Source organism: Methylomonas rosea, assembly GCF_024505055.1.
Classification (GTDB): Bacteria; Pseudomonadota; Gammaproteobacteria; order Methylococcales; family Methylomonadaceae; genus Methylomonas; species Methylomonas rosea.
Genome location: NZ_JANIBL010000046.1, coordinates 1 through 41,013 on the forward strand (window position 1 = coordinate 1; position 41,013 = coordinate 41,013).

Consider the following 41,013-nt stretch of genomic DNA (forward strand, 5'->3'; position numbering starts at 1 on the left):
CATCGATAGACGACGTTTTTACCGGCAAATGACAGGCATCACCAAAGACATCCGGTACCGAGCCATACCAGTTGGTCGCGGTTTCGAAATAATCCAGACCTACGTAAGTGCAATTTTCTGGCAAAAATTCACGAGGCCATTTGTTAAAGCAGCCGACATCAAGCACGGTCTTATCGCTACCAATAGATTTTATGTATTCAACAGTTTTATTATTGCCTTGTGTTAGCAACCATTGTGGATGAAACGGAGTGCTCAATAGAGGCTTGAGAAGGTTCTTCAATGCTCTGATATTCATTAACGCTCGCCTGTACTGTTTTGCTTTATGAACATTACCCAAGAGAAGTACCCAAACTACCTCTTGGCTATTGCTTATCCTTAATTTCACAGTCGTCCAGTGCCGGCATGGCTTGGCGCTGGCAATTGATGCCGGCATCGTTCAATACCCGTTGCATATCTGCTATTTGCTTATCGAGCTGATGGATATGATCAAGCATCAGGTTGATGGCATTAGCGATGGGATCCGGCATATCGCTAGTGGCACCATACGCGTCGAAACCGATTTTCTGCGCCATTGCATCGCGCCGCGCTTTTTCTTGCTTGGCTTTCGCATCGACGATATGCGCGGGAATGCCGACTACCGTGACACCCATCGGCACTGATTTCACCACCACCGAATTGGAACCGACTCGCGCGCCATCGCCGATTTCAATCGGCCCCAGTACCTTGGCTCCGGCCCCTACCACCACGCCGTTGCCTAATGTGGGATGGCGCTTGCCTTTATTCCAACTGGTACCGCCCAAGGTCACGCCGTGATACAGCGTGCAATCGTCTCCAATCACCGCTGTTTCGCCAATCACCACGCCCATGCCGTGATCGATAAAGAACCGCCGGCCGATTTGAGCTCCGGGATGTATTTCAATGCCGGTCAGCCAGCGACCCAAGAACGATAAATAGCGGCCTGCCCATCTGAAGCCGCGTAACCATAGCCAATGACTGCAATGGTGAATTAGTAAGGCGTGAAACCCAGGATAGGTCGTTATCACTTCAAAAGCCGACTGCGCGGCCGGGTCTCGGGCAAATACGCAGTTAATATCTTCTTTGAGTCTGGCCAGCATGGCGTTATTCGGCATTATGGTTTTGCGAGAAGCGCAGGATGCCTCTCAGGATATCCAGCTCTTTGGTATCGAGCTGGGTCCGATTAAAGATGCGCCGCAAGCGACGCATGATGGACTTGGAGCGCTCCGGGTGCAGGAAACCAATGTCCGCCATAGTCTGCTGGAGATGTGTATAAAAGGCTTCCATTTGTTCGGCCGTCGCCAAAGGCTCTTCGCCCATATCGCCCACCTTGCTGACCATCTCTTGGCCGGACGCGACGAACAATTCGTAGCATACGACTTGCACTGCCGCTGCCAAGTTCAGCGAGCTATATTCTGCATTGCAGGGAATCCTCAACAAATAATGGCATAAGTCCAATTCATGGTTTTTTAAACCGGAATTTTCACGGCCGAATACCAAGGCTATATTTTGCTTTGGTAATGCACCCACCCATTTTTCGGCTGTTTGCCTGGCAGTCAAACTTGGCCAACTGATGGTTCTATCGCGCGCACTGGACCCCAATACAATCCGGCAATCGGCAATAGCATCTGGCAAGGAATCGAAGACAGTTGCCGCTCTGAGTACGTCGTCGGCCCCGGAGGCTCTGGCCGTGGCATCAGCATGCGGAAAGCTTTTTGGAGATACCAAGCGCAGTTGATCCATCTGCATATTTTTCATGGCTCTAGCCACCGCGCCGATGTTGCCGGGATGGGACGTTTCCACCAAAACCACTTTAAAATGTGATAACAATGCCCGGCCTCTGCGGCTAAAAAAGCAGCGATTCTAGCAAAATTTGCTATCCTATCCGAGTTTTCTAACTGCTCATTTTCAATTCGATCTATGCACCCGATGCTTAATATTGCCGTCCGCGCAGCGCGGAACGCCGGCGACCTAATCCAACGCTCTTCACAAAATATCGAGAAACTCACCATCGATCAAAAAAGCCGTAACGACTACGCATCCGAAGTTGATCGGGCCGCTGAGCAGGAAATTATCAAAGTCATTCGTGCCGCGTTTCCCGACCATGGGATTCTGGCCGAGGAAAGCGGTGAACACAAAGGTAATGACTACACCTGGATAATCGATCCTTTGGATGGCACCACTAATTTTTTACATGGTTTCCCGCAGTATGCCGTATCTATTGCGCTAAAAAACAAGAATAAACTGGAATTGGGCGTGATTTACGACCCCAGCCGCGACGAACTATTCACTGCGGAACGCGGTGGCGGGGCAATGCTAAACAATCGCAAAATCCGGGTTACCAAACAAAGCAGTATGCGCGGAGCCCTGATTGGTACCGGCTTTCCGTTTAAGACCATGGAAAACATCGAACCCTATCTAGGTATGTTTAAAGCGGTTTGCGCAGACTCGGCCGGCATCCGCCGCGCCGGAGCCGCCGCTCTGGATATGGCGTATGTGGCCTGCGGCCGTTTGGATGCGTATTGGGAAATCGGCGTTAAGGAATGGGATATTGCCGCCGGGGTATTGTTGGTGCAGGAAGCCGGCGGCGTTGCCACGGATTTTTCTTTTAACGACAAATATTTACAGTCTGGCAATATTATCGTTGGCAACCCCAAGATGCATCAATTGATGTATCACGCCATCGAGCCGCATGTGCCGGCGCGCTTAAAATAAAGCGCAATTCGGCATTTAGCCTAGAATTGTTATCGTCTTGCCTTTTCTTTTATACTTACCGGCTAATCAAATTATAAGAGGCCATCATGGAAAAACCCTTTATCCTGCACATGCTGACTACAGCTAAGAATTTAAGCCCGTTCGACGTCAATATGGCGATGGACGCAGGCTGGATTTCAGCAATCCCCTACATCAACGTTGAACCCAGCGAAGTCAGGGGCTTGGTCCAAGATGCTATTTTCTCCCGTAGTCCTAAAGGCCTGTTGCGCACCGCCATTTTCATCGGTGGCAGAGAGACCAAGCAAGCAATGGATATGTTGAAAATGGCAAAAAACTCCATGGTGCCGCCTTTCGAAGTATCAGTATTCGCTGACCCTAGCGGCGCATTTACCACTGCTGCGGGTATGGTTGCTGCGGTTGAGAAGGAATTGGCTGAAAAATTCGATACCACGCTGGAAGGTAAAAATGTTATCGCCCTAGGCGGTACCGGTCCTGTCGGCCAAGCCGCAGCGGTGATTGCCGCTCAAGCAGGGGCTAAAGTCAGAATCATCGGCAGACAATTGGATAAAGCGGAACGCACCGCAGAGCTATGCAGCGAAGAATTTGGCGATGGCAAAATCACGGTGCTGGCAGGCGCCGACGCCGACAAAGCAGAATACATGAAAACCGCCGATGTGGTTTTTGCAACGGGTGCGGCCGGTATTGAGTTGCTTAGCACCGAATTAATTGCCAAAGCAGGGCAATTGAAAGTAGCCGCCGATGTCAATGCGGTACCGCCAGCCGGTATTGCCGGTGTTGATGCGTTCGATAACGGCAAGCCTTTAGCCGGATCTACCAGTGGTGCGGTAGGCATAGGCGCATTGGCGATAGGCAATATCAAATACCAAGCGCAAAGCCGTCTGCTGAAAAGAATGCTGGAAAGCGATCAACCGCTGTTTTTGCATTTCGAACACGCTTTTGAAGTCGCTCGCGAATTCATCAAATCGTCTAAGTAATTAGCTAAGCTCCCCAAAGTCTGCCTATCACAGAGGGTAAGGTAAAAATGGCAAAACGCAGCATACTTCACATGTTCGACCCCATGCCAAACAACAGTCCGTTTGACATTAACATGGCACTCGACGCAGGCTTTGATGTGCTGATGCCGTATTCCAACGTCAAACTGGAGAGCATTCACAATTTGACCCAAGATGCGATTTTTTCGCGTAGTCCGTCGGCCAGTAAAAAAACCGCGATATTTATCGGCGGCAGAGATATGGGCATGGCTATCGACATGTTGCAGGCCACAAAACCGGCTATGGTGCCGCCGTTTGAGGTTTCAGTATTTGCCGATCCTAGCGGAGCTTGTACCACAGCGGCAGCCTTGGTAGCCTGCGTAGAAAAAGCGCTGAAAGAACATCATGGCAAGGAATTGAGGGGCTGCAAGGCAGTTGTTTTCGGCGGCACCGGTCCGGTCGGTATCGCCACCGGCGTGATAGCGTCCTTGCAAGGCGCAGAAACAATCTTGGTGGATCATCTATCAATAGATTCCGCTAAGGACGCGGCCAAACAATACAACCGGCGCTTTGGCGCCAGCATGACTGGCGGCGTTGCCCATAATGACGAAGAAAAAGCAGCATTAATAGCCGATGCAGACGTGGTATTTTGCACCGCAAAAGCCGGTATCCGCGTCATCAATGCCGTAGTTCTCGCGCAAGCCAAGCAATTGAAAGTGGCTGGCGACGTCAATGCGGTACCGCCATCCGGCATAGAAGGCGTAGCGCTAAACGATTTATCGGCGCCGTTAACCTTGGCGAATCAGTCCACTAATGCCGTTGGGGTTGGCGCGCTGGCGATAGGTAATGTTAAATACCAGTTACAACACGAATTGTTAAAAATGATGCTGGAAGCTGAGAAACCGGTATTTCTGGATTTTCGGGAAGCGTTTACCAAGGCTCGCACCTTGGTTTAAGTATTTCAGGGATGTTTGTTAGCCGACACGCGTCCCTGCTATTTAAAGAGCATCCAAATAATTAAATTTGACCGCCAGCCTGGTTAATTCCACATCGTTTTTTATATTCAACTTGCGATACAAGCGATAGCGATAAGTATTGATGGTCTTATCGCTCAGTTGCAAGGCTTCCGACATTTCCTGAATACTCTTGCCACACAAGATCAAACGCACCACTTCAGTCTCGCGCTGGGAAAGCTGTAAAAAAGGCGAAACATCCGCACCAGGCAAAAACTGAAAAGCCAAATTACTGGCCACATCCTGGCATAAATACCGCTTACCGGAAATTACCGATTTAATCGCCGCCACCATTTCGCTGACCGGTGAAGCCTTGGACACGAAGCCGACCACACCCAGTTTCAGCAACTGTTGCGGAATAGGCCCGTCGTTGTGCACCGACAAGGCAATGATTTTAATCGATGGCCGAGATTGCAGTATGCGCCGGCACGCTTCAAATCCGCCTATGCCAGGCATATTAATGTCCATCAAAATGACATCGGGCGGCTCTTGCTCGACAATGCGCAGCGCTTCCTCGCCGCAATTACATACGGCGACCACAACAATATCCTTTTCAGTTGCCAGCAAAGCTTCTATGCCGCTTCTGACAAGCTCATGATCATCAACCAGCAGTACTTTAATCATAACTTCCTTTTTCGGGGTCTTCTATCCACCCAAGTTTCCCAAATTTCACCAACAACAGCAACGCTAAAAGTTAGTAGGATAGACCCAAATGGCGTCGTTGATTCGTGGTTTTGGCGTTTAGCCGTTAAAATAGCGGTTTTGATAAACCAACCTCAGGGCCAATATGCGCACTTCCCAATTTCCTCTTAGTACCGTCAAAGAAATACCGGCCGACGCCGAAATAGCCAGTCACAAACTAATGATACGCGCCGGCTTGATCCGCAAACTTGCCGCCGGGGTATACACCTGGCTGCCGCTGGGTTTGCGGGTATTACGTAAAGTAGAGCATATTGTGCGTGCGGAAATGAACAAAGCCGGTGGTTTGGAAGTGCTGATGCCGGCCTTACAACCCGCTGAGTTATGGCAGGAAACCGGGCGTTGGGAAAAATACGGGCCGGAATTGGCGCGACTGAAAGACCGTCACGACCGCGAATTTTGTCTGGGCCCGACGCACGAGGAAATCATCACCGATTTAGCCCGTCATGAATTGAAAAGTTACAAACAGTTGCCTATCACTTATTATCAAATTCAGAGTAAATTCCGTGACGAAATCCGTCCGCGTTTCGGTGTGATGCGTTCGCGCGAGTTCATCATGAAAGACGCGTACTCGTTCCATCTCGATCAGGAGTCGCTACAAGCGACCTACGACGTAATGTATCAAGCCTACACCAATATTTTTAACCGTTTTGGTTTGAAATTCCGGGCAGTGATAGCCGACTCCGGCTCAATTGGCGGCGCGGTTTCCCATGAATTCCACGTACTTGCCGAATCCGGCGAAGACGCAATAGCTTTTTCCACCACCAGCGATTATGCCGCGAATGTCGAAAAAGCCGAAGCTCTAACGCCGGAAGGGACACGCGCCGAGCCGACCCAAAGCAAAACGTTGGTTGATACGCCAAATCAGCACAGCATCGAAGATGTCAGCGGGTTTTTTAAGGTCGATGCTACGCAGTGTCTGAAAACTTTGATCGTCAGAGGCGAGAACGACAGCTTGGTTGCGCTGTTGTTGCGTGGCGATCACGAATTAAACCCGATTAAAGCCGAAAAAATCGACGGTGTACTGTCGCCACTGCAATTTGCCAGCGATGAAGAAATTCTCGGCGCCTGCAACTGCAAACCCGGCTCGATAGGTCCTATCGGCCTGAGCATAAAAATAGTCGCTGATCGTGGCGTGACTTTGATGTCCGACTTTATTTGCGGCGCAAACCAAGACGGCAAGCATTATCAAGGTGTCAATTGGCAACGCGACTTAGAGTTGCCGGATCACATTGCCGACTTGCGCATGGTGGTCGAAGGCGATCCGAGCCCGGACGGCAAAGGGCAAATTACCATTGCCAGAGGCATCGAAGTGGGCCATATTTTTCAGCTGGGCACTAAATACAGCGAAGCGATGAACGCCGCCATTGTTAACGAAGCCGGCAAAAACCAAATCATGATCATGGGCTGCTATGGTATTGGTATTTCGCGGGTGGTCGCGGCCGCTATAGAACAAGGCCACGATGAGCGCGGCATTATCTGGCCCAACGAACTGGCGCCTTTTCAAGTGGCTATTTGCCCGATGAATATGCATAAGTCCGATCGCTTGATCGATACGGTCGATAATATCTATAAGGATTTAACAGATGCCGGCATCGAAGTATTACTGGACGACAGAAAGGTGCGCGCGGGATTCATGTTCTCGGATATGGAGCTGATCGGTATTCCGCACCGAATTGTAATCGGCGACCGCGGCCTGGATAGCGGCACCGTCGAATATCAAGGCCGAATGGATAAAGAAAGCCAAAATGTTGAGTTCGGCAATCTAGTCAGCTTTATCAAGGACAAGCTGGCTTAGTGTTGATTTGATGAGTCAGACGAAAAAGGGCGCAAATTGCGCCCTTTTTTATTTACTGCACTAGACGCTTGTTAGCGTACCAGAGTAAACATGGATTTTACCGCGCCGCATTTAGGGCAACCCCAATCTTCCGGTACGTCTTCCCAGCGAGTACCGGGCGCGACACCGTTGCGTGGATCGCCCAATTGCTCGTCGTAAATGTGGCCGCAGGTTTTACATTTGTATTTTCTATACTCTGCCATGGATTGATTCCTCGAATTGTAATCACGGTTTAAAGAAAGCTCGGCGATTGTAGCCGATGCTCTGTGCACAAAAAACCACGAAGATTTGGAGGGGATTGTTCGGGATACCTGAAATTGGTCCAGCGGGGCTTAATTTGTCTATCTTTAAAGCGATCTAATTGCATGATTTTGATAAATAAAGATCAATTTTTTACCATGTTCAGTATTTGGCCGATTCAGGCCATGCCCCATGATAGGATGGTATTCATTCTGTCGTATTTGCAATGATCTTATGAATTCGTTTGGTGCTAATGCCGATGATGACCAAAATAAACGGAATCGATATGCCTTCCACCAACTCGGCATCAACATGCCATCCTAAACTGTGAAACGCTTCGGCGATTTTGCCGATGAGGCTCGCAGCATAATAGGTGATAGCTACCATCGAAATGCCTTCAACCATTTGTTGCATGCGCAACTGCATTTTTGCGCGCAGGGCCATGGACGATAACAGGCCCTGATTCTGCCGCTCGATAATAATGTCGACTTTGGTACGCAACAACTGGCTGGCATTGCTCACGCGTTCGGAAACCAGTGTGAAGCGGTGGGACACAGAGTTGCAGGTATGCATCGCCGGCTCCATCCGCCGTTTCATGAATTCGCCCAAGGTTTGAATGCCCTGAATCCGCACTTCGCGCAAGTCTTCCAGACGCTGGCCGACCAATTGGTAGTATGCGCTCGCTGCGGCAAAGCGAAATTGATGCGTGGAAATATGGTTCTCCACTTCAGCCGCCAACGCTGTTAACTCATCCAGTAGTCTGGCGTCATCGTTATCCGGCTGGGTCATCGAATTGGTGATGGTGTACAGCTGCCGATCAGCCTTTTTTAATTCCGGATACAGTTTGCGCGCGATAGGAAACGCCAACAGCGCCATCACCCGATAAACTTCAATATCGAACAAGCGATGCAATAAGCGTCCGGCCTGTGCGGTTCTTAAGTTTTGATTCACCACCAAAAAGCGGCTAAAGCCATCGACATGAATCCGAAAATCGGTAAACACGGCCGCCGCACCGCCGGTCACTTTTGAGCCGACGATTGGGTTGCCGGCAAAGTAGGTGGTTAGTGGCGATAAATCCATTTCGTCTTGGTAATTAACGTCTGCTGCTGATACGACGCTGGCGTGAGCGGCAACGATCACTCTACCGCTGATCTGCGATAACCAATCGACCGGGACTTTTTTTAAAGCCGGGTCTGCAAACGGCTCCGCGGCGGTGTCGTAGGCATAAAAGCTGTAGGTGCTGAATTCGCCGTGTTGCTCCCAGCTCATTTGAAATGCATCAAAGCTGGCGCTAAAGTGATCGGCATCTTGGTCGGGCGGCGTCGTTCCAAACCGCTCGCAGAGCGCTTTCAAATGCCGACGTTCCTGCATTTTTTCGTCGCTTGATAGCGATAACGCCAGGTAACTGGCCCTGACCGGCAAGCTAAGAATAGACGAGGCCCTGGCATGGACCTCGTTGTGCAACACAAACCGTTGCGGATGATTTTCCGGGATCTGAAATAAGGTGGTCACGAGTAAATTGGGTAGCATTAGAGGTTAGCGTCTATAGCGTTTACCGGTGAATATATCGTAGAGAAGGGGTAGCTTGCTACTGCCTATGTGAAAGCGCGCTATGGAGATGAAAAATCCTAGCGTTTTGCCTTGCTGGCGTTCCTACTCAAGTTTGTTGATGAAGCGGGTTGTGCCGAGCAAGGTTTTGATTTGATATAGGCATATGGATTTTGCCAAGTCTAGTGCTTCCGGCGCAGACCGTTTTTTGTTTTTTCCACCGATTCATGGGTTTAACTAATCGGTTGCGGCGTTTATGTCCGCCGCTGTGCATTACTCCAATTTGGTAAATTTACTCACAAAGCTGATTTGGCAGTTTTGACCTGTTATCCCAGACGCAAAGCTCCTTTGGTGGCGTAAGTAAGAGTCGTACATTGCACAGCCATCATGCGAATGAAAGTTTATGAAAGGGTCGTAGCCTTTTTGGGCAAAAAAGGAATGACAGAGCTGTTGAGACAATGTCAATTGATTTTGGGGTTTAATTGGTTTTTCCATGTTGTTCTCCAATGATTTGCAGTCGAGATACCATACGCTTTCTAGGAAAAAGCTTCTGTGAAACGCGGTTCGTAGTTAAAAATATTTTGTGTTTTTATCAAAAAAATGGCGACAAATCAGCCCGAGTCACTAATGCTGAATTTTTTGTTTTACAGGGCAGCCCGATCCACACACCAAAACCGTTAAATTGTTTACGTTTCCCTCAGTTGTCAGGCGATTCCTGGTGTTTTTATGGCTGTCGGGAAAACCCTAAAAGTGCCGAAAATAAGCAGCGCACGCGAGATTTCAACCTAGATTTGAGTGGCAAGTCGATGCGGTTTGATTGTCTGCAAGCTTCTCCTTTGTAAGCAATCCTTGTGGCAAAATGTCGGCAAAAGCAAATTAGAAATGTGACAGAGTGCTATAATCACAGAAACCCGTTGGTCATTAGCCTTCGGAATCATCACTATCCGAATGATGTTGAATCAGGAGATTATGGATGCTGAGACATAATTTAGAAAATCAAGACAATAAGCAAGACGACGTAGAGCTGTCTCGACGCAGCTTCTTTGGACGTCTGGCTGTTGGTGCTGTTTTATCTATTGCAATGCCCGGCGTGGTTCATGCTGCGAAAAGCGTAGCGGTAAAAGCAGATAAAAATCATCGATTGGCGAAGTCGGCAAGGAGCGCAGTGCGCTTACCTAAACATGGAGCCATTCAGGCGACCAAGGCTGTTCGTCAACCTGCCAAATTAAATAAAAGCGCTGGCGGCAATAACCTTAAACCCGTTGCCGGCGAGCATGGGCGCTTGCATACCGCGCATGCGGAGCGCCACATCCAGCATGACTCTCGCGTGAGAGATATTTACACCGGCAAAAAGCAACATGTAACTGCGTCCTACCATGCCAATCGTCATAGTAATCAGGGAGGTAGAGCGCAGTCGATTATTCAACCAGCGCCAAGAGAAGCATTCATGGAGCCAAGCCAAGACTCGCTGTTCTTGGCTGATCACGGTCGTTTTGCGACTCATCGGGCCTTGGCGTTTCAAAATCCGCACACTGGGGACAAATTGAGCCTGACGTATTTTGAACGAGGCCGTTACCTTAGCGATGCGTTGAATGAAATCAGCTTTTTGTTGCGCGATTATCGCACCGACGATGTGCATCCTATCGATCCGGAGTTGCTGGATCAACTACACGATTTGAAACAGATTTTGGGTTTGAATCAACCATTTGATGTCATCTGCGGTTATCGTTCGCCATTAACCAACGCTAAACTGCATGCCGAGAACTCGGGTGTTGCCAATAACAGCTTCCACATGCACGGTCGGGCAGTGGATATTCGCATTGAGCGCTTCGATCTTCGGCGTATTCATAGTGCGGCGCTGGCCATGCACCGTGGCGGAGTCGGATATTACCCCGAGTCAAACTTCATCCACCTGGATACCGGAACCTTCAGAACTTGGAAGTTATAGAGTCCCTCGCTCATAAAAAAAGCGCCATTTGTGGCGCTTTTTTTATGCCTGCTCGATTTTGCGGCTTATGGATTAGTGCTGACGTCCGTACTTTTACTCATTACCAATTGATTATTCGGAGTCGAACTGGCCGCAGTTGGCGAATGAATTTTGTTCAAGGCCTTCTTAAGTTGCTCGTCCTGTCCGTATACGTCCGGATAGAAACGTAACTGGTTTTGGTGATCGACAAATGTAGTGCCGTAATAAAACAGTACCGGTACCGCGCGTTTTAGCGTGACATGGCGGGTTTTGGGGGCCGACATCGCTTGCTTGATGGATTCTTTATCCCAGCCTGCCTGGTCGCCCAGCACAAATTGGGCTAGCTCTTCAGGTGCCGATACCCGCACGCAGCCATGGCTTAAGTCGCGGCGAGGGCGTTTAAAGGCGGCATGACCGGGAGTATCGTGTAAATACACGTCCGCCGTATTTGGGAATACGAATTTGACCCGTCCCAATGGGTTTTTCTTGCCCGGGCGCTGCCGTGCGCGCAAATAGCTGCCGCCGCCTTTTTCTTCGCTGTTTTGGTGTCTTACCAGTTCGATGTCCTGGCTGGCTAAATAGCCTTCGTTGTTTGCCGCTTTGGGTAGAATTTCCTTCTCATAAATGGTTTTTGGAATATTCCAGTAAGGCATAAATTCCAGATATTTCATTTCTTCCCAAAGTACCGGTGTTTGGTTGCTCTGGGATTTGCCTACTACCACTTTCATATTTAGCGGATTGGGATCGTCGATTGAATTGAACGCCCATAATTCAAAGGCCGGGATATTAACCACAATCATTGGCCCGTCGGTAGTGTCCGGAATCCAGCGCGCGCGCTCCATGGCCAACGCGATCTGGGCGATTTTTTCGCTCGAAGATTGATTGAATAATGCAGCAGTTGCCGAGCCAATCACGCCATCGGCCGTTAAACCTTGCTGTTGCTGGACTTTTTTCACAGCGGCAACCAAATCGTTGTCGTAAGTTTTACTATCCGCGGCATTATTGTCCAGTAGGCCCATGTCCCGCAGCCGTTGACGCAGATAAACGATATGCGGATGCTTATCGCCGGGACGTAGCATTTTGCCTGGCTTGAATTCCTGCGACCCCGTTTGATTCCCCAACTGCTGCAAGCGGGTCAAAATTTGTTTGAGTTGCTGGTATTGCTTGGTTTTAGGCTCAAACTGCCCGACCACCTCGGTCAACGTTTGCGATGCCAAGTGTTGTTTCAACAAACCGGCCAAATCCAAAGCAGGTTTGGGGGCAATATGTACCGGATACTCAACATCGCGCGGATCTACTTGGCCTTGCCGCAAATCGTGCAGATAACGTACCAAGGACACGGTCAAAGCCACATCGTAACCCGAAACGGCAGTGTTATCCGGATTTGGGCCGCTGATCAGCTGTTTCAGGCGGTCAACGTCATAATTGGCAGGATTCAACGCATCGTTGGATGCATTGTTTAATATGCTCAACAAGTCGTTAAGGTTTTTTTCCGAGCGATTGGCGGTAAACCAGATCGGTTGAAATTGGGTGTTGAGGTAGATTTGGCTAACAAGCTCACTAACGCGGCTAAAATCGGCGCGCAACAACAGCGGATGGTGTTTGCTAAGCAGAATCGCGCCAATCGGATTGTCGGCAGGAATAGGATTAACGATCTCGGGAACGCTATTTATAGAAGGTAGGCTGGTTTCGGGCGCTACAGCAGGCATATCTGCGCTCAATGCCTGCTCTGTTCCGGCATAATAAATACAGGCCGCCAACGCTAACCGAGCATACCTATGGCGCGAATCTTTTAGGGCGTGCGATTTAGTTATCATGGTTACACGAATAGGGTTCGAATTTGAAGTTTATCGTCTGCTTTGCGGTTAAGACAGACCGCCAAGCTAATCAATATAATATTAGTCTAATTGTACCCTGTTATGACAACAATTGACGCGGAAAGCTTGGCAAGGCTTTATCTGTTGAGGTCCTGGGAGGACGGCGAAATTGCTTACAGAGTTTGTTACGTCTCCGGCGACTGTAACTGCTCAACCCTAAACAATGGCCAATCGGATGAGTTGGGCGGCCAATCAAATTCAATAGCGCCGGTTTATTCACTTCCAAATCTATAGCTCCTCACCATCCCGCTTTAAGTTTCAAAAGACAATTTATCGGCAAATGCTGCCTGCCAGTCATGGCTGAATTTCTCAACGGCTGCGTCGGTAGCTGGGGTGGTCAAGATTTGCTGGGCAATATCCAGCGGCAAGGTTACGGCGCCAACGCCTAGTTTTAGTACTTGCAATACCTGATTAACGTTTTTGAAGCTGGCAACCAAAAGTTTGCCGGGCAATTGGTAGCGGTCGATTAAGGCTTGCAAATCGGCGACTACAGCAATGCCGTCAAAGCCTTGATTGTCAATGCGGTTGAGATAAGGTGCCAGGTAGTCCGCACCATGTAGCGCTGCAAGCATGCCTTGCTGGACATTGTAAATCGCAGTAGCTAATAGCGGGATATTATCCTTCTTCAGCTGTTTGATAGCAGTTAAGCCGGCGGTATGCGCGGGTATTTTGACGATAATGTCGAACGGCAATTCTTGGAGTTTGTGGGCTTCCGCGATGATACCGTCTACCGAGTTATTAACTACTTGCACATGAAACCGCGCTTGTGGGCTGATGATGTCTGTCAGTACCGTCAACAGTTCCTGTAGACCCATACCGCTGGCCGCCATAATCGACGGATTGGTGGTAACGCCCGCCAAGGGGAAGGCTGGGCAAAGGTTTTTGATGCCGTTTACATCGGCACTGTCTAAATATATTTCTAACATGGAACCAGGATTGTGATTTTGCGGATAACGGCGACCAGTATAACCAGTGCTGTTAGATGGTTTTAGAAAATTACCTCGGTAAAGCGCGCGTTTGGCGTCAGTACTTGCAGTTTTGCCAGTTGATCCAGCGTGATTTTCTCGGCAGGGTTATGGTCCAGTAACAGAACTTCGCGCTTTTCTTCGGTCACGATATTCAGTGCCCGGCCCTCGACGATTCTTTTGTCGTTTAAGGTCAATCTAACCTGATAGCCGTAAAGACAGGCAATTTCGATATAGTCGTGCAAATCGCAAGCGATACGGCATTCGCTCATGGCAGTCTCCCCTTGAGTTTTTTGCTGATCGATCTTACTCTCGGCGTTTCTGCTTGCCAATCATGTGGGGCAAATTACTTTGGATAGCGATTCATCTTCAAGACGCTTGGCGTCTATCGACATCTTGCGCGGCCTAGTCATGGTATTGATGACACTGGATCATACCCGTGATTTTTTCAGCGACAGTCATTTCAGCCCGACCGATCTGGATAAGACTTCAATGGCCTTGTTTCTAACCCGCTGGATCACACATTTCTGCGCTCCGGTATTTGTGTTTTTGGCCGGCACCAGCGCCTATCTGTGGCAGAGTCGCCGGGGAGCGGATGCGCCATTGAGCCGGTTTTTGCTGGAGCGTGGTTTGTTGCTGCTGGTTTTGACGTGCACATTGGAAGCCTACGCATGGAATTTTCGCGCCGATCTACGGCACATCGACGGCGGCGTGTTGTGGGCTATTGCCTGGTCGATGATCGCGTTGGCCGGCCTGGTCAAGTTGCCGCTGGGTTGGTATGTGGCGTTTGGCGCTACGATGATAGTGGGGCATAACGCCTTCGATGCGCTCAAGCCTGCCGATTTGGGTGGTTTTGGTTCTTGGTGGGCAATACTGCATACTGGAGATGATGTGGCATTCGGCGACGGCTGGCTACTCAATCCCTATTACCCGCTGATTCCTTGGATAGGCGTGATGGCGGTTGGCTTCGGTTTTGGAAAAGTATTGACTAACAAGGTCTGGCGCACGCCGCGCCGGCTTTTTACCTTAGGTCTAACGCTGCTAGGGGTGTTTTTGGCTTTGCGTTTCAGTAACGTTTACGGCGATCCCAAGCCATGGCAAAGCTATCCGGACCCGGTGTTTACCCTATTATCTTTTATCAACTGTCATAAATATCCGCCGTCCTTGTTATATCTGTTTATGACCTTGGGACCGGCGCTGCTGGTCTTGGCGCTGGCCGAGGGCAAGGCGGCGGAACGCGTCGGTTTTTTGCAAGTATTCGGCAGGACCCCGCTGTTCTATTATCTGCTGCACTTGTACCTGATTCATGGTCTGGCAGTATTGGTGGCCGCCATTGCAGACGGACCGGTGGCTGCAATAATCGGCGGTGGTATTTGGTCGCCGGAATTGCCGCAAGACTACGGCTATGGTTTACCGGTGGTTTATGGCATTTGGCTATTTGTGGTGCTAACGCTGTTTCCCATCTGCCAGGGCTTTGAAACCTTAAAAGCTCGCAAGCCGCATTGGCGCTGGCTCAAATACCTGTAACTCGCATGGAGTGTTTTCCTTGGAATCCTGCGCGCAACCAGCGGCGGCAGCTTTACTTTTCGATGTGAATGCAATAGTTTGCAAGCGACTTTACTGTCGCAATGAATCCCATTTGGAGGTCAGTATGAAATGCACTATCGGCTGGATTATTCCTACTTTGCTGGCAACAGCAGCTATGCAAGTGCAGGCTGACGAGCGGGAGGGGGGCGGGCTTAATGTTGCTTTTACCGATTGCACCGAGTTTGTGGGGGTTGCATCGGTCCCTGAGAGTAAAGCTCGGGTTCTGGTGCCTAGCCAATACCAATTGGTCGTGGATGACGGCGGGGCAAAATTGGTGGTGCGAATTGCCCATTGCCAAGGTGTGGCGGTGAATAATCGCCCAGCCCAAGCCGGCACGGTGGCCCACCTCGGCATCATGCTGTATTCGCCGGACGGTACCGGAACCGATCCCAATACTGCCATCAACAATTACACCGTCACCTATGCTAGCAATGTGCCCGCTTTGGTCAACGGTTTACGCAAACAAGGCGTACCTGCTCAATGGGACGGCAATTTGACCTATGAAGTGACTCCGACAAGCGCAACAAACGAGTTTTACGCAGCGGTTTCTCCAGACGGCCCCGGCACTATTACATGGTTTTTACATGGAGCCGTTACCGAGCCGGCCATTGCCAGCGAGTTTCTGGCAAATTGGTGGTTTTATTCCAAAAAAGGCGAAGTCAAAATGGCGACCAGCATAGGGCAGATATATTTTGATTTTGGTTCAACAGTCTCTTTCTTTACAGCCAGGGATGGCGTCATCGGCGACTTGCTTGGCGGCAATAGCGTTGCAAATTTTGCCTTAAGTTTTCGCGGCAAGTTTTCGAACGGCCAAATGGCTGTGACCCGTGCGCGGTAAAATTTTAAACAACCATTAAGCAGGTGTAGTTTCCTTGGTCTGCTTTTGTTTATTCAACTGAGTTAAAAAATAGCTTTGATAGTTCCAGCCGGGACGTGGCGGTGGTGGTTGGTGAGCGAATGGCATAATAAACCTCTGTGGTGCATTGATTAGGGATAAAAGATGCTCCCGCCGGCTCAGCAACGATGCGCTCTATTGCTTTAATCGAGTCTGCGGGAGCATTAACTAGGAAATATTGAAACTAATACACTGCGAGGGAGAATCTACCAGCGAAAAGCCGACAAGCAAGAGCGGGTAAAATTTTACTGCGATGAAATACAGTCCAACTGTGTCTCGCCGTTCTGTCGATAAAGTGACTGACGGAACGGCGAGGTGTCCTAGGTTTCGCTCACCAATGTAATTGTTCGGAGAGCGAGGATTGACGCAACTTAAGCGGCCGCGAAGCCGTCTACTTGCTCACGGGGTATTTGCAGGCCGATTAGTTTTTCAACTAAGCGCAAGGCCTGATATTCATCTTGCGATACCAGCGAAACCGCTTGGCCGTTTTGTCCGGCCCGGCCGGTTCTACCGATGCGGTGTACATAATCGGCGGAGGAGCGCGGTAATTCAAAATTAACCACATGCGGCAATTGGGCGATATCGATGCCGCGTGCTGCCACGTCGGTGGCAACCAACACGCGAATGTCACCGGCTTTGAAACCCGCCAAAGCGCTGGTTCTGGCGCCCTGACTTTTATTGCCGTGAATCGCGGCAGCCTTGATATTGGCAATGTTCAGCTTTTCGGTGAGTTTGTTCGCGCCGTGCTTGGTACTGGTAAACACCAGTACTTGTTGCCAGTCTTTGGTTTTCACCAAGTGGGTCAACAAGGCGGTTTTCGCGGTTTTGCTGACCGTATAAACCCGTTGATCTATGGTATCGGCGGCGGCATTTTCGACCGCTACTTCGATTTTGACCGGATTAACCAGTAAATCGCCGGTCAACTTGCGGATGTCTGCAGAAAAAGTCGCTGAAAACAACAGGTTTTGGCGCTTTTTCGGCAGCATGGCCAGGATTTTGCGAATGTCTTTGATAAAGCCCATGTCCAACATGCGGTCGGCTTCGTCCAGCACCAACATTTCCACTTTATCCAGCTTCACGGCGTTTTGACTGACCAAGTCCAGCAGACGCCCTGGGGTTGCGGTCAGAATGTCCACACCACCGCGTAGCCGCATCATTTGCGGATTGATTTTTACGCCGCCGAATACGACTTCGGACTTTAAGCGCGGTTGCTGATGCGCGCCGTATTTGGCAACGGATTCGCCAACTTGCGCGGCCAGTTCTCGCGTAGGAGTCAGGATCAGTGCGCGCACTGGCCGATTTCGGCCATAGTCAGTTTGCGCCAAACGGTGCAAGATCGGTAAGGTAAAGCCGGCGGTTTTACCAGTGCCGGTTTGCGCGGCGGCGAGTAAATCGCGGCCGGTTAATACGGCGGGAATGGCTTTACTTTGAATAGGGGTAGGGGTGGTGTAGCCGGAATCGGCAATAGCTTTTATTAAAGCCTCGGATAAACCGAGATTGGAAAATGGCATTAAGGGTCTCAATGGGAAAAATGATGGGAGAAATCTTTGATCGGCAGTGCGGTCACGATGTCCACCCGGGGACTTAGGGATTACAACTTGAAGATGAATTTCCAGCGGCCAGTCTATCACGGTTACTGGTTTAAGGTTAGTAAAGCCGTGTTAGCTTGATTGGGCGGCTGATTGCGGCGGTGAAATTGATGCGCAAAATCGGTTTTCAAATAGCCAAAATGGCCAGTTCGATCGCTATCTCGCCGATTGTTTCCGCGGCGCCCAAATGGTTGGCAATACGTATGTCGATTTGCGGATGGGTGTCGCGAATCCTTTGCACTTGTTCGGGAATATCGATGCTGACGTGGCGTCCCGCTGACAGGAAATAAGGCATCACGACAATTTGCCGGGCGCCCAGGGTTATTTGTTGCGTTAAGGCTTGCGCGATAGATGGCTCGGCGATTTCCAGAAATGCACAGTCGATTGCTGCGAAGCAGTTTGTCATCAGCCGCAGTTGTTTAGTCAATTCGCGGATTTCCAGGTTGGAATCCTCCCGACGGCTACCGTGTGCCACCACCAACAAATGTGTCACCGGAGTGCCTTATTCGATATCGATATGGATTTCATTGCGGCGCAAGACGGGTAAAGTCCAAGGCGGATCGTATGCCGCCGAACGCGGGGCAGACAAGGGTGTGAGCTTTTGTTGTTCGAGCCAGGCCATCAATAGTTGGCTTTTTTCGTTAATTTTTTCCAGGTTCAGGCTGCCGGAATAGCGCAACACCGCGACTTTTTTTGCGGGTAAGGCTTTAACAGTAACTTGGGGGTCGATTGGTGTCGGTAAGGTCTCGAGACTGTAGCCCGCCGGCATCACGAAAGCCATTGTCCATTTGTTATCGACGGCTTGCTGCAACACAGGTGCGGTCATCGCAATTTGTTCGCCGGCATTTTCGCGAAATACCGGGGCGGTCATAGCCATCTGCTGTTTTTGCTGATTGCCACCAAAAATATAGCCCGCCAAGCGATTGAAACCAATATTGCCGGCTTGCGCGTAATCCGCGTCTATGACGGTTTCAGCGATCAACAGGGGCGGATACTGTCTGATTTGCAGGTCTCCTTGTTCGGAGAGCAATTGATATTGCGGTTCGGCGCTGCTTCTAATACCCACCACCGTGCATCCAGTCAAAATCAGGCTGCTGATCAGGGCTAATGGGTTTTTCATAGGATACTTTCTCGTAAAACAGGGTCATGTTTTTCCATGCCCGGAGCGTATGCTGCAATGTGCATCTTGACAGGCTTTGGCGCCGAACCAGGCCCCGAGACCTAAACGGTGTCGGGCAAACCAGGCATAGAGTATATCGAATAGCTGTCTTAGTAGCGGCCAGCGGGTAGGAGCCATCAGCCATCCCAATCCGACAGCGCTGTAGGCAGCGTAAAACACCGGCATGCCCTTAATAAGGCGGCCATCGACGCATACGCCATGGATTTCCGCCATCAATTCGTCCAGCGATTTGCCATAGTGCGCCGGATTGAAACCCTCGGCGTGAATATCTTGCAAACCCAGTTTGTTTTGCTTGTTTCGCGACCGCAACCACGCCACTTCCTTCCGGCAAATGGGGCAGTGGCCATCGTAAAGCAGAGTGAATTCGTGTTTGCTGTTCATCGTGATGCTCTGGGAAATGGCGCTATCCGGCTTGAGAGACTGCGACTGCCATATTGATTCACAGTCATGCAAGTGCTTATTGGTTTGTATTCTAAGTTCACCATTTTTGCGCAGCTTATATTTCCTGGCTTCGGGTTTCGCAAAAAAGTCCCCTCGCGATGCGGGGCCCGCGCAGTCGGCGAGATACTCGCATCGAAGGGGATTATGGGCTATGGAGCACCCCTCTGAGGACGGAACGTGTGTCAGGAATCAACAAACTTAGCACTTCGGAATCTACCAGCAGATGCGGCGTAAGCAAGGGGGCAAATGCTAAAAAACGGTAGGGTGATCTCGTCATATTCTCGCTTTAGAGGCGGTAAAGGCGAATCGGCGTTTTCGTTTAACGAACTATGAACAGGCTATCCAGGCAATAGTTCCTGTTTTATTGTTTACCAAAAAGGAATTATGAATAATGTAAATGGCTAATTGTAAATTTTCGACAGGGGATTATAGTGAAGTCGTCCTTTAAATCGACTGCAAACGGTCAAGGCGGAACGGATGAACGCTCCAGGTAATTTTAGGAAAGACAGTACTGCCGGTATTCAGTTTGCTACCGGTATTTTGAAATTTTCGGTGGGTGAGTTTGTGATATCGACGCTTTTGTTCGGTGCCGCGTTCATTTGCAGTACTTCGATTTTGTTGGACCCGCTAGTGCTTTAAGTTTTATGTGTGACCTCCCTCGTTGTTAAGCAGTGACTCCGGCGCTGCACACTCTATAGCCTCTATCGTTGTATTCGGTAGAGGCTTTTTTTATTTACATCGAAAGACTATTTGCACCGTACGCGGTAAATGGCGTAGCCGGCAAAAGCCATGGTTAGAAGGTAAATTGTCACTGTAATCATTTTGTACTCCTGGTTATCTTTATTGTCGTGCGCCATTTATAACAGAAATCCGGGCACAGAAGCCTACATTTGCGTTGGCAACAGTTTTCGCATGTTAGTGATATTGTGGATGACCGCGGTTTTCCACAAAAACTGTGGATAAGCTTGTTGGTATGCTGATAAAAGTAAGTGCAAGTCGCTGTATTTACGCAGGCGCTGTCAAATTGGTTAAAAATTGACCACGGTTACTTGATTGATCAAGTTGCCGGCACCGGAAATCGATAGCCGCAATACCCATTTGGCGATCAATTTGACGGAAATTTTTCTAAGCCGTTAGCCGCGCTTCGCCTAGAATGTTCAATCTCCCTAGCAAACTTTCAGGACATGTTATGCAAATTCTTGGTGTGGATATTGGCGGTTCAGGTATTAAAGGTGCGATTGTCGATACCTTGACGGGCGAACTGGTTTCGGAACGGCATAGAATCGATACGCCGCAGCCGGCAACACCGGAGGCAGTAGCAGCGGTTCTGGCGCAATTAGTCTTGCATTTGGGCTGGACTGGACCCGTCGGTTGCGGTTTTCCAGCGGCGATTCAACAGGGCGTGGTGCGCACGGCGGCGAATATATCCAAGACTTTTATCGGCACCAACATAGATAAATTGTTTTCCGAAGCCACCAACTGCGAGTGCCACAACTTAAACGACGCCGATGCCGCCGGTATCGCGGAAATGCATTTTGGCGAGGGCGCCGGTCAAGCCGGCGTGGTCTTGTTAATTACCATCGGCACCGGTTTGGGAACCGCGCTGTTTACCGATGGCAACTTGCTACCCAATACGGAACTGGGGCATGTGTATCTGGAAAATGGTCTGGAGGCCGAGCGCTTCGCATCCGATGCCGCCCGAAAACTGCAAGATTTGGGTTGGAAATCTTGGGGCAATCGTTTCAATATCTATTTGAATACGATGGAAAAACTGTTCTGGCCCGATCTGATCATTTTGGGCGGCGGTGCGAGTAAAAAATTCGATAAATTTAAAGAGCAAATAGCCATAAAAACCCCGGTTAAGCCGGCGGCGTTTTTAAACCAGGCGGGTATTGTCGGCGCGGCGCTGTATGCCAAATCCAAAGTTGTCTGATCGATGGCACTTGAGTCCGTAAACCTTGTGAGCAGAAACAGCAAAACAAGGACTTTTTCAAATAGCTGTAGATATTTCCACCCTCGATAAAAATTCTGTTTTCAAGCAGACTTGACTATCGAATTACCCGCGGTAACCTCTCTCACATGAGGTTGACGGTGGTGAAAAATTCAATTTTTTCCGTGAGCGCAATCAGACAAGATAGTCGGCAGCCTCATATTTTCCGTATGCTTTAAAAGTTAATTGTTCTGACTTGTTGCATGGCAACCAGCAGGGGATTAGCGCAAATCATGGGTGGTGCTGGTGACGCAAGCTTCTAGGTCGGGAGATAGCTAGAGGCCCGTCATCAGTATCATTCCTGGTCTTCATCAATATCCCATAACAACTAAAGTGACTAGCCACCAGTGCTTCAGCTTGTTTCAAGGCCAAGCGCCTTTACTGCCCAATCCCGCCCGTGTACCATGCTGAGAACTATCGCGCCGATGTGGTTGATGAATGTGCCGGCGCCGTTATCAACTGCCGACTGAAGCGAGAAAACTCATGACGACGCTTAATATCAACGGTAAAAGCCGCAAGATAAATCTGCCGGCTGACACGCCACTGCTTTGGGCGCTGCGCGACCAACTGGGTTTGACCGGTACCAAGTACGGTTGCGGCATGGCATTATGCGGCGCCTGCACGGTGCATATCGACGGTGAGCCGACCCGTGCCTGCGTCACGCCTATTTCGGCTGTGATCGGCAAAAAAATTGTCACTATCGAAGCTATAGAGCAGGATCAGACCGGTAAAAAGGTCCAGGACGCCTGGCTGAATCTGGGAGTACCGCAATGCGGCTACTGTCAGGCCGGACAAGTCATGGCAGCTACCGCACTGCTGAAACAGCATCCGCAACCCAGCGACGCCGAGATTGATAAAGCCATGAGCGGCAATCTGTGCCGCTGCGGCACTTATCCGCGGATTCGCGCCGCGATCAAGCAGGCCGCCGGTTTGCCGGAGGGACAATCATGAAAAACTCAGCCGAATTTCTGCTAGCAAATACCGATCAGAGCGCTGCCGACGACGCTTATGTGATCGACAATGTCAGCCGCCGGACTTTTATCAAACAGTTCGCGTTGAGCGGCTTTGTATTGGCCGTGGGCCTGCCTACGCTGCTCAGAGCGGATGAAACTGCCGAGCCGGCCGCGGCCGGCAAGTTCGGTGCCGATGCAATGCCGCACGGCTGGGTGGACAGTCCTCTGGTATTTGTGGCCATTGCCGCCGATGGCGCGGTAAGTATCATCTGTCACCGTTCCGAGATGGGGCAGGGCGTGCGTACCAGTTTGCCGATGGTGGTGGCCGATGAACTGGAAGCCGATTGGTCCAGGGTGCGTGTCGTGCAAGCGCCCGGCGACGAAAAACGCTTCGGCAATCAAGACACCGACGGCTCGCGCAGCATGCGCCACTTTTTTATGCCGATGCGCCGGGCCGGTGCGGCTGCCAGACAAATGCTGGAAGCTGCTGCTGCCGCGCGCTGGCGCGTGCCGGTAACGGAAGTGCGCGCCGAGCAACACCAAGTGCTGCACGTGCCCAGCGGCAAAACCTTAGGCTACGGCGAACTGGCCAAAGCGGCGGCAAAACTGCCGGTGCCAGACCGAGATACGTTACGTTTGAAGAATTCGACGGAATTTCGCTACATCGGCAAAGGCCGGCAAGGCGTTTACGATGGCCGAGATATTGTGACCGGACGCGCCATGTATGGCATCGATACGCAGTTGAAGGGCTTGCTTTATGCCGTAGTGGCGCGGCCTCCGGTGTTGGGCGGCAAGCTGTTAAAATTTGATGCCAGCGCCGCCCTTAAAGTGCCGGGTGTCGTAAAGATCGTGGAACTGCCAAGCAGTCCGCTACCCGCGGAATTCAATCCGTTGGGTGGTGTTGCAGTGATTGCCAGCAACACCTGGGCGGCGATTCAGGGCCGCAACGCCTTGAAAATCGAATGGGACAACGGCATCCACGCCAGCTACGATTCGCTAGCCTACAAAGCCGAACTGGAAGCCGCTGTCCGCCAGCCGGGTAAAGTGGTGCGCCAACAAGGCGATGTCGATGCCGCATTGCAAGGCGCGGTCAAACGCCTGGAGGCGGAATATTATTTGCCGCATCTGGCCCAAGCGCCGATGGAGCCGCCGGCGGCGACGGCGCGTATAGTCAAGGGACATTGCGAAATCTGGACCTGCACCCAGGCGCCGCAGTTGACGCGGGATATAGTCGCCAAATGGCTGAAACTGCCGGAAGATAAAGTGACGGTCAACGTAACTTTATTGGGCGGCGGTTTCGGGCGTAAATCCAAACCCGATTATGTTATCGAAGCGGCTTTGTTATCGCAGGCGATGCAAGGCAAACCGGTGAAACTGACCTGGACCCGCGAGGACGATCTGCATCATTCCTATTTCCATACCGTATCCTTGGAGCGGTTGGAAGCGGGTTTGGATGCGCAGGGCAAGCCGGTAGCCTGGCTGCATAGAACCGCGGCGCCCACTATTTCTTCTACGTTCGGGCCGGACAGCAAGCAACAGATGCCGGTGGAGTTGGGGATGGGCGTGATCAACGTGCCGTTCGCAATCGATAATCTCCGCATCGAAAATCCCCCGGCTGCGGCGCATACCCGTATCGGCTGGTTTCGCTCGGTGTCCAATATTCCGCATGCCTTTGCCGTGCAGTCCTTTGTCGCTGAAATGGCGGCGGCAGCCGGACGCGATCACCGGGATTTTCTGTTGGACATCATCGGTCCGGTGCGGCGTATCGACCCGGCCGGTTTAAACGACACCTGGAATCACGGCGAATCGCCCGCGCTTTACCCGGTCGATACCGGTCGTTTACGCCGCGTGATCGAAACGGTGACTCGCGAAGCCGGTTGGGGCCGTCAGCTGGCCAAGGGCCAAGGCTTGGGACTGGCCGCGCATTACAGCTTCGTAACCTATGTGGCTGTCGTAGTGGAGGTCGCGGTCGATGACGCGGGTAAATTGAGCATCCCTAGAGTCGATGTGGCTGTCGATTGCGGTCCGCAAGTCAACCCCGAGCGGATTCGCTCGCAGATTGAAGGCGCTTGCATCATGGGTGTCAGTTTGACGACGCTGGGCGAAATCAGCTTTAAAAACGGCGCGGCCCAGCAGGACAATTTTCACGCGTATCAGCTCACGCGCGTCGACGATGCGCCGCGCGAAATTAAAGTGCATTTGCTGCCGTCCGCCGAATTCGATACTCCTTTGGGCGGGGTTGGCGAACCGGGCGTGCCGCCAATTGCGCCGGCGCTGTGCAATGCGATTTTCGCGGCCACCGGTCAGCGCATACGGCAATTACCGATACGGGATCAGCTTTTGAAGGATTGAGGACTTTTCTGGATGGCGGCCAGCTAAATTGGCTTGCCATCCCCGGTTTTTTGCGGATCGTGACAGCTTAAGTCCGCCGTTTAAAGCTTTGGCAAAACCGGTCGATAACCGGATGCCAGCCGAAACATGGCGGGTACTATTCAATCCAAAGGAGATAAACCATGTCATCCGTATCGGGAGTAGGTTCAACGCCGTATTTCCCAATCACCAATCAACCTAAACAGCCCGCAGCTAATCAGCAGGTAGCAACGCCGCCCGTACAAGCTGTTGTGAAAGATGCCGATGGCGATAACGATGCTAGAAAAGGCAGCAAAATCGATACCTATGCCTGATAGTGCTAGCGGTTCCAAGCAGTAAGAAAAAGCCGGGTAACACCGGCTTTTTCTTGTGTGCAATTTGTTGGAGGCAGCGAATTACGGAGTCTGTAAAAAACGCTGCTTGGCCTCGTTTTCTTCCCTCGCCGCGTCTATCTCGCGGATGACGCTGCGCAAATCGGCCGGTTTAGCGCTGTCCTCAAAATGGCCGGTCAGGTTGGTTTCCGGACGCAAATCGCCGGTTTGATACAGCTTCCACATTTCCTTGCCAAAGTTAGTCTTCAATAACTCCGGCGCGAACTGGCCGAAATAGGCGGCCATATTGGCAACGTCCCGTTCCAGCATCGCGCGGGCGTTGTTATTGCCGGCGGCATCGACGGCTTGCGGTAAATCGATAATCACCGGCCCATCGATGCCGACCAGCACGTTGTATTCGGATAGATCGCCATGTACCAGACCGTCGCAGAGCATCCGCACGATCTGGCCGATCAGAAACGCGTGGTATTGGCGCGCCAGTTCCGCCGGCATTTCCAGATCGTTGAGTCTAGGCGCCGGGTGGCCGTCCCCATCGGCGACCAGTTCCATCAGCAGCACGCCGTCGATAAAGTTATAGGGTTTGGGTACCCGGACGCCGGCGTCGGCCAGACGGTATAAGGCGGTCACTTCGGCATTTTGCCAAGCTGATTCCTGCTCTTTACGACCATAGCTGCTGCCTTTTTCCATCGCGCGGGCGCGGCGGCTGTTGCGGACTTTGCGGCCTTCCTGGTACAGAACGCTTTGCTTGAAGCTGCGCTGGTCGGCGTCTTTGTAAACTTTGGCGCAGCAGATTTCGGTGCCGCAACGCACCACGTAGACGGCTGCTTCCTTGCCGCTTTTCAATGAGCCAATGACTTCGTCGACCAGGCCGCTATCGATTAAAGGTTCGAGTCTTTTCGGTGTTTTCATGAGAGTTATTATGCCGTGCTGGCTTGAGTTTAGCTCAATACTTCGACAAATTGATGGCTCCGAACCACCGGAAACGGGCTTTCCAGCTTTAAACAGTAGAAATAGATAGCAGTCTGGCATCGGTGAATGGTTTATTCACGTCGTTATGAAGAGCATATTGACGCAAATTTAATCCGGTCTGCCTGGCCTTATTTCGGTTCGAAACTGCCAAGTGGCTCACTTTTGCCGTTTTGCTGGTACATTAGCCGGTTTTAAATAAAATGCTTCGGCAATAACCGATTCACAATCAGACATGGCCAATTCCAAACACATCATCATCGTCGGCGCCGGTCCGGGCGGCTTATGCGCCGGCATGTTATTGAGCCATCGCGGCTTTAAAGTCTCCATTTTCGATAAACATCCCAATGTTGGCGGCCGCAACCGGGCCATCACCATGGACGGCTTTACTTTCGATACCGGCCCGACTTTTTTGCTGATGAAAGGCGTGCTGGACGAAATGTTTGAACTGTGCGGTCGGCGTAGTGAGGACTATATGCAGTTCATGCCGTTGAGTCCGATGTACCGTTTGCTGTACGACGATCGCGAGATCAATGTCTACTCGGACCGGGAAAATATGCGCGCCGAATTGGAGCGGGTATTCGATGAAGGCAGTGCCGGCTATGAGCGTTTCATGGATAACGAGCGCAGCCGTTTCAACCGCTTGTACCCCTGTATAACCCGGGATTATTCGACGCTGGCCTCGTTTTTCTCGCTGGATTTGATCAAGGCCTTGCCTTGGTTGGCGTTTCCGAAAAGCGTCTTTAAAAACCTGGGTCAGTATTTTGATAAGGAAAAAATGCGCTTGGCCTTTTGTTTCCAATCCAAGTACTTAGGGATGTCGCCCTGGGAGTGTCCGGCTTTGTTTACAATGCTGCCGTATTTGGAGCACGAATACGGCATCTATCACGTGGCCGGCGGTTTGAACCGCATCGCCTCGGCGATGGCGCAAGTCGTCACCGAGTCCGGCGGTGAAATTCATTTAAATGCCGAGATTGCGTCTTTGATTGTCGAGGATGGGGTAGCGAAAGGCGTGAAATTAAAGAATGGCGAAGAAGTGCGCGGCGACGAAGTCATTGTCAACGCCGACTTTGCCCATGCGATGACCCACCTGCTGGAGCCCGGTACCTTGCGCAAATACGATCACGAAGAGTTGAAAAAGCGCGAGTACTCGTGCTCGACCTTCATGCTCTATCTGGGCCTGGACAAGCAATACGATTTGCCGCATCACACGATTGTGTTTGCCAAGGATTACCGCACCAATATTAGTAACATCTTCAGCAATAAAACCTTGACCGAAGATTTTTCGTTTTACGTGCAAAATGCTTCCGTCACCGATGACAGCTTGGCTCCGCCAGGCAAGTCAGCCTTATACGTGCTGGTACCGATGCCCAATAACGACAGCGGTGTCGATTGGCAAGCCCATTGCGCCGATGTGCGTGAGCAAGTACTGGATACCCTGGGAGAGCGTCTGGCTTTGACCGACATTCGTGAACATATCGAATGCGAAAAAATCATCACCCCCGGCACCTGGGAAAGCGACGAGCACGTTTACAAGGGTGCTACCTTCAGTCTGTCGCATAAGTTCAGCCAGATGTTGTATTGGCGGCCGCATAACCGCTTCGAAGAACTGGATAACTGCTATCTGGTTGGCGGCGGCACTCATCCCGGCAGCGGATTGCCGACCATTTACGAATCGGCGCGGATTTCCTCGAATCTGATTTCCCGCAAACACCGGGTGAATTTCAAGGAAATTCAGCAAAGTGCCTGGCTGAAAAAAGCCAAGGCTTAAGCGATGGCGACGATGCAGGCCGTTTCACCGGTCGATGGCCGGGTGCTGGGCGACTTTCCGGTTAGCGAGGTGGCGGCAATTCAGCAGCAGATGCGTGCTGCCCGCTCAGCCGCGCAAATTTGGGCCAAGTGGCCGGTTGCCGAGCGAGCTAAAATCTTGGCCAAGCTGGTGCCCTTGTTAATGGCTGAGCTGGATTCGATTTGCGAATTAATCAGCCTGACCACCGGCAAAGTCCGCACCGAGGCCTTGCTGGGCGAGATTTATCCTGTTTTGGATTTGGCGCGTTACTACCAAAAGCATGCCGCCAACATCTTGTCTTATCGAGGCATTCCCACCTCGCCGTTTGCCTTTCCTGGCGCTACTGCGGGGATCGAACGTCGGCCGTTTGGCGTGGTGGCAGTGATTTCGCCATGGAATTATCCGTTCCAACTCTCGGTCGGGCCGATGCTGACAGCCTTGTTTGCCGGCAACGCGGTGATCCTGAAACCTTCGGAATTGAGTTTGCCGGTTGGGCAACTGATTGTCGACTTGTTCAAGCAACTGGATCTGCCGCCAGGTTTGGTGCAGTGGCTGGTGGGCGACGGCGAAACCGGCGCGCAATTGATCGACGCCAGCCCGGATTTGGTATTTTTTACTGGCGGCCTAAACAGCGGCAAAGCCGTGATGCAGCGCGCCGCAGAACACCCGATTCCGGTATTGCTGGAACTGGGCGGCAAGGACCCGATGTTGGTGTTCAACGACGCGCAATTACAGCGTGCCGCCGATGCAGCCTTGTACGGCGCGTTTTGCAATAGTGGTCAGGTCTGCGTCTCGGTGGAGCGCTTGTATGTGCAGCAAGACTGTCACGATCAGTTTTTAAAACTGTTACAGAACGGAGTTGCCCAGTTGCAGGTCGGCCATGGTGGGCAAGGCGATTTGGGTGCGATGACCACCGAGCGGCAAATTGCGATAGTCGAAGCGCATTATCAAGACGCCATCGCCCAAGGCGCCCAGGCCTCCGGGCCGCTGGAAAGGCAAGGCAATCACCTCAAACCGGTCGTTCTATGGAATGTGCATCACGTCATGCGGGTGATGCGCGAGGAAAGCTTCGGGCCGTTGTTGCCAGTGATGGCCTTTGCCGATGAAGCCGAAGCAATCCGTTTGGCCAACGACAGCGAGTTTGGCTTGAATGCCAGCGTCTGGAGCCAGGATATTCAAAAAGCCGAGCGGGTCGCCGGTCAACTGGAAGTGGGTAACTGGGCGATCAACGATGTCATCAAAAATATCGGCCATCCCGGTTTGCCGTTTGGCGGTGTGAAAAAAAGCGGTTTCGGTCGGTATCACGGCGCGGAGGGTTTACGCAGTTTCACCTATCCGGTGGCCGGCATGACCAGTCGCAGTCATTTGCCTAAGGAACCCAACTGGTTTCCATATTCCGAACAACGCTACCGGGACTTTAAAGGCTATATGGACTTTGTCTACGGCGAAGGTTCGTTGGTACAGCGCATCAAACGCAACTGGCCGGCGCTGCAAGCGTTTCGGGAATATTCAGCCTTCGATTTAACGCAACGCTGGCAAAATCTTAAATTACTGTTGTCATGGAAACGGGACTACTGATGAAGCAAAACAATAATAAACGCGTCGTCATCATCGGCGCCGGTCTGGGCGGTTTGTCCGCAGCGATTTCGCTAGCTAGCGAAGGCTTTGCGGTGGAGCTGGTCGAGAAGAATGACAAGGTCGGCGGTAAGCTGAATATCATGACCAAAGACGGTTTTACCTTTGATCTGGGGCCGTCGATCCTGACTATGCCGCATATCTTTGAAGCGCTGTTCAGCAAAGTCGGTAAACGTATGGCCGATTATGTCGGCATCGAAAAAGTCGAGCCGCACTGGCGCAATTTCTTCGAAGACGGCACCACTATCGATTTATGCGAAGACGAACAAAACCAGCGTCGTGAGTTGGACAAACTTGGCCCGAACACGGCTGAGGAGTTCTCTCGCTTCATGGCCTATTCCAAAAAACTGGGCACTGAAACCGAAGCTGGCTATTTTGCCACGGGCCTCGATACCTTTTGGGAATTACTGAAGTTTTACGGTCCGATTCGGGCCTTGAATTTCGACGTATTTCGCTCAATGGATCAGGGAGTGAGACGCTTTATTACTCATCCCAAACTGGTCGATATTCTCAATTATTTCATCAAGTACGTCGGCTCTTCGCCCTACGACTCGCCGGCCTTGATGAATCTGATGCCTTATATTCAATATGAATACGGCTTGTGGTACGTAAAAGGCGGTATGTACGGCTTGGCGCAAGCCATGGAAAAGCTGGCGATAGAGTTGGGCGTGACAATACGCCTGAACACGGAAGTCGAAGAAATTCAGTATCAGGGAGGCCGGGCTAGCGGGATTAAATTACAAGGCGGCGAAGTATTGGCGGCGGACATTGTGGTGTCGAATATGGAAGTGATTCCAGCCATGGACAAACTGCTGCATAGCTCTCCGGCGGAACTCAAAAAAATGCAACGCTTCGAGCCGACTTGTTCGGGTCTGGTTTTGCATTTGGGTGTGAATCGGCTGTATCCGCAATTGGCGCACCACAACTTCTTTTATTCCGATCATCCGCGCGAGCATTTCGATGCGGTGTTTCATAGCGGCAAATTGTCCGACGATCCGACCATTTATCTGGTGGCGCCCTGTAAAACCGACCCCAGTCAGGCGCCGGACGGCTGCGAGATTATCAAAATCCTGCCGCACATCCCGCATATCAACCCGGATAAACCGCTGTCGGCGGAGGATTACTGGGCGCTCCGCGAGCGGGTGTTGGCTAAGCTGGAACGGATGGGCTTGACTGATCTGCGCAAGCACATCGTCACCGAGGAATACTGGACGCCATTGGATATTCAGGCCAAATATTATTCCAACCTGGGTTCGATTTACGGCGTGGTCGCGGATCGCTGGAAAAACCTGGGCTTTAAGGCCCCGCAACGCAGCGCGCAGTTAACCAATCTGTATTTCGTGGGCGGTAGCGTCAATCCCGGCGGCGGCATGCCGATGGTGACTTTGTCCGGGCAATTGGTGCGGGATAAGATTTTGGCCGATTTGGGGCAAGGCTAACTCCATGCGGACAAAAAAATCCGGATTTCGATAAGCCCATTAAATTTAAGCCTACACTTATTCGGCATTGTGCATGGCTCAGGTTTTGAACCCGGCATAATGCATCCGCGCCGGAAACGCTGTATTAAGCGGCTTCCGGCTTATTTTGTATGCTTACTGTTAGCTAGATTTTATGCTGCTTTTTTTTCGGAATATCCCGGCTCCGACCCGTCCCAACGAATTGTATTTTTACGTGGCGATGGCGGTTAGTGAAGATTTAATAGCACAAGCCGAGCAAGTAATAACGGTCGATGTGATGGTGATTCGGGACAGGCGCACCAATCAGCTGGAACATCACGGCTTGGTGTCGGTGAGTTCCGACGAGGCCGGTATCCGCGCTATCAAGAATCTGAACGGTCTGTTATTTAACGGCTGTGAGGTTTTGGTCCGATGTTACAAGCAGCGTGATGTCAAAAATGACAGGCGCCGCAATGGCTTGCCGGTGCCGCAGGACATTATCGACAAACGCATTCAGGACCGCCGCCGCGGCGATAGTGTGGAAATTTATGTCGATTTTTCCAACGTGTTCTATCCGATCACTCTTTAAAGAGGCTGTCGTAAAAGTGGAAACAGCCCTGTCTCCTTCCGTACCCACTGGGTATAAAGGAGAAGGTTAGGATGAGTGTATACAAAACAATAATTTATAGATTTTCACCCCCCAACCCTCTCCCGCGGGCAGAGGGGGTTTTTACGACGGCCTCTTAAAGGCGTTGTGCAATTTTTGCATTAGGCGCTTAAAGCCAGACACGTACGCTGTTCCGGCCATTTTCCTTAGCGGTATATAGCGCTTTATCAGCCTTGGTCAATACGCAATCCGCCGTGCCGCTATCGGCATGCATCAAGGCAATCCCGATACTGACGGTTATCGAAATCGTATGCTTATCGATAACCAGCGGTGTATCGGCTAGTACGTTACGTAAGCGTTCGGCAATTATTATGGCTGGTTCGGCGTCGGTCTCTGGCATGAATATCGCGAACTCCTCGCCGCCAATTCGGCCCACGACATCGATCTTGCGCAATTCCGCGCGAATAATGCCGGCAAAGTGTTGCAGCATCGCGTCCCCGGTGGGGTGTCCGTAACCGTCGTTAATCTGCTTAAAATGATCCAGATCCAGCATTAACACGGCTACCCGGTGATTATTGCGCTGCACCCTGGCAAATTCGTTTTCCAGGCGGGCCATAAAGTGTCGGCGATTTAAAAAGCCGGTTAAGCCGTCGGTCGTCGCCAATTCCCAGAGCTCGGATTGTATGCGTTTGCGTTCGCTGACATCCTGCTTGACGCCGACGAAATGCCGTATGCAACCTTGTTGGTCCTTGACGGGGGAAATCACCAGCTCTTCGTCATACAGTTCGCCATTTTTGCGCCGGTTGACGATCTCGCCACGCCAAGTGTTTCCGGACAGTATGGTGTCCCATAAATTCTGATAAAACGTCGGGTCTTGCTTGCCGGATTTGACCAGCTCGTTGGGCCGCATACCTATAGCTTCGTGGCGACTAAAGCCGGTCAGCGTTTCAAAGGCTTTATTGGCCCATTCGATATTGGCATTTACATCGGTAATGACGACACCGTGTTCCACTGTTTCCAGGGCCGACACCAGCAAGTGGTCGCGCAACTCCGACGCCTTGCGCAGGCTGATATCCTGATGGATGCCGACCGCGCGGATCGGTTGACCATGAAAATCCCATTCCAGCACCCGGCCGGTATCGTGTACCCAGACCCAATGGCCTTGCTTGTGGAGTAAGCGATGTTCCGCGGAGTAAAGGTCGGTTTCCCCGCGCAAATGCGGATCCAGAGAGGCTTTAACTACTTGCCAATCGTCCGGATGCACCAAGCGTTTCCAAATGTCGATATCGGACCCGACTTCGTCGAGCGTATACCCCAATATCGACGCCCACAGTTCGTTGAAGATAACCTTCCCGCTGGGAATGTGCCAGTCCCATAGGCCCAGGCTTGCGCTCTGCAAGGCCATGCCCATCCGTTGTTCGGATTCGTAAAGCCGTTTTTCCAAGCTGATCCGAGTCAACGCGTAGCGTATGGCCCTGACCAGGCTGTCGGTGTCGATGCTGGCTTTGATCAGATAATCCTGCGCGCCGCAGTCCAGAGCCTTCAGAGAAAACTCGGTATCGTCGTGCCCGGTCAGCACGATAATCGGCAGTACTCTGGTCGCTTTACGGATACGCCTGACCGTATCCAGGCCGCGCGAATCCGGTAAGCTTAAATCCACCAGCACCACGTCGATTTTTTGCTGGGCAATGATTTGTTCGCCATCCGCCAAATTCTCGCGCCAGATCAGTTCGAAACGCAGGTTGGTCGAGGCGCGCAAATATTGCCGAACCAGACTGGCGTCGCCAGGTTCGTCTTCAATTAATAAAACGCAGCAATTTGTTGCTTCGGTCATTTTTATTGCTTGCTGGGTAAGCGCACTACGTTGAACCAATAACCTTCGATTTGCCGAACCACCGCGATAAATTGTTCGACATCCACCGGTTTGGTAATGTACCCGTTGGCGCCAAGTTGATACGTCGCTACTACATCGCGCTCTATATCAGAGGTGGTCAGTACAATAGCCGGAATGCTGGCAAAGTCCGGTTCCGACTTGATTTTAGCCAGAAACTCGCGGCCATTCATGCGCGGCATATTTAGATCCAGCAAGATCAAATCCGGGCGTGGTGCGTCGGCATAATCGGCGCCTTGCCGCCGCAAAAATGCCAGCGCCTCGACACCGTCCCAGACATGATGCAGATTGCAACGCACCCGGTTTTCCTTGAAACTCATTTTTATCAGATGGGCATCGGCGGGTTCGTCTTCCACCAGCAGCACATCGAACAGCGGAGTCGATTTATCCGTCATACTTATTTCCTTCGATATTGGGTAGCTCGAACACCAGTGCGGTGCCGCTCTGCGCCGTACTTTCAATCCAAATTTTGCCGCCGCAACTGTCAACGATGCGGCGGGCAATAGACAAGCCGATGCCTGTGCCGGCCTCGCTATTGCGGTAGTTTAGGCGCTCGAAGATTTCGAAAACGCGGTGCCGATATTCCGCACGAATTCCAGAGCCATTATCGCGGACATGATAACGACTTACGTTCTGTTCCGATACGCCACCAATCTCAATTTTTAAGGCTAGATCCGGATCAGCCGGGCGGCCATGGATCAGCGCATTGTCCAGAAACAGGCTGAACAGCTCGATTAACCGCGGGAGATCAATGTAGGCATCGGGTAAGCGACTGACGGTGACGGTGGCCCCCACTGCGGCGATTTTGTCGGCAAAGTTGCGCAAAACCGTCTTCACCGCTGTTTCGGCAGACGCCGCGCTGATTTTGTCGCGGGCTTGATCGGCGGTTATGTACAGTTGAATGTCGCGCACCAGACTCAGTAAGCGCTGGGCGTCTTGTTCCAGATAGCATAGGCTGGCGTTGACGTCTTCGTCAGCCAATACCTGCGGGTAGGCGCTGAGCGAACTGCGCAGACGCTGGGTAAAACTGGTGAAGCGGCGAGTCGGTTCCATCAAGTGATGAGCGGATATTTCCGCGAAACGGCTCAGGTCGGCGTTGCTGGTTTCCAGAGCCATGCGGATTTGTCGAGGTTCGGTAATGTCGATACAGGAGCCGATATAGCCGACAAATTCGCCATTGACATCGTAACGCGGGATACCGGTATCGAGCACCCAACGGTATATACCGTCGTGGCGTTTTAGGCGATGTTCTATGCTAAAGGGCAGCTGCCGATCAAAGCAATGGCTGTAATGCTCGCGGCAGACATCGCTATCGTCGGGGTGCAGGCCCGCTGTCCAATTTTCGCCTTGCTCTTGGTCGATGCTATTTCCGGTAAAATCCAACCAGACTTTATTAAACCAGTAGTAGCGCTTGGCTGTGTCCGAGAGCCAAATCATCACCGGCGCCGAGTCCGCCATCGCTCGGAACCGGCTTTCGCTCTCGCGCAATTCGGCGGTCATGTTTTGTGCCAGGGCCATCGCCCGGCTGCGGCTGTTCACCAACTGCCAGGTCAGCAGACTTAACAGCAGGCTCAGGCTTACGCTGCTGCCGGCGATAATGGCTGGCTTGTCTTGATCGACCCGCGCTTGAAAATTCGGTTCGGCATGAATCAATAAGGTCCACGGGTGGCAAGCCAAAACAATCTGTTGCTTGGAGGTCAATAGCGGTTGAATGTTTGCCGGCGGTGCCGAGCCGTACATGCGGCTTTCTTCGTCTAATGTTTCGCCGTCGAATATTTCCAATCCCAAATCGCTTTCTTGTTCGCCGCCAATGCCGGCCATTAAGTCCTTGGTCCGGAATGGCGCGTAAACCCAACCCAATAGGTTGGCGCGGCGCTGCTCCAGCGTGTCGTGCGGCACGTCTTTTTTATATACCGGCAAATACATTAAAAAGCCGGCTTGCACGTCTTGTTCGGTTTCCTGTAGTAACTTAACTTTTCCGGTAACACCCAGGCTGTTGTTATCGCGGGCATAGCTTAATGCCCGGTTGCGGGTGGGTTCGGAGAACATGTCGTAACTGAAGGCGCGCAGATTACGGCCGGAAAACGGTTCCAGATAGATAATCGAGGTGTAAAAATCCCGCTCGCCGATAGGATGGATGTCGTAATCGGTGAAGCCTTGTTTGCGCAGCTCGGCAACATGCCGGTCTTTCTCGGTTTTAGGAATCCACAGCGAAAAGCCCACGCCCTGGATGCCGGGAAAACGTTGGTCGAGGTTGAGCGCGGAGACATATTCCTTATATTCGTTGCGTTGCACTAGCCCTGAGGCCGCAAATAAGCCTCTGGCGCCGTATAACATTTGCTCGTAAGTGACCAGCCGTTGCTCGATACTTTGCACCAATTGCCGGACGCGGAAATCGAAATAGAGCCGGCGTTCGTGTTCCAAGTCCTGAGCCGCAATCCGCCATGCCTCGTAGCTGGTCAGCAATGTAATTGACAAGACTGCTGCCGTCAGCCAGTGACTGTAATACCGTGGTTTGGTCAAGCTTGGGCGTGGGGGGGCGTCAACCGAGATTTTGTGGTTATTATTCATGTCGGTTGGCTATCGCTTGTGGAGGTATAACCCAAGGGAATTTCAAAAGTAAAACATGAGCCCTGGCCTTCGCCGGCCGAATCCACCCAAATTTTGCCGTTGTGATGTTCGATTATGCGCCGGCACAAAGCCAGGCCCATGCCGGTGCCGTCAAAACGCTGGCGTGCTTGCAGGCGGCTGAAGAACTGAAACAGCCGCTCAAATTGTCCAGGGTCTATACCGATACCGTTGTCGCGCACGCTGAGCCGCCAAAAGCCGTCACTGACCTCGGAGTTAATGTCGATAATGGGAGCTTGGTATTCTTGGCGATAGTGCAGAGCATTGACCAGCAGGTTTTGCAGTAAGCGGCTCAATTCATCGCGGCTGGCATACAGGATGGGCCAATCGCCCTGACAATGGATGTTGGCTTGGCATTGTGCCGCCAAGGGTTCGACGAACTGCAACACTTCATCGCGGACCGCATCGCTGGCAATCCAGGATTTTTGTTGAGTCTTGCGGCCGACGCGCGAATACTCCAGCAGCGAGACGATCATTGCATCCATGCGCTTGGCGCCTTCCAGCGCAAAATTCAGATTTTGCCGCGCGTCTTCATCCAGCGATTCCCGGAGATTGCGCTCCAAAAACTGCAAATGGCCGGAGACCATGCGCAACGGTTGCCGCATGTCGTGGGAGACGCTGTAAGCGAACTGTTCCAGATCGACATTGGAGCGTAACAAGGCATCGTGGCTTTGTCGTAATTCCTGCTCGATCTGTTTATGCTTGTCGATATCGACATGCGTACCCAGCATGCGTTGCGGTTTGCCTTCCGGTGTGTGCGCCACCACCATGCCCTTGGCGAGTATCCACTTATGCCGGCCGTCCTTACAGCGCATGCGAAACTCCACCCAATACAATTTATTCTTGCCGTCGAAGTAGTCAGTCAGGGTTTGAAGCACCCGCTCAGTGTCGTCCGGATGCAGGCTGTCCCGCCAGGCTTCAAAAGTATTGGCGAATTCATCGGGCTCATAACCTATCATCGACTTCCAGCGCGGCGAGAAAAATACTTCGCCGCTGAGGATATCCCAATCCCATACGCCTTCGTCAGCGCCTTCCAGAGCAAATTTCCAGCGATATTCGCTGTCCGCCAGCCGAATATTTTGTTCGCGGACTCTGCGCCGCTCCGCCGCCAGATAACGGTTCACCGAGAACAAGCTCAAGCTGAGCAACACCACCAGGAATACGCCGGCGCTGAGTGCCAGCACAGGTGTAGGGTAACGTTGCCAAATATCCGTCAACGTGAATAGCGGAACGGCGTCGAAGGGCTTGGCGCGCAAGTTCCGCAGTAATTGTTCCACCGAATTGTAATCGGCCGGAATGGTAAAGCCCTCAATCCCTGGAATACGGTCGGGGCCCATCAGTAACAAAGTGCCGGCGACTTTTTTTGCCAGTTCGCGGTCTACGCTCGGCAAGGCTACAAACGGCCACTCCGGATAAAGTTGCGTCGATAACAGTGCGAAGGTCGCGGATGTCTGCATATTTAGGATTTTGATCCGCCCCAGGTCGAGCTGGCCTCTTGTGGCCAAATCCTCCAGAACACCACTGCGGATGAAGCCTATATCGGCTTGCCCGGACAATACGGCTTCCACTACCGCGTCGTGCGGCATACCCGTGAGTACCAATTGGGATGCCTTGACAATGTCTATGCCGGCTTGGGCGGCTTCGTAAGCTTGCATCTGGAAGCCGCCCAGGGAATCTTGACTCGTAGCGGCGATTTTTTTGCCGCGCAGGTCGCCGAGCGCGTTTAGATCCCGACGCTCGGCCAGCGCGAAGATCACACCGCCGAACATATCGTGGGAGCGGCCGTTCTCGTGCCTGACCAAAGTTGCCAGCGGCGCTGAAAAGCCATGTTGATAGCTGATATGAACATAGTGACCGGGATTGGTCAGCACAAAGTCCAAGTGTTTACTGTCCACGCCGGTTTCCAGTTCGTCGTAGTTCAAGGCTTCGACGATGAACTCGCGCTCCGGGATGGCTTGGTGCAAAACTTTGCTTAGCGCTTGCCATTGTTCCAGAGTTTGCGGCTTGGGCCGATAGGCCAGCACGCCGATGCGCACCGGCGCGTCGGCTGGAACCGCAAAACTGGCTAGCAGCCACCAGCTCAGTAGTAAAAATTTGCTTGATTTAAGCAAAGCGTTTTTAGTCATTGAAAAGTTGTTACCGCGCATAATCATAAAAGCCAATACTGAGCCGATCAGTGCCCCAGGCACTCCCTGATGCTTAGCTGGGTCGCTTTACGCGCCGGCCAAAAAGCAGCTATCCAGGCCACGGTGAACACAATTATCAGCCAGTACAGAATAGCCCAGAAGTCGAAGCTGAAATCCAGTTGTATGCCAAGCATAGTTTGTCCGAGTTGTTTGGCTAGAGGTTCTGCGGCCAGATAAGCCACCGGAATACTCAGAAACCAGGCCATAACGCCATGCAATAAGCCTTCGAGTAAAAACATGCGGAACACTACTTTGGAGGGGGCGCCGATGGCACGCAATACGCCTATTTCGCGAATGCGCTGTAATACACTGATTGCCAAGGTGCCGGACAGACCGATGCCGCCGACTGCCGCAATCATGCAGGCCAAGCCCAGCAAGGTGTTCAATACCGGTTTGAACTGGTTACGGGCAAATTGGCCTTGTTCGAGTTTGGCGAGTGTGGTGTAAACATCCAGTTGCACGCCCTGATCTTGAAAACGCTGCTGCAAGTTGCGCAGATAGTCGGCTTCCTGGTTCAGATCGGCCACCGGCATATCGAGTAATGCGAATGATGCCATATCCCGGCTATGGGTAATCCGCCGTAAGGTTTCCAGCGGTGCATAAGCCGGTTCCACCGCATAGCTATTGCCCGCCAGCCAGCGATAGATGCCTACCACTTGCCATTTCTCGTGATCGGTCCCTAGCGCAACGTCCAGCCTGTCGCCCGCTCGGACACCGTTCAGCGCGGCGGTATCCGCACTCAGCACCAGCACGCGCTCGCCGGCGTCGCGGGCTTGCAACCAGCGTCCGGATTCAATCAGCGGTTGATAAATGCTCGAGTTTGCCGGCAGTGCCAGCATGTGCATGCCCAGGCTGCCTTTTTGCGGCAAGGCTAGGCCGTCCTTGGTTATTTGCATGCTGGATCGTTGCCAGAATTCGATATTTTCCGTGCCGGCCACCGCTGTGGCGATGTCGCGAATTTTTTGTTCGGGCTGGTCGGTACTAAAACCCAGCCGCACGGCATAACGGCTGCGGGCCATTTCCCGGTCCAGCGTTAAGTCCAGCGAGGCTATCAAGCTGGTCAACACCAAAAACATCACGCCGGCAACGATCAGCACACTTTGCGTCAGCACCAGCCTGGCTTTGCGACGGAATAAATTCCCCAGCGCCGCGGCGAATAAAGTCGGCAGAAAACGCGCCCCGAACTTTTCTATATACAGATCGAAACGGTTGTAGCCAAAATCCGCGCCCACGCCGTAACTGGCGATTGCCATGCGCACCGTCAGCGCCGCGCCGCGCATAATCGGGACCAAACCCGCCAGTAAAGGTGCTAGCAAGCCGCCCAGCAGCATGTAGACAACGGCGGGCACCGAAACCGCAAATTCACCGCAGGCTATATTGAATAACGCCAACAACCGGCAAGAGCTGAAATAAGCGCCTGCCAGCGCCGGCGGCATGGCCAAGACTATCGCCAGCAAAGCCAGCAGCAGGATTTCCAGCAGATACAATTTGGCGATGGTTGTAGTTCTGCCACCCAGCGCTTTCATCACGCCGATCTGATCGGTTTGCTGGGTGATATGGGCCGATACGGTGTTTAAAATCAATACGCTAGCCAGGGCTAACGAGACCAAGGCCATGATTTTCAGAACGCCGTTGATGCCGGCCAAAAACGGCCGGCCCCAATGTTGTTCCGGGTCTTGCAACAAGGTGACGTTGACGCCGATATGCTTAGCGGTCAGCAGGCTGCGAATCTGGCCGGCAACGCTGCGGGCGGTTTCGCTGCGGTAAGGATCGGCGATTTGCACCAATAATTGTCGGAAGCTGTGCGCCGCAATGCCGAATTGGGCGGCTTGGGCCGCGTCGGCAAAAAAATGCACCTGGCCGCCGAATTTGGGCGGTTTAACAAAGGGGTGACGGACAATACCGCCGATAGGCAGGGTTTGCGGGCCGTAGATGGTTTCGAATTCGATGTCGCCGCTTTGTATCCCGCTGGACAGGGCGGAGAGGTTTTCTATCGCTATTTGAGCCGCGCTCGGCCAATTACCGGATTGCAAAGCTGTTCTGTCGAAGAGTTGATTGTCGTAGTTGGGGCGGATTATTAGCGTACCCAGGCGCCAGTCGGTCTCGCCGGGTTGCCGGAAATGCACGCTCAGCGGCGTCATGGTATCGACGCCGGCCACGCCGGGTACGGCTTTGACTTGCTCCAGCAAACCGATGTCGGCATCGTTCCGCAAAATCAGATTGATATGCGAGGGTTGCGATTGCCGATGCGCGGCATCCATTTTACTCAGCAATAAATCGATCATGCCGAATAATGTGCCGACACAACAGACGCCGGCTGCGATGCTGATAATAGCCAGGGCAGTGCGGCTTTTAGTCAGCCACAAGTCGGCCCAGACTTTGTACCAGAGCGTATTCAAATCAGGGTTACCGGCTTGCTGTCCGCATGGATACGTCCGGAACGGATTTCCAGTTTGCGGCTGGCGGCATCGGCCAGGGTCTCGTTGTGAGTGACCATTACCAGGGTTTTGCCTTGATCGCGCAGGTGCGCGAACAAATCGAACACCGAATCGGCAGTGGCAGCATCAAGATTGCCGGTGGGCTCGTCGGCGACGATCAGCGGCGGGTCGTTAGCCAAGGCGCGGGCAATTGCCGCCCGTTGCTGCTGGCCGCCGGAAACTTGGCTGGGCAA

At 52.1% G+C, this 41,013-nt stretch carries 35 protein-coding genes; 15 read left to right on the forward strand and 20 right to left on the reverse strand.

What is annotated here, in order from left to right; translation table 11 throughout:
* The 3 genes from NP589_RS14520 to NP589_RS14530 form a co-directional block, all read right to left on the reverse strand.
* A partial coding sequence (locus NP589_RS14520; RefSeq protein WP_256607633.1) for a hypothetical protein occupies nt 1-295 on the reverse strand: 295 nt, incomplete at its 3' end.
* 67 nt (nt 296-362) lie between these two features.
* Nucleotides 363-1,115 carry a serine O-acetyltransferase gene (gene cysE / locus NP589_RS14525; protein ID WP_256607664.1) on the reverse strand — a complete coding sequence of 251 codons (753 nt, stop codon included), beginning with the start codon at nt 1,113-1,115 and terminating at the stop codon, nt 363-365.
* A 4-nt stretch (nt 1,116-1,119) separates the two neighbouring features.
* Complete coding sequence (locus NP589_RS14530; protein WP_256607634.1) at nt 1,120-1,845, reverse strand: RNA methyltransferase; 726 nt, start codon at nt 1,843-1,845, stop codon at nt 1,120-1,122.
* Nucleotides 1,846-1,935: 90 nt separating this feature from the next.
* Here NP589_RS14530 and NP589_RS14535 point away from each other — a divergent pair, with 90 nt between their 5' ends.
* The 3 genes from NP589_RS14535 (at nt 1,936) to NP589_RS14545 (ending at nt 4,678) form a co-directional block, all read left to right on the forward strand.
* On the forward strand, nt 1,936-2,730 hold the full coding sequence (locus tag NP589_RS14535) for an inositol monophosphatase family protein (RefSeq protein WP_033155453.1): 795 nt from the start codon (nt 1,936-1,938) through the stop codon (nt 2,728-2,730).
* Nucleotides 2,731-2,816: 86 nt separating this feature from the next.
* Nucleotides 2,817-3,725: an NAD(P)-dependent methylenetetrahydromethanopterin dehydrogenase gene (locus NP589_RS14540; RefSeq protein ID WP_256607635.1), complete on the forward strand. Its 909-nt coding sequence runs from the start codon at nt 2,817-2,819 to the stop codon at nt 3,723-3,725.
* A 47-nt stretch (nt 3,726-3,772) separates the two neighbouring features.
* The gene (locus tag NP589_RS14545) at nt 3,773-4,678 is read left to right on the forward strand and encodes an NAD(P)-dependent methylenetetrahydromethanopterin dehydrogenase (protein ID WP_256607636.1); all 906 of its coding nucleotides are present in this window, start codon (nt 3,773-3,775) and stop codon (nt 4,676-4,678) included.
* Between the two features lie 42 nt (nt 4,679-4,720).
* Here the strand turns inward: NP589_RS14545 and NP589_RS14550 are convergent, their stop codons facing one another.
* Nucleotides 4,721-5,359, reverse strand: a complete 639-nt coding sequence (locus tag NP589_RS14550) for a response regulator (RefSeq protein WP_256607637.1) — start codon at nt 5,357-5,359, stop codon at nt 4,721-4,723.
* 163 nt (nt 5,360-5,522) lie between these two features.
* On the opposite strand from NP589_RS14550, the gene NP589_RS14555 reads away from it, so the two are divergent.
* Entirely contained in the window at nt 5,523-7,232 is a 1,710-nt protein-coding gene (locus NP589_RS14555) for a proline--tRNA ligase (RefSeq protein ID WP_256607638.1), read from the forward strand.
* A 71-nt stretch (nt 7,233-7,303) separates the two neighbouring features.
* Here the strand turns inward: NP589_RS14555 and NP589_RS14560 are convergent, their stop codons facing one another.
* Both NP589_RS14560 and NP589_RS14565 read right to left on the reverse strand, forming a co-directional pair.
* Complete coding sequence (locus tag NP589_RS14560) at nt 7,304-7,474, reverse strand: rubredoxin (RefSeq protein WP_020485394.1); 171 nt, start codon at nt 7,472-7,474, stop codon at nt 7,304-7,306.
* Between the two features lie 244 nt (nt 7,475-7,718).
* Entirely contained in the window at nt 7,719-9,023 is a 1,305-nt protein-coding gene (locus tag NP589_RS14565) for a DUF3422 domain-containing protein (protein WP_256607639.1), read from the reverse strand.
* Nucleotides 9,024-10,032: 1,009 nt separating this feature from the next.
* On the opposite strand from NP589_RS14565, the gene mepK reads away from it, so the two are divergent.
* The gene (gene mepK, locus NP589_RS14570) at nt 10,033-11,007 is read left to right on the forward strand and encodes a peptidoglycan L,D-endopeptidase MepK (RefSeq protein WP_256607640.1); all 975 of its coding nucleotides are present in this window, start codon (nt 10,033-10,035) and stop codon (nt 11,005-11,007) included.
* A 65-nt stretch (nt 11,008-11,072) separates the two neighbouring features.
* Here the strand turns inward: mepK and NP589_RS14575 are convergent, their stop codons facing one another.
* From NP589_RS14575 to NP589_RS14585, 3 genes are all read right to left on the reverse strand, one after another.
* A complete protein-coding gene (locus NP589_RS14575; protein ID WP_256607641.1) occupies nt 11,073-12,842 on the reverse strand; it encodes a L,D-transpeptidase family protein in 1,770 nt (589 codons plus the stop codon).
* A 311-nt stretch (nt 12,843-13,153) separates the two neighbouring features.
* The gene (locus NP589_RS14580; protein WP_256607642.1) at nt 13,154-13,828 is read right to left on the reverse strand and encodes a transaldolase family protein; all 675 of its coding nucleotides are present in this window, start codon (nt 13,826-13,828) and stop codon (nt 13,154-13,156) included.
* A 62-nt stretch (nt 13,829-13,890) separates the two neighbouring features.
* The gene (locus NP589_RS14585) at nt 13,891-14,139 is read right to left on the reverse strand and encodes a Rho-binding antiterminator (RefSeq protein WP_256607643.1); all 249 of its coding nucleotides are present in this window, start codon (nt 14,137-14,139) and stop codon (nt 13,891-13,893) included.
* A 79-nt stretch (nt 14,140-14,218) separates the two neighbouring features.
* On the opposite strand from NP589_RS14585, the gene NP589_RS14590 reads away from it, so the two are divergent.
* On the forward strand, nt 14,219-15,394 hold the full coding sequence (locus NP589_RS14590; protein ID WP_256607644.1) for an acetyltransferase domain-containing protein: 1,176 nt from the start codon (nt 14,219-14,221) through the stop codon (nt 15,392-15,394).
* 124 nt (nt 15,395-15,518) lie between these two features.
* Nucleotides 15,519-16,292, forward strand: a complete 774-nt coding sequence (locus tag NP589_RS14595) for a hypothetical protein (protein ID WP_256607645.1) — start codon at nt 15,519-15,521, stop codon at nt 16,290-16,292.
* A 428-nt stretch (nt 16,293-16,720) separates the two neighbouring features.
* On the opposite strand, the gene NP589_RS14600 is transcribed toward NP589_RS14595, so the two are convergent.
* The 4 genes from NP589_RS14600 to NP589_RS14615 all read right to left on the reverse strand — a co-directional run bounded on the left by NP589_RS14600 (nt 16,721) and on the right by NP589_RS14615 (nt 19,499).
* Entirely contained in the window at nt 16,721-17,860 is a 1,140-nt protein-coding gene (locus tag NP589_RS14600) for a DEAD/DEAH box helicase (protein ID WP_256607646.1), read from the reverse strand.
* Between the two features lie 205 nt (nt 17,861-18,065).
* A complete protein-coding gene (locus NP589_RS14605; RefSeq protein WP_256607647.1) occupies nt 18,066-18,431 on the reverse strand; it encodes a sirohydrochlorin chelatase in 366 nt (121 codons plus the stop codon).
* A 9-nt stretch (nt 18,432-18,440) separates the two neighbouring features.
* Entirely contained in the window at nt 18,441-19,058 is a 618-nt protein-coding gene (locus NP589_RS14610; protein WP_256607648.1) for an SOUL family heme-binding protein, read from the reverse strand.
* Between the two features lie 24 nt (nt 19,059-19,082).
* Complete coding sequence (locus NP589_RS14615; RefSeq protein ID WP_256607649.1) at nt 19,083-19,499, reverse strand: thiol-disulfide oxidoreductase DCC family protein; 417 nt, start codon at nt 19,497-19,499, stop codon at nt 19,083-19,085.
* Nucleotides 19,500-20,748: 1,249 nt separating this feature from the next.
* On the opposite strand from NP589_RS14615, the gene ppgK reads away from it, so the two are divergent.
* From ppgK to NP589_RS14635, 4 genes are all read left to right on the forward strand, one after another.
* Entirely contained in the window at nt 20,749-21,492 is a 744-nt protein-coding gene (gene ppgK / locus NP589_RS14620) for a polyphosphate--glucose phosphotransferase (protein ID WP_256607650.1), read from the forward strand.
* 540 nt (nt 21,493-22,032) lie between these two features.
* Complete coding sequence (locus NP589_RS14625; RefSeq protein ID WP_256607651.1) at nt 22,033-22,500, forward strand: (2Fe-2S)-binding protein; 468 nt, start codon at nt 22,033-22,035, stop codon at nt 22,498-22,500.
* Nucleotides 22,497-24,854 carry a xanthine dehydrogenase family protein molybdopterin-binding subunit gene (locus NP589_RS14630; protein ID WP_256607652.1) on the forward strand — a complete coding sequence of 786 codons (2,358 nt, stop codon included), beginning with the start codon at nt 22,497-22,499 and terminating at the stop codon, nt 24,852-24,854. The genes NP589_RS14625 and NP589_RS14630 overlap by 4 nt, the downstream gene beginning before the upstream one ends.
* A 161-nt stretch (nt 24,855-25,015) precedes the next feature.
* Nucleotides 25,016-25,186: a hypothetical protein gene (locus NP589_RS14635; RefSeq protein WP_256607653.1), complete on the forward strand. Its 171-nt coding sequence runs from the start codon at nt 25,016-25,018 to the stop codon at nt 25,184-25,186.
* Between the two features lie 81 nt (nt 25,187-25,267).
* On the opposite strand, the gene NP589_RS14640 is transcribed toward NP589_RS14635, so the two are convergent.
* On the reverse strand, nt 25,268-26,113 hold the full coding sequence (locus NP589_RS14640; protein WP_256607654.1) for a PA4780 family RIO1-like protein kinase: 846 nt from the start codon (nt 26,111-26,113) through the stop codon (nt 25,268-25,270).
* 292 nt (nt 26,114-26,405) lie between these two features.
* Here NP589_RS14640 and NP589_RS14645 point away from each other — a divergent pair, with 292 nt between their 5' ends.
* The 4 genes from NP589_RS14645 (at nt 26,406) to NP589_RS14660 (ending at nt 31,619) form a co-directional block, all read left to right on the forward strand.
* Complete coding sequence (locus NP589_RS14645; RefSeq protein ID WP_256607655.1) at nt 26,406-27,941, forward strand: phytoene desaturase family protein; 1,536 nt, start codon at nt 26,406-26,408, stop codon at nt 27,939-27,941.
* Between the two features lie 3 nt (nt 27,942-27,944).
* Nucleotides 27,945-29,537 carry an aldehyde dehydrogenase family protein gene (locus tag NP589_RS14650; RefSeq protein ID WP_256607656.1) on the forward strand — a complete coding sequence of 531 codons (1,593 nt, stop codon included), beginning with the start codon at nt 27,945-27,947 and terminating at the stop codon, nt 29,535-29,537.
* The gene (locus tag NP589_RS14655; RefSeq protein WP_256607657.1) at nt 29,519-31,033 is read left to right on the forward strand and encodes a phytoene desaturase family protein; all 1,515 of its coding nucleotides are present in this window, start codon (nt 29,519-29,521) and stop codon (nt 31,031-31,033) included. Before NP589_RS14650 ends, NP589_RS14655 begins: the two co-directional genes overlap by 19 nt.
* A gap of 172 nt (nt 31,034-31,205) precedes the next feature.
* Nucleotides 31,206-31,619 (forward strand): RNA recognition motif domain-containing protein, encoded by a 414-nt coding sequence (locus NP589_RS14660; protein WP_064007391.1) that lies wholly within the window; start codon nt 31,206-31,208, stop codon nt 31,617-31,619.
* Between the two features lie 187 nt (nt 31,620-31,806).
* On the opposite strand, the gene NP589_RS14665 is transcribed toward NP589_RS14660, so the two are convergent.
* The 6 genes from NP589_RS14665 to NP589_RS14690 form a co-directional block, all read right to left on the reverse strand.
* A complete protein-coding gene (locus tag NP589_RS14665; protein WP_256607658.1) occupies nt 31,807-33,471 on the reverse strand; it encodes a diguanylate cyclase in 1,665 nt (554 codons plus the stop codon).
* Nucleotides 33,472-33,473: 2 nt separating this feature from the next.
* On the reverse strand, nt 33,474-33,923 hold the full coding sequence (locus tag NP589_RS14670) for a response regulator (RefSeq protein WP_256607659.1): 450 nt from the start codon (nt 33,921-33,923) through the stop codon (nt 33,474-33,476).
* Nucleotides 33,913-36,099, reverse strand: coding sequence for a CHASE domain-containing protein (locus tag NP589_RS14675; protein WP_256607660.1), 2,187 nt, complete (start codon nt 36,097-36,099; stop codon nt 33,913-33,915). Before NP589_RS14675 ends, NP589_RS14670 begins: the two co-directional genes overlap by 11 nt.
* The gene (locus NP589_RS14680) at nt 36,096-38,282 is read right to left on the reverse strand and encodes a PhnD/SsuA/transferrin family substrate-binding protein (RefSeq protein WP_256607661.1); all 2,187 of its coding nucleotides are present in this window, start codon (nt 38,280-38,282) and stop codon (nt 36,096-36,098) included. The genes NP589_RS14675 and NP589_RS14680 overlap by 4 nt, the downstream gene beginning before the upstream one ends.
* Before the next feature lie 47 nt (nt 38,283-38,329).
* On the reverse strand, nt 38,330-40,741 hold the full coding sequence (locus NP589_RS14685; RefSeq protein WP_256607662.1) for an ABC transporter permease: 2,412 nt from the start codon (nt 40,739-40,741) through the stop codon (nt 38,330-38,332).
* Nucleotides 40,738-41,013, reverse strand: a 276-nt coding sequence (locus NP589_RS14690; protein ID WP_256607663.1) for an ATP-binding cassette domain-containing protein, incomplete at its 5' end; no start/stop codon positions are given. The genes NP589_RS14690 and NP589_RS14685, both read right to left, overlap by 4 nt.

Bases quoted from the DNA above. Each gene is read 5' to 3' on its own strand.
- NP589_RS14630 (WP_256607652.1), top strand. From the start codon at position 22,497: ATGAAAAACTCAGCCGAATTTCTGCTAGCAAATACCGATCAGAGCGCT.
- NP589_RS14545 (WP_256607636.1), top strand. From the start codon at position 3,773: ATGGCAAAACGCAGCATACTTCACATGTTCGACCCCATGCCAAACAAC.
- NP589_RS14595 (WP_256607645.1), top strand. From the start codon at position 15,519: ATGAAATGCACTATCGGCTGGATTATTCCTACTTTGCTGGCAACAGCA.
- NP589_RS14535 (WP_033155453.1), top strand. From the start codon at position 1,936: ATGCACCCGATGCTTAATATTGCCGTCCGCGCAGCGCGGAACGCCGGC.
- NP589_RS14625 (WP_256607651.1), top strand. From the start codon at position 22,033: ATGACGACGCTTAATATCAACGGTAAAAGCCGCAAGATAAATCTGCCG.
- NP589_RS14610 (WP_256607648.1), bottom strand. From the start codon at position 19,058: ATGAAAAACCCATTAGCCCTGATCAGCAGCCTGATTTTGACTGGATGC.
- NP589_RS14585 (WP_256607643.1), bottom strand. From the start codon at position 14,139: ATGAGCGAATGCCGTATCGCTTGCGATTTGCACGACTATATCGAAATT.
- NP589_RS14615 (WP_256607649.1), bottom strand. From the start codon at position 19,499: ATGAACAGCAAACACGAATTCACTCTGCTTTACGATGGCCACTGCCCC.
- NP589_RS14665 (WP_256607658.1), bottom strand. From the start codon at position 33,471: ATGACCGAAGCAACAAATTGCTGCGTTTTATTAATTGAAGACGAACCT.
- NP589_RS14645 (WP_256607655.1), top strand. From the start codon at position 26,406: ATGGCCAATTCCAAACACATCATCATCGTCGGCGCCGGTCCGGGCGGC.
- NP589_RS14640 (WP_256607654.1), bottom strand. From the start codon at position 26,113: ATGAAAACACCGAAAAGACTCGAACCTTTAATCGATAGCGGCCTGGTC.
- NP589_RS14580 (WP_256607642.1), bottom strand. From the start codon at position 13,828: ATGTTAGAAATATATTTAGACAGTGCCGATGTAAACGGCATCAAAAAC.
- NP589_RS14555 (WP_256607638.1), top strand. From the start codon at position 5,523: ATGCGCACTTCCCAATTTCCTCTTAGTACCGTCAAAGAAATACCGGCC.
- cysE (WP_256607664.1), bottom strand. From the start codon at position 1,115: ATGCTGGCCAGACTCAAAGAAGATATTAACTGCGTATTTGCCCGAGAC.
- NP589_RS14560 (WP_020485394.1), bottom strand. From the start codon at position 7,474: ATGGCAGAGTATAGAAAATACAAATGTAAAACCTGCGGCCACATTTAC.
- NP589_RS14575 (WP_256607641.1), bottom strand. From the start codon at position 12,842: ATGATAACTAAATCGCACGCCCTAAAAGATTCGCGCCATAGGTATGCT.
- mepK (WP_256607640.1), top strand. From the start codon at position 10,033: ATGCTGAGACATAATTTAGAAAATCAAGACAATAAGCAAGACGACGTA.
- NP589_RS14670 (WP_256607659.1), bottom strand. From the start codon at position 33,923: ATGACGGATAAATCGACTCCGCTGTTCGATGTGCTGCTGGTGGAAGAC.
- NP589_RS14680 (WP_256607661.1), bottom strand. From the start codon at position 38,282: ATGACTAAAAACGCTTTGCTTAAATCAAGCAAATTTTTACTACTGAGC.
- NP589_RS14550 (WP_256607637.1), bottom strand. From the start codon at position 5,359: ATGATTAAAGTACTGCTGGTTGATGATCATGAGCTTGTCAGAAGCGGC.
- NP589_RS14655 (WP_256607657.1), top strand. From the start codon at position 29,519: ATGGAAACGGGACTACTGATGAAGCAAAACAATAATAAACGCGTCGTC.
- NP589_RS14660 (WP_064007391.1), top strand. From the start codon at position 31,206: ATGCTGCTTTTTTTTCGGAATATCCCGGCTCCGACCCGTCCCAACGAA.
- NP589_RS14650 (WP_256607656.1), top strand. From the start codon at position 27,945: ATGGCGACGATGCAGGCCGTTTCACCGGTCGATGGCCGGGTGCTGGGC.
- NP589_RS14675 (WP_256607660.1), bottom strand. From the start codon at position 36,099: ATGAATAATAACCACAAAATCTCGGTTGACGCCCCCCCACGCCCAAGC.
- NP589_RS14540 (WP_256607635.1), top strand. From the start codon at position 2,817: ATGGAAAAACCCTTTATCCTGCACATGCTGACTACAGCTAAGAATTTA.
- NP589_RS14635 (WP_256607653.1), top strand. From the start codon at position 25,016: ATGTCATCCGTATCGGGAGTAGGTTCAACGCCGTATTTCCCAATCACC.
- ppgK (WP_256607650.1), top strand. From the start codon at position 20,749: ATGCAAATTCTTGGTGTGGATATTGGCGGTTCAGGTATTAAAGGTGCG.
- NP589_RS14600 (WP_256607646.1), bottom strand. From the start codon at position 17,860: ATGCCATTTTCCAATCTCGGTTTATCCGAGGCTTTAATAAAAGCTATT.